The following is a 52,924-nucleotide window of genomic DNA, read 5'->3' as shown; positions in this document are numbered from 1 at the left end:
GTAGGTAATGCGCAAGCAGTTTTAGCCGGAATGGATGCAATGATTGCTGTAGTTGACAAAAAACGTGCGGAGTTGGGTGCAGTTCAAAACCGTTTCCAATCAACTATTCGAAACCAGTCAAACATCTCAGAGAACTTATCTGCCGCTAAATCACGTATTCAAGATACTGATTTTGCACAAGAAACAGCTAACTTAACTAAGATGCAGATCTTACAACAGGCTAGTCAAACAATTTTAAGCCAAGCAAATCAGCGTCCACAAGCAGCGCTATCGCTTTTAGGTTAATTGATTTGAACTATGAGCCACTTTAGACTAAGCAAATAGGTCAAATGTGGCTTGTAGTCTTATTATATGTTTCGAGGGTAGCCGAGATGATTGATTTAAACTCTACACAAAAAACGATAGATGGGCTTAGTGTTGTAAATACATCTATTACTAAAGATGCAGTAAAAGAAGAAAAACTTGAAAAGGGCACTGATTTAGCAGCAAGAAAAGCTATTGATTTAAAAAATGCTCAAAATCTTGAAGATCAAGAAAGCAAAAAAGATAAAGATCTGTTTGTCGAAGTAAAAGAAAATTTAGAAAGGCTAAATGAGTATATCCCGGTAACATCGACCAACTTAAGGTTTGAGTTTGATGATGGTGGAGATCTTCCTATTATTAAAGTACTTGATAAAAGTAACGATGAAATAATAAGAGAAATCCCTACCGAAGAGTTCAGGGAAATAGCTAAAGCTTTGGACGAATTTGCCGATAGACTAACTAATAAAGGTTTACTGTTTAATAAAACAGTTTAAGCCGTTTCAGCTATTTAGGATTATATTATGCCTCTTATTACATCTGCGGGTATTGGTTCAGGTCTTGATTTGGAAAGTATTATTTCGGCTTCAGTTGATGCTGAAAATGTACCTAAAATGAATGCATTTGCAGCGAAGGATGAGGCGCTTCAGGTTGAATTATCAGCAATTGGTGAAGTCAAATCGGCAATGTCTAAACTTCAAGATACAATTGAAAAATTAGCAGACCCTGATAATTTCAACAAACGGATTGCAAGTATAAGCCAACCAACAAGTGATGATGGAGATCTTATCTCTGTTACTCCTACATCAGACATTTCTCCAGGTGATTTTAAAATTGAAGTATTAGAGATTGCTCAGGGAAGCCGCGCATTATCTGAAGATGGATTATTTGCTACTAATGAAGACGTTGTAAGCGCTTCAGGCGGTACGTTATCCTTTTCAGCAGGCCCAGATAAAACTTTCGATTTAACCTTGGATGCAGGTGCTACTCTTTCTGATTTGCGTGATGCGATAAATAGCTCTGATAGTAATTTTGGTGTCACAGCGAATATTATTAATACGGGTTCAGAAGCCAAGCTAGTTTTGACTTCTACAGTAACAGGCACTGGAAACGATCTTGTTATTACTAATGATAACGCTGAACTTGATAGTGTATCCACTGTAGCAAATGGCGGTGGTGCTGGCGGTATTGGTATAGCGGCAGAAAATACCGCAAAAGATGCAATTATTAAAGTTGACGGCATTACCATAACGAACGATACAAATACGTTTAAAGATGCTGTTCAGGATATGACTATCACTGCTAAACGTCAAAGTATTGACGGGGAAACGGCCAAACTCTCAGTTAATGTTGATAGAGAAAGTGTAACAGAGCTAGTTGATGAGTTTATCGCCAATTATAACAACCTAATTGGACAGATAGGGTTGCAAACACGGATCGGCAAGCCCTTAAATAGTGATTCTACGATCAGATCATTCGATTCTCAGCTGGTTAATGGTTTATCAACACCATTATCAGACGCAGGACCATTTACTAGTATTTTTGATATTGGTTTAGGGATTGATAAAGACGGTTACATAGAAAAATCATCATTGGTTCGTAGCTTGAATGACGCTATAGATGAAAACTACGATAATATTGGCAAGGCTTTTGCTGGTGATAATGGTATAGCTAAAAAACTGGAAAGTTTGTTAGATAATTATGTTAATTCTGACGGAATCATGAAGCAACGCGAGAATAACTTAAACTCTCAGTTAGGTGATTTAGAAGACGATGTTGAAAATCATCAGTATCGAATGGAATCTTTGGAAGCGAGACTTCGTGAACAATATGCTGGCTTAGATGTATTACTTGCACAAATGCAATCTACTCAAAGTTATTTAAGTGCTCAGTTGGCAAGCCTTCCAGGGTTTACACGTTCAGACAGTTAAGTATAAAAATTGAATTAGCAATAATATAAGAAGGTGAGTTATGTACAACGCTAGAGTAAAAAATTATCAAAAAGAAGCCCTCAAAACTCGTGTTGCAGGGGCTGACCGTTATGAAATAATCCAAATGCTAATGTCTGGTGCCATAGAAAAAATGGTCCTTTCAAAAGTAGCTATCGATAAAAAACACTTTGAGGCAAAAAGTGAACATTTATCTAAAGCTTCAGCAATAATTTTGGCACTAAGAGATTGTTTGGATTTTGAAGCTGGTGGTGAAGTAACTGAAAACCTGTATGCTTTATATTCATACATGATTGACCGTTTAATTGATGCAAGTGTAAAAAATGATGTAAACATAGTAGATGAAGTTTCAAACTTATTAAAAGAAATAAAATCTGCATGGGATGCAATTCCTGTAAATGTTCGTCAGCAGGTATTAGCTTCAAATGGAAACCAGGCGACTGCCAATGCAGGCTAATGCGGGTAAATTAGCTGAGTTGGTTGATGCGATGGAGGTAGAGTTACAAAATTCTAATGAAATGGAGGCTCGTGGGTACCTTAATGAAATTGACCAAATGTTAAAAAAGTTAACTAATGAAGAGTTAGCTGCTGAAGAACACTCATTTAATTTATTAAATGAGAGATTGATCGAGATAAATATAGTTTATACAAAACACCGTGATGATATAAAAAAACAGTTATTCCAGTTTAAAACCAACTCCAAAAAACTTACAGCTTACTCAAAATAACTCATATCATTGGCATTTTAATTGCTTTGGGTTAGTTTAAGGATATATTCGCAATAGTGAAACTAACTTATGACAAACCAGCAAGAACAAGTCCAATCGTTACTCATAGAAACTGAAAAATCAATTCAAGACAATCATGAACAAAAGCTGCGTGAGCTTAAGTTTGCGGATGAAGCAAACTATCGTTTTAGTAAAAATATAGAAGCTTTCGATAAATATTATCCTGATATTGCTAAGTCTATAGCAGAATATCAAATTCGCGATGATTTCTGTATTCATGTTACTAAATCAGGTCACGGAAACTTTATCCCTAGAGGCGAGAATGTACCTTTATATAGCGATAATCCTCTAGTGCAGACAAATCAACAAATAGAAAAGTATACAAAAAAAGCAACTTTTGGGCGTACTGATTATACAGGGACGCAAGAGTGGGAAAGTGATGACTCTCGTTTGCACATGCAGTATATGCAGCGTTTAAGTACAGTTTTAAGTAAAGTTGGTACCAATAAATTCACTCCTATTTCTTCATTACCAAAACATTATCCAACAGCTTTAATTTTTGGTGTTGGCTTGGGATATCATATACCGGCGCTATTAAAAGAACATTCTTTTGATTACATGTTTATCTGCGAGCCTGATTTAGAATTATTTTTCGCTAGTTTATATTGTATTAATTGGTTTGAAATTATTGAGTTTTTTGATAGTCAAGGTGCCTGTCTATTCCTTAGTTTAGGTGTGAATTATGATGAGTTTTTTGATGAAATATATAGGATAGCTAATGAATTAGGCTCTTTTAGCGCAATAAATAGCTTTTGTTATCAGCATTATCCTTCGCAAAAAGTAAACGAACTAATTAAATCTTTTTTTGATAATTATTATCAATTACAACAGGGTTATGGCTTTTATAATGATGCAATAACAGGGTTGGCTCATGTTATTAAGAATATAGAAAAGAAGGCTGATTTTTTATTTTCTTCACCTGAAAAAATGAAAATGCTAGCAGATACTCCGGTATTTGTTGTTGGAAACGGGCCATCGTTAGACAACGCGATTGAATTAATCAAAGCATATAAAAATAAGGCAATTATTTTTGCTGCAGGTACCGCCTTACAAAGTTTACTTAAAGTTGGGATTGTTCCTGATTTTCATGTTTTAGTTGAACGCACAAAGGCAACTTACGATATTTTGAAGCTCGTTGAGCCCGAGCAGGGATATAACGATTTAAACCTTCTTACCGTCGACGTTATGTATCCGGATGTTTTAGATTTGTATAAATGGTCGGGCGTTGGATTGAAGGGTCCTGAAGCTGCCACTGCTTTTATGTCTCTTTACAGTTTTATTATGTGTGGCAAGCAAGTATCCGAGCTACCTGCTAGTGGTCCATTTGTTTCAAATACCGCTTTTTCTTACGCTTTGACGCTTGGCTTTAAGCAAATATATTTAATAGGTGTAGATAACGGATACACTTTAAATGGTAAAACTCATTCAAATTTATCAATATACAACGATACAGAGCTCAAGGCGCTTGAAGGCGCTAGCATTAGGTTCGATGGTAATTTTGATAATGATGTAATGGCCACTCCACTTATGGCAATGTCAAAAACTAGCTTTGATCGATTAATTTCGGCTTTTGCAAAAAACATAAGCGTATTTAATGTTGGTGAAGGTGCTAAATTAAGAGGTGCGGTACCCATTCGTGAAGGTGATTTGTTGCTTAGCGAGGTGATCGAAGATAAAGCAGAACTTATTGAGTCTATAAAATCGCATTTTTTCGCTCCAGTTGATGGTAGTCAAATAGAGGAGGTTCTTAATTTTGATGAATTTGATGAGCTTTGCGATTATATTTATAATATCGGTATGAGAGAGATAAATTCTCGAGATGCAGCTAACGCAAATTTAATAGCTCAACAACGCGTTGTTTTCGCTTACAAAAAATCAAAAACACCTCATCTATTCCAGCTCCTCAAAGGAACAATGCATTACTTCCATTGTGTTATTGTTTCTCTTTTATATCAATTTGAAGAAGAGCAAGAAATGCTAGTATATTTTAATGAAGCACATAAACTTTGGCTTGAGTTTGTGTTAGCAGCTAAAGCTGACTTCAGAGAAAATTGGAAGTCAAAATGTGATTGGACAAAACCTGAATATCAAAAGAAGGCTTAAGCTTTTAAGATATTGATTTATCATGGGTACTTATCTTTTTGCGTTTTTAAATTTAGAAGGAATGGACTGTGATGCTAAACTTGTTAAAGCGCTCATTATCTCTATTTAACAGTGATTTAATACAATTTGAGCATGAGCTGGCCTCTGAAATTTCAACCTCCCGTTTCCTGATTTTAGGTGGGGCAGGGACGATAGGGCAAGCTGTTACTAAAGAGGTTTTTAAAAGGTCCCCCTTAAAACTTCATATTGTTGATATAAGTGAGAATAACCTTGTTGAACTCGTACGTGATTTACGTTCATCGATAGGATATATAGAGGGAGATTTTCAAACATTCACACTTGATATTGGCAGTGAAGAATATGATGCATTTTTTAACGCAGATGGTGGTTATGATTATGTTCTTAATTTGTCCGCTCTCAAACATGTCAGAAATGAAAAGGATCCTTTCACGCTGATGCGCATGGTGCGCACAAACATATTAAATACTGAAAAAACCTTACAACAATGTATCGGAAAAGAAATAAAAAAGTATTTTTGTGTTTCTACCGATAAGGCTGCTAACCCTGCAAATATGATGGGGGCATCAAAAAAAATAATGGAAATGTTTGTCGCTAAGGCAAGTGAAGATATTAATGTTTCGATGGCACGATTTGCAAATGTAGCATTTAGCGACGGCTCTCTCCTTTATTCATTTAAACAACGTATTGAAAAGAGGCAACCTATTGTTGCTCCTAACGACGTGAAGCGTTATTTTGTGACTCCTGAAGAGTCAGGTCTGATATGTTTATTTTCTTGTTTACTTGGAAGTAATGGTGACATTTTTTTCCCTAAATTAAATGAAGATATTCATTTATCGACGTTTTCTTCGATAGCAGAACTTTACTTGAAAGAACGTGGATTTAAGGTAAAACAATGCTCAACTGAAGATGAAGCTAGAGCATTGATCTCTTCGCTTCCAAGTAAAGGGTACTGGCCTTGTTTATTTACTCATAGCAATACGACAGGAGAAAAAGATGTCGAAGAGTTCTTCACTGATGAAGAGCAGTTAGATATGACGCTTTTCGATAGTCTTGGTGTTATTAAAGATTCTTTGGAATATGATGTTAAAAAGTTGAGTGAATTTACAAGAAAAATAGATCTTCTGTTAAAAAGCCAGTGTTGGACGAAAGACCAGATACTAGCGCTTTTTTTTACGTTACTACCTGAGTTTGCACATCAAGAAACTGGAAAATATTTAGAAAGTAAAATGTGATATGGCTGGCATGATTATCAATCAATTAATAAACTTTATTCAAGAATATTATAGAACAAAAGACTTTATTCCTTTGCATGCTCCTGTGTTTGAAGGTAATGAACGCAAGTACGTTCTAGATACATTAGATTCAACCTTTGTTTCTAGTGTTGGTGCTTACGTTGATGAGTTTGAAAAAAAAATCACTGATTACACAAAGGCTGGTTATGCGATAGCTACTGTTAATGGTACTGCCGCATTACATACAGCGCTTTATCTTAGTGGAGTTAAAGCAGGTGATTTAGTTATAACGCAAGCGCTCACTTTTGTAGCTACATGTAATGCTATTTCTTATTTAGGTGCCGCACCTGTGTTTGTTGATGTAAATCGAGAGACGCTTGGTTTATGTCCTCAGGCATTATTAAATTACCTCGAAGAGTATTGTGAAGTTAGAGATCAAGTTTGCTATCACAAAAACGGTGCCCGTGTGAGAGCAGTTGTTGTAATGCATACATTTGGTCATCCCGCGAAAATTATTGAATTAAAAAAAGTATGTGAATGTTTTTATATTGAATTAGTTGAAGATGCCGCAGAAAGTTTAGGTTCCCTATATAAAGGTCAACATACGGGCACTTTTGCAACAATGTCAGCACTGAGTTTTAATGGAAATAAAGTGATTACTACCGGGGGAGGTGGGATGATTTTATGTAACGAGGAGGGGGCAGCTAATCGCGCAAAGCATATAACTACAACTGCAAAACAGCCTCATCCTTATGAATTTTATCATGATGAAATTGCCTTCAACTATCGTATGCCCAATATTAATGCAGCTTTAGGGTGTGCTCAACTAGAACAATTAAATGGTTATATTAAAAATAAAAGAGCATTGGCGTCACTTTATCAATCGGAATTAATTTCAAGTGAATTGGAGTTCGTCGTTGAGCCATTAGGCGCACACTCAAATTATTGGCTTAACGCCGTGATATGTCCTTCAAAACAATACCGTGATGAAATGATTGCGCACACTAATCAAGCAGGAATTATGACCAGACCGGTATGGCAACTGATGCACACACTACCGATGTTTAAAAACGCATTACGAGGCCCCTTAGTCAATTCAATTAATTTGGCTGATCGATTAGTGAATATTCCAAGTTCTGTGTTCGATGTGAGAGGCCTCAAATGAGAAGGATTGGTATTGTAACTGGCACAAGGGCTGATTTTGGGTTGTTATGTCGAACTATTTTATTACTTCAAGGTAAATCAGATATTGAAACAGTTGTTTTTGCCTGCGGAACGCATTTATCGCCCGAATATGGATTAACAATAACTGAGCTTGAAGAATCAGGTATCAAGAATATCATTCCAATCGAGATGTTATTGTCATCGAACTCAAGAGTTGGGGTAGCGAAATCCACAGGCTTAGCCACCATCTGCTTTGCGGATGCATTTGCCAGTCATAATTTAGATTGTTTGTTGGTACTTGGTGACCGTTTTGAAATATTTGCAGCAGCCCAAGCTGCTTTGTTTCTTGGTGTTCCTATCGTACATATTCATGGTGGGGAAGTGACCGAAGGGGCATTTGATGAAGCCCTTCGGCACAGTATTAGTAAGATGGCGAGTATTCATTTCCCTGCTACTGAGCCTTTCGCTAAACGTCTAATGCAATTAGGGGAGCAACCTAGTCAAATTTTTGTCATCGGCGCACCTGGTATCGACAACATTGTTCATGCTTCAAAAGCAAACGATATAGATTTACACGATGTTGTTACATTTAAAAATTTAGAGGCTCCTCTTTTTCTTGTTACTTATCATCCGGTAACTAGAGGTGATGCAAAAGAGAATGACATTAACCCCTTATTAAATATAATTAGAGAACGAGACGATATTAATTTTCTTGTCACTTACCCAAATGCAGATGCCGAAGGCGCATTGATGATAAAACTGTGGCTTGAGTTGGAGAACTTAAATAACGTAATCCTCTATCCTTCGCTCGGTTTTAAGCGCTACTTAGCTGTAATGAAACAAGCAGCTTGTGTGCTAGGAAACTCATCAAGTGGTTTAATTGAAGCTCCTAGTTTTAAGATCCCCACGATAAATATTGGCACTCGTCAAAAAGGTCGGCCTAAAAGTTGCAGTATTATTGATACGAGTATGAACGATATTGCATTAATGAATGCGATTGATAAAGCCCTAGATACTGACTTTATTTTCCAATGCACACAGGCTATTAATCCCTATGGGGAAGGCAATGCATCTGAAAAAATCGTTAAAATATTGAGTGAGGTTGATTTGAGCGACTGCCAAAGTAAGCCTTTTTATGACAGAGATAATACATGAGCCAAAAAACATTAATTATTGCTGAAGCTGGAGTTAATCATAATGGCAATGAACAGCTGGCTCTTGAGTTGGTTAGGGAAGCTCATCGTGCCGGTGCAGATGTGGTTAAGTTTCAGACCTTTAAAGCAAAGAATATTGTAACCTGTGAAGCGGCCCAGGCAAGTTATCAAAGCACTAATATTGGCCTGGTTGAATCACAATTAACTATGTTAGAGCGTTTGGAATTGAGCTATGAAAGCCATCATGCACTAGTCGCTGAATGTAAAAATTTAGGAATCGAATTTTTATCAACAGCATTTGATATGCAAAGCTTACGTTTTTTAATAGACGATTTAAAATTAACTAGGTTAAAAATTCCTTCAGGTGAGATCACTAATCTTCCGCTGGTGTTAAAGCATGCTCAATCTGGTTGTGATTTAATTGTATCTACAGGAATGGCTACTTTAGGTGAAATCGAAGCGGCTCTTGCTGTGATTGCTTATGGTTATATTTTTCCTGATAAGCATGCCCCAAGCGAAGGAGACTTTGAATTAGCTTACAGTAGCCCTCAAGGGCAAGCTTTATTGCAAAGTAAAATTACACTATTACACTGCACAACTGAATACCCTGCCCCACTTGATGAAATAAATTTGTCAGCGATGGCTAGCATGGAAAAAGCGTTCAGTTTACCAACGGGTTACTCCGATCATAGCGAAGGTTGGCTGGTATCTATAGCCGCTGTTGCTTGTGGCGCCAAGATTATCGAAAAACATTTCACCTTGGATCAAACCATGACGGGACCAGATCATAAGGCGTCACTTAACCCAGCACAGTTAAGCGAGATGATCAACTTGATCAGGCAGACTGAGCAAGCTATGGGCAGTAAAATTAAAGCACCCACAAAAAGCGAAGTTGCAAATAAAGTCGCAGCAAGAAAAAGCTTAGTCGCTGCTATAGATATCTCACCCGGTACGGTCTTCTCAGAGCAAAACATTGATATTAAAAGGCCTGGTAATGGTATGTCACCAAGTCTTTATTGGAAAGTTATAGGTTGTAATGCTTCTCGCCATTACAAAGCAGGTCAATTAATTAATGAATAACAGACCCATAGTACTTTTGGGAGGCGGTGGGCATGCGAGTGTACTGACTGATATTCTTAGAGAAAATAAGCAAGCGATAGCGGGGGTGATTAGTCCTGCACGCCCATCAGGTGCAATTTTTTCTGGTATAAAATTGTATAAACATGATGATGATTTAGCGATGTTTTCTGTAAAGCAACATGGTGTTGTTGTTGCTATAGGACCACAGCTTGATGATAGAAAACGTATTAATATAATTGATAAGGTGGTCGCTAAAGGCTATACATTTACCAATGTATTATCCCTGCGCGCTATTATTTCACATTATGCTTTGTTGGGTTTAGGCGTACAAATTTTACCAGGTGCTATAATTAATGCAGGGGTGATTGTTGGACAACATGTTGTGATTAACACTAGAGTGGTTATTGAACATGATTGCAAGATAGGTGATTTTTCTCATATAGCGCCGGGAGCTGTGCTTTGCGGTGGCGTTTCTGTCGCAAAACACGTCTTTATAGGCGCTGGTGCCGTTGTACTACCAGGCGTAAATATTGGCAATAACTCAATCATTGGGGCAAATGCATTAGTTGATAAGGATATCCCTGATAATACTACTCTCTATGGCTGCCGTGGCAAAATTAAATAGGGGATTACTGATGAAGTTTATATGGCAAGATATCTTAATGGCACCAACGCGAACCCTTCGTGACGCACTGGAAGTTATTAATGAACAGGCATCACAAGTAGTGCTTGTTGTTGATGAAGAAAATCATTTATTAGGTGTTGTTACAGATGGTGACATCCGACGTGCACTGTTGAAAAACCTCGGCCTTGAGGTCGTATTATCAGAAATAATGAACTTATCCCCAATTACTGCGCAAAGAGGCACCTCAAAAGATCAATTAATTGAGCTGATGGAGCGTAAGAGCATTCTATCCGTCCCATTGCTCGATAAAGGCAAAGTGGTTGGCTTAGAAATGCTCAAGCACTTTCTGAGTAAACCAAAATACGACAACCCGGTATTTTTAATGGCAGGTGGTTTTGGTACTCGTTTACGGCCATTGACCGATAATTGCCCAAAACCGATGCTGGAAATTGGTAACAAACCAATACTGGAAACTGTTCTGAATAGCTTTGTGAAAGCAGGCTTTAGAAATTTTTATATATCGACTCACTATATGCCAGAGTTAATTTTGAATCATTTTGGTGATGGCAGCAAGTGGGGAGTAACTATTGAATATATTCATGAGGACAAACCGCTAGGTACAGGTGGTGCATTGGGTTTATTACCTAATGACGTATCCCAAGAGCTGCCATTGATTTTGATGAATGGGGACGTACTTACTAAAGTTGATTTTACACGCTTGTTAGAATTTCATTGTGATAACAGTGCTGACGCAACAATATGTGTACGAGAATACGAATATCAAATACCGTATGGTGTGATCAGCGGTGAAGGAAACCGTATCACTGAGATGGTAGAAAAGCCAATTCAACGATTTTTTGTTAATGCGGGAATTTATGTGTTATCGCCAAGTGTTGTTAACGCAGTGCCGCGCGATTTAAATATTGATATGCCAACAATTTTAGAGCAGCAAATCGCACTACAAAAAGATGTGTTAATGTTTCCTATTCATGAGTACTGGCTTGATATTGGCCGCATGGATGATTTTAATCGTGCGCAAGTTGATATTTGTAGTTTGGGCATGAGTTAATGCTAAGCTTTGGCGTAATTGGGCTTGGCAGCATTTCTCAACGCCACCGTAAGAACCTTAAATTACTTTACCCTGAGTCAAATGTGATTGCGCTCTCTGCAAGAGGGAATGGACTGACCGAATTACCTGATAATGCCGATTTGATTGTGTCAGGGATAGCAGAGCTAATAAAATTAAAGCCTTACTTTGTGATTATTGCTTCGCCAGCGAGCTTACATCTACAGCATGCTAAGACGCTTATGCAGGCAGGAATACCTTGTCTGATTGAAAAGCCCTTATGTATCAACTTTCTCGAAGCTGAATCCTTGCTTAAATTAAGTCAGCAAACTTTAACACCCACCGCAGTCGGCTACTGCCTAAGGTACATGCCGGCTGCAAATAAAATGCAAGAACTAATTAATAAGAATGTTCTTGGGGAAATTTATAATATAAGCATTGAGGTCGGCCAATACTTGCCAGATTGGCGTCAAACTATCGATTACCGTGATTCTGTATCGGCACAACAACATCTTGGTGGCGGCGCATTATTAGAGTTAAGTCATGAATTTGACTATGCCCAGTGGTTATTCGGTCCACTCAGTGTGGAGCACGCGGCTTTACGAAGTTCTAAAGAATTGAACTTAGACGTTGAAGATTTGGTGGATGTTGTTTTTAGTACTAAAAGTGGTGCTCAGGTGTATGTGCATCTTGATTTTCTGCAGCACCAAGTACAGCGGTATTGCACAGTTAAAGGGGCCAATGGACGGATTCATTGGGATTTATTGAAAAGTAAAGTTGACGTTTATTTAAATCATCAACAACATCAATGCATAGAGTTTACAGACTGGCAAGCCAATGATATGTACCTAGACTTAATTAAAGATTTTGAAAATCTGTGTTTAGGTAAAGAACATAACACAATAGATTTAGCACAAGCGGCTGATACTTTAAAACTAATAGATATCATTAAAAAGAGTACATGATGAGTCATTATGCTTTTATTTTTGCAAGAGGTGGCTCAAAAGGGTTGCCAAGAAAAAATATTTTACCACTTGCTGGGAAACCGTTATTAAACTGGTCGATTGATACCGCGAAGGCGGTGCCAATCATCGACCGTATATTTGTTTCTACAGACGATAGCGAAATTGCCCATGTTGCAAAGTCTGCAGGCGCAGAAGTTATCTACAGGCCTGAAGAGTTAGCATCTGATACATCCGCAGAGTGGCTATCGTGGCAACATGCTGTTGAGTGGGTAGAGAAGAAATATGGCAAATTTGATTATTTTATTAGCTTGCCTGCAACGAGTCCTTTGAGAAGTGAGACTGATGTTGAGGCTGCCATTGATAAATTAAAATCAACATTTGCTGATATTTGTATCACAGTAACACCATCTGATCGAAGCCCATTTTTTAATATGATCAAACACACAGCAGATGACCTCGTTGAGTTGGTGAACAAAACTGATGAACAAGTATCAAGGCGCCAAGATGCCCCCAAAGTCTTTGATATTACAACGGTCGCTTATGTTACAACTCCTGCATTTATTCGCCAAGGTAACGGGGTAATGACGGGGAAAGTGACCAGCGTATGTGTACCTAAAGAAAGAGCTGTAGATATCGATACGCAAATAGACTTTGATTTCGCGCAGTTACTTGTGCAAAAAATGGAGCAACTATGAGAACCATAGCACAATTACAAAACCTCCAAGGTTATTGGGCCTTGATCACTGGTGGAAGTGGGCATGTAGGGCAAGCCGCGGCGGATACGTTGTTGGAATTGGGGGCGCATGTCATTTTATTAGATCGAAATGAAAAATGTTTGCATAAAATTCACCAAGAGACCTATAACAACAGCTCAAGAGTCCACACTTTGGTTTGCGATTTAGCTGATAAGCAAGCCATCGTTAAAGCGATGCAGAATGTTGCTAAAATTGCAGATGGTAAGCTTAATATCCTTATAAATAATGCTGCATTTGTTGGAACAGATGAGTTAACGGGTTGGTGTGTTCCTTTTGAAAAGCAATCAATAGATACGTTTAATGATTGTTTAAATGTTAATCTTTCTGCGCCATTTTTATTGAGCCAGCTTGCTTATGAGTTAATGAAAAAACAAGAATTCGGCAGTCGGAGTATCATTAATATTGCTTCTATTTATGGAGTTGTTGGCCCGCAAATGGATTTATATGAAGGTACAAATATGGGGAATCCTGCGGCATATGCTGCAAGTAAAGCGGGTTTAATGCAATTAACACGTTGGATGGCGCCTTCAGTTGCTCCTCATATAAGAGTTAATAATATAGTGCTAGGTGGTATTGAGCGTGGTCAGCCAGAGAGTTTTTTAAAAAAGTATAATGCTAAAGTCCCATTAGAAAGAATGGCAACTGAAGAAGATGTAAAAGGCGCGATTGCTTACCTTAGCTCAGAACTTTCAAATTATATGACAGGGCAAAGCTTATTTTTGGATGGGGGCTGGACTGTTGTATAAGTAGACTATACTTAACTCTGAAAAATCACTATTAGGAGTTATATATGAAAATTAATGACTCAAACTTACTTCTAAACCAACCTACTAACAAACTTGCAGAGCAGTTAGCAACAGGTAAAAAAGTAAATACCGCAGCAGATGATGCTGCCGCATTGCAAATTATTGATAGACTTACTTCACAACAAAATGGCTTTAGCCAAGCTGTTAATAATACGTATGACGGAATTTCATATTCTCAAGTGAGTGAAGCTAATTTGAGTGGTGTGAATGATGCGGTCTCGCGCATTCAAGAGTTATCAATTCAAGCGGGTAATGGTGCACTGACTGATAATTATCGTGGCGCGTTGCAAGAAGAGGTTGTGCAGCTACAAGGTCAGATTAACGAAACGTTTGAAAATGCTAACTTTGCAGGTAAGCCTTTGTTTGATGGTGAGGCCGTTTCATTTCAAATAGGGCCAGATGCTAATATCAATCAAACACTAAAGCAATTTGATGGCGGTATTGCTACTGCTCTATCTACCATTGATATCTCAACTCAAATGGGTGCGCAGGTTGCTATTGATATAAGTAAGCAAGCAAGTGATGAAATAAATACACAGCGTGCTGAGTTAGGTGCATTTCAAAATACGTTGGCAAGTACCATTAAAGGTTCAGGGACGCAGCAGGAAAATATTGCTGCAAGTAAAAGTCGAATTCAAGATACCGATTATGCGCAAGCAATTTCACAACAAGTCTCAAACGATATTTTGACGAATGCATCTATTGCTCTTCGTGGACAAGCTAATCAATCTGCTGAGTCTATTTTGAGTTTACTCTAACTTAATAATATTTAATGATTAATAATTAAGTATTATTAAGTTAACCAATCCGTCCGTTTTTTGGCGTTTATGTCAAAAAACTGCCGCTATCACTTGCATCCATACTGAACTGGCTTACAATTTAACTAATTATACAAATTAGTGAAAGTACGGCTCGCTAAAAATGATCTTGATTTTAGATAATAATAACAACCGCGCAATAGGATTAAATGCTTCACTTGGCTTTATTGGTGAAGCTGTACAACTATTAAGCGAAGACTGCTTTGAACAAGAATGCAAAAAATATCAGCAGCAAGAATGCATGATTATTTTAGGAGCGTTGCAATCACTTGACCACGAAAGCTTAATTAAACGCTATCCAACATTACCCTTTTTATTAATTGGCGAAACGCTAAAACCACTATTAAGTATAGCTAATGTGGTGGGGCTTATTTGCGAGCCATTTAATCACGAAGTGACAACGCAGTTACTTCACGATTGCCAGCAGTATCAGCGCATGTTGCCAAATGAGCATAAGCATTCTAAACCACATAAAACTTTTGACGGACTTGTTGGTGAAACAGAAGCCGTAAAAGATGTTCGCTTTTTAATTGAACAAGTGGCAAAAACCGACGCTAATGTTTTAATTTTAGGCGAATCAGGCACAGGTAAAGAAGTGGTTGCCCGTAATGTACACTTGCTTTCAAAGCGTATTAATGGACCGTTTGTACCTGTAAACTGTGGTGCTATTCCGGCTGAGCTGCTCGAAAGTGAACTCTTTGGCCACGAAAAAGGCGCGTTTACTGGTGCTATATCGGCTCGTAAAGGGCGCTTTGAACTAGCTCAAGGTGGGACGCTATTTTTAGATGAAATAGGCGATATGCCACTGCAAATGCAAGTTAAGTTGCTGCGAGTATTGCAAGAACGCAGCTATGAACGTGTTGGTGGTACAAAGGCAATCCAAGCTGATGTACGCGTTATTGCGGCCACGCATCGTAATCTTGAAACAATGATTGAAGAGGGTAGTTTTAGGGAAGATTTATATTACCGCTTAAATGTATTCCCTATCGAAAACCCATCGCTGAGTGAACGAGCTGATGATATTCCGCTGCTTTTAAAAGAGTTAATGCGCCGTGTTAACGACCAGACTGGTTCTACCGCTAAGTTTACCGAGCGCGCAGTTGAGAGCTTAAAAGAACATGCTTGGCCTGGTAATATTCGTGAGCTTGCTAATTTGGTGGAGCGTATGGTTATTATGTTCCCTGACAAAGTGGTCGATATTCCTGATTTACCTAACAAATATCGTTACATTGAAGTTGAAGCCTACGAGCCAGAATACCCTGAAGAGTTAATGGAAAAAGACGCCTTTAACGACATATTTAGTACAGGCTTTAGTGATTACGAAAGTGAGCCTGACGCTGAGTTTAGCCAAACGGGTAGTGGGCTATTACCTGATGATGGTATTGAACTTAAAGATTATTTAGCCGAACTTGAAATAAGCTTAATTACCCAAGCGTTAGAGCGCTATGATTACGTTGTAGCTCGCGCTGCAGAGATATTAGGGGTTCGCAGAACAACACTCGTTGAGAAAATGAAAAAGTATAATCTTTCACGAGATTAAGGTTTAAAAGCAGCTGTCAGTGCTTAGTTATAAATTGGCCAAACACAGTAGATAAATAACCCCTCGTTTTGTAGGTGCGGTTTTATACCGCACTTTACTTAAAAAATATGAGCAAGAGCGCGAAGTAAATTCGCACCTACACGGTTTTTACTTTTTTTGTTACGCCGAGCTTGCTCGCGTGAAAAACAAGACTTTTAATCATTTAAATAAAACGTTATTTCACAAAGAGAAAAACGAAGGTAAATGAGAAACTATAGTCAATTTACGCTTTACTTCTCTAAAGCGCAGCGTCTCTTAACCTCTTTGTGAACTAATCACTTTTATGGTTATAAATCACTTACTCACTAAAAGTCTTAATAATTTCTTCTTTCCTAAAACAATCATTACTGTGATCGTTAACCATACCGCAGGCCTGCATATGAGCGTAAACCGTTGTAGGGCCTAAAAACTTAAAACCCCGTTTTTTTAAATCTTTAGCAAATGCAGTTGATGCCTCTGTAATTGCTGGGTAGTCCTCAGCGTTATTTAAATTACTTATAATCGGTTTATTATCGACAAACTGCCATTGGTAGTTACTAAAACTTCCAAATTCTTTTTGTATTTCTATAAAGCACTTTGCGTTGTTAACAGTTGCCGCAATTTTTAAGCGATTGCGCACAATACCCTCATCAAGCATTAATCTCTCAATGTCATCTTGTGTGAGTTGTGCCACTTTATCTACATCAAAATTAGCAAATGCTTTTTTATAACCGCTGCGCTTTTTTAAAATTGTGTACCAGCTTAAGCCGGCTTGCGCTGATTCAAGAGTGATAAATTCAAACAGCTTTGTATCATCATAAAGAGGGACGCCCCATTCTTCATCATGGTAAATAACGTAGTCGGGTTTAGTGGTGTCGAGCCACGGGCAACGGCACTTTTTTTGCTCACTCATTATTATTCCTTTTTGTGTGCGTCATTTTTATGTCGCTCAAATTATTGATGTAACTTAATGATAAGTATGTAAATAAATTTTGGTATAAATCGTGCATTTAGACATGTATCTACATCAATTCGAGATTTGATTATGGCCCTTGCTAGCGTGCTAAAACCACAGTTTTTTTCTGCAAATCAGTATAACCCATGTTTACTTCAAGAGGAGTACATTGGTGAATTAAGCGATCTGCGCAAGCAAGCAAGTTGGCTTTCGCATTTGGTTGATACCATGCCAGCAGGCGTGGTTGTACTTGATGGCAAAGGGTTGATTGCAAAAGCGAATCAAATAGCGATTGATATGCTTGGCGAGCCACTTGAAGGCGAACGCTGGTTTAATGTTATTCAGCGCTCTTTTAGGCCACATCAAGATGATGGCCATGAAGTGTCTTTAAAAGACGGACGCCTAATAAAACTTGATATTACTGCTTTAGCACCAGAGCCTGGGCAACTTATTTTAATGACGGATTTAACCGAAACTCGCCGCTTACAAAAACGTGTTGCACATATGCAGCGATTAAGCGCGCTGGGCAAAATGGTTGCATCATTAGCGCATCAAGTCCGTACGCCGCTCTCAGCCGCTATGCTTTATGCTGCTAATTTAGGGTCAAAGCGCTTACCCGAAGCATCTCGCGATAATTTTCAAACAAAGTTAATGTCGCGTTTAAAAGATTTAGAAACTCAAGTAAACGACATGCTGTTATTTGCTAAAAGTGGCGATCAGCAAGTTGTTGAGCAAGTTTCAATGCAGCAGCTTTTAACCGAAGTTAAAGCAGGTGCTGATGCGATGGTCGCACTTAATGAAAGTGAGCTAGATGTAAGCTTACCAGAACCCGATATACAAATAGTTGGTAATAAAACGGCATTGGCCAGTGCTATTCAAAATCTAGTGCACAATAGTATTCAAGTTATTGGCGGTGGCGCAAAAGTAAAAATTAGCGCACAAAGAGATTTAAAAGATTTAGATATGGTTCGTATTAGTGTGAGCGACAATGGCCCAGGTGTTGATTTAAGCCAAAGCGATAAAATTTTTGAACCATTTTTTACTACAAAAAGTCAGGGCACAGGTTTAGGGCTTGCTGTAGTGAGTTCGGTGGCTAGTGCGCACCAAGGCCGTGTTGATGTGACTAATAATACGCATGGTGGTGCCTGCTTTAGCTTGTTACTGCCTATTAAGGCAACATCTAAATTAGAGGGGTCATTATGAGTAACACTATTTTAGTTGTCGAAGATGACGCAGGGCTTCGTGAAGCCTTAATAGATACCCTTGAAATGTCGGGTATTGAATGTGTTGCAGCGAGCAGTGCTGAGCAAGCAATGTTACTGCTTAAAAAAGATCAATTTTCGCTTGTTGTAAGCGACGTGCAAATGGGCGCAATGAGTGGACTTGATTTACTACGCAGTATTAAATTAAACCACCCTGATTTACCTGTATTGATGATGACGGCGTATGCCACAATTGACGATGCGGTAGAGGCCATGCGCCTAGGTGCAATTGACTACATGGCAAAACCATTTGCACCTGAAGTGCTGTTAAATATGGTGAGCCGTTATTTGCCTGAAAAAGCAAAAGAAACCGACGGCCCCGTTGTTGCTGATCCAACTAGTATTCAATTATTGGAGCTTGCAAGTAAAGTAGCACGCTCTGATGCAAGTGTAATGGTACTTGGCCCAAGTGGTTCGGGTAAGGAAGTACTTGCGCGTTATATTCATGATAAGTCGAGCCGATGTAATGAGCCATTTGTAGCGATTAACTGCGCGGCTATTCCTGAAAATATGCTCGAAGCCACGTTATTTGGTTACGAAAAAGGGGCTTTTACGGGGGCGATTCAAGCATGTCCGGGTAAGTTTGAGCAAGCACAAGGCGGTACTATTTTACTTGATGAAATTACTGAAATGGACTTAGGACTACAAGCTAAACTTTTACGCGTACTGCAAGAACGTGAAGTAGAGCGTTTAGGGGGGCGTAAAACAATTCAGCTCGATGTACGTATTTTGGCAACCAGTAATCGTGATTTAAAAGAAGCCGTGTCTGAAAATCAGTTTAGAGAAGATTTATATTACAGGCTTAATGTTTTTCCACTTATGTGGCGTCCATTGTGCCAACGCCCTGGCGATATTATTGTATTGGCTAAGCATTTAATTGAGCGTCATATAAGTAAAAGCAAGGAGCCTATGGCGTATTTAGATAAAGCTGCCGAGCAAAAGTTACTGGCTCACGCGTGGCCTGGTAATGTGCGCGAACTTGATAACGTTATACAGCGTGCACTTATACTGCGAAGTGGCGATACAATAAACGAGCATGCTATTTTTATCGAAAACTTAGTATCTAATAACTTTGTTATGGAGCCTTCATTGGCACCGGCGCAAACCGTATCGCCAACAGAATTAGCTCATGCAGATAAAGGTGTTGATAAAAGCACGTTAAGCTCTGCATATTATGATGAAAAATTGCATGCTGAGGATGAGCCTAATCAAGGTTTGCTAGCGGCAGATACCGGTAGCTATAAAGATGAGCTTAAAGACAAAGAGCATCGTATTATTTTAGAAACCCTTGCACGTTGCCAAGGTAAGCGTAAAGACGTTGCTGAAACGTTGGGTATAAGCCCACGAACTTTACGTTATAAACTAGCGCAAATGCGCGATTTAGGTATTTCACTTCCTGCATAACCTCCTATAAACCCTAAGTTTGCGCTGCGAGCTTAGGGTTGTCAAAACTCTGACTCACACAAATTAAAGTTAACCCATTGTATTTTAATGATTAATTATTTGGCATGCTTTGTGCTTTATTACTTATAAGAGTTCACTGCGTGTCAGAGATAAATTATGAAAATTCAAAACAGTGCTGTATTTCAAGAAATGCAATCAATGGCTTTAGAAGCCGGCCGTAATAATCAAACTAATAAACTGCCAACTCAGGTGCAGTCTACTTCTACAGCACAATTTGGCGACATGCTAAGTGATGCAATAAATTCAGTGCACGGATTACAACAAGATGCCGCGCAAAAAGTAACAGCGGTTGAGATGGGGGATCGAAGTGTATCCCTTGCTGAGGCGATGATTGCTTCTCAAAAATCGTCAGTTGCTTTTGAGGCTACAGTACAGGTTCGTAATAAACTTGTTGAAGCTTATAAAGAAATCATGAACATGCCTGTTTAATTAGGTAGTGGAGAATTATTGTGGCGCAATCTAACCAATCTACAGACCTAGCACTTGCTGGTGGCGGTATTGACCAAAGTGGTGGTGATGATCAACAAGAACAAAAGTCAGGCTACTTAAGTGCTTTAAATGGTGTTGATGTATTGCGCCAAGTAACATTGGTTATAGCATTGGCTATTTGTTTAGCTATCGCGATTTTTATTATTATTTGGGCTCGTCAGCCAGATATGCGCCCGTTAGGCAAAATGCAAACAGAAGAACTTATTCAAACATTAGACTTTTTAGATGCGCAAAAAATTGAATACCAACTAGATGGCAATGTTGTATCGGTTGATGAAAGCGAATACCAAAACATTAAATTGCTAATGACCCGCGAAGGGTTAGAGCAAGGCCCTGCATCTGGCTCTGACATAATTATGCAAGATATGGGCTTTGGTGTAAGCCAACGCTTGGAGCGTGAACGTTTAAAACATGGTCGTGAACAGCAATTAGCACGCACCATTGAAGAGCTAAATAACATTACTCGCGCCAAAGTATTGTTAGCCATCCCTAAAGAAAACGTATTTGCCCGCAGAGAGAAAAAACCATCCGCTACTGTTGTATTAACACTTAAACGTGGCCGCTCACTTGACCGTGAAGAAGTAGACTCTGTTGTTGATATGATTGCTTCAGCAGTACAAGGCTTAGAGCCTGCACGTGTTACGGTTACTGACCAAAATGGTCGATTATTAAATTCAGGTTCGCAAAGCTCATTAGCAGCACGCTCTCGTAAAGAATACGATTTAGAACGTAAGCGCGAACAAGAGTATCTTGAAAAAATAGACAGTATTTTAATACCGGTTGTTGGGCTTGCAAACTATACAGCTCAAGTTGATTTGAGCATGGACTTTAGCTCAGTTGAGGAAACTCAAAAGCGTTATAACCCAGACCTACCAGCGGTTAGAAGCGAAACCACATTTGAAGAAAATAACATTGGTGGTTTAGCTGTTGGTATTCCTGGTGCGCTTACAAATCAACCACCGCTAAACTCAAACATCCCTGAAGTTGCAGGACAAGGCGGCGCAGGCACAGCTACGTCACCAACACGTAGCCACAAAGAAGCAACACGTAATTATGAACTCGATACAACAATTTCTCACAAGCGCCAGCAAAGTGGTGTAATACGCAGAATAAGTGTGTCAGTTGCTGTTGACTACGTCCCTAAAGTGGGAGAAAACGGCGAAACAACTATGGCCCCGCGCTCGGTAGAGGCATTGTCAAATATTCGTCGCTTATTACAAGGTGGTGTAGGTTTTGATATGCAACGTGGTGATGCACTTGAAGTAGTAACAGTGCCGTTTGTACGTGAAGCAACAAATTTAGCAATAGAAGTGCCACTGTGGGAACAAGACTGGTTTATGAAAATAGCCCGCCTTGTACTAGGCGCCTTAGTTATCATTGTATTGATAATGGCAGTAGTAAAACCAATGCTTAAGCGCTTAATTTACCCAGACGATACACTAGAAGAATACGACGAAGATGCATTAAGTTCAGGCGTAGATATTGGCGACAATACACTTGATATGCTAAATAAAGACTTTGATTCTGCTTCGGTTGGTTTCTCAAGTGATGGTACACTGCAGTTACCGGATTTACATGGCGACGAAGATTTACTCAAAGCAATTCGTGCCCTTGTAGCTAACGAACCAGAACTATCATCACAAGTAGTGAAAGCGTGGTTAACAGAAGATGACTGATCAAGAACAAAAACAACTCCCGCCAGCCTTTGATGTTGATAAGCTAGATGGGGTTGATAAAGCCGCTATATTACTTTTGAGTTTATCAGAAGAAGATGCCGCGCAAATTCTTAAACACTTAGAACCTAAACAGGTGCAAAAAGTGGGTATGGCGATGGCTGGGCTACAGGATTTATCTCAAGCTAAAATTAGCGCTGTACACAACTTGTTTATAGAACAAATTCAAAGCTTTAGTACCATTGGTTTTCAGTCAGAAGACTTTATTAAAAAAGCGCTTACAGCAGCACTTGGTGAAGACAAAGCCGCTAGCCTTATTGACCAAATTGTTATGGGCTCAGGTGCTAAAGGCTTGGATTCATTAAAATGGATGGACTCTAAGCAGGTAGCAAACATTATTCGTAATGAGCATCCGCAAATTCAAACTATTGTATTATCGTATTTAGAGCCAGAACAGTCAGCTGAGATTATTGCTCAGTTCCCTGAAAAAGTGCGTTTAGATTTAACAATGCGTATTGCAAACCTTGAAGAAGTTCAGCCAGCAGCACTGCAAGAGCTAAACGAAATTATGGAAAAACAATTTGCCGGCCAAGCAGGTGCACAAGCCGCTAAAATGGGTGGCTTAAAAGCAGCTGCAGATATAATGAACTACCTAGATACCAATGTAGAAGGGCAGTTAATGGACTCTATTCGTGAGCATGACGAAGAGATGTCGCAGCAAATTCAAGACTTAATGTTTGTGTTTGAAAACTTAATGGATGTTGAAGACCGTGGTATTCAAGCAATCCTTCGAGAAGTACAACAAGACGTATTAATGAAAGCAATTAAAGGCACCGACGATGCCCTTAAAGATAAAATACTGGGCAATATGTCTAAGCGTGCAGCCGAAATGCTTGCTGATGATTTAGAAGCTATGGCACCTGTTCGTATAAGTGAAGTAGAAGCGGCGCAAAAAGAGATTTTATCAACAGCGCGTCGTTTATCTGACTCAGGTGAAATTCAGCTGGGCGGCGGCGGCGGCGAGGAGTTCTTGTAAACCATGAGCAAACTCAAAGGGCGCACACTTCGGGCTGATGAAGCAGATGAATTATTAAAAAACTGGGCTATTCCAGATGTAGCACCAGATGAGAGCAGCTTTGGCAATCGCTCTACGGCTTACGGCACACCGCTTAGTGATCTGTATAAAAAAGAATTAGCTGAAGAAATGCCAATTGATGAGCCACAAGAACCAGAATTGCCTGCGCTTACTATGGTTGAGCTTGAACGCATTAGGCAAGACGCCTACGAAGAAGGCCTCAAGCAAGGTCATGAGCAAGGCTACATAGACGGTTTTGAAAAAGGCGTTGGCGAAGGCAAAGAGGCAGGCTACAAAGAAGGCTTAGAGCAAGGTAAAACAAAAGGCCTTGATGACGTAAAACCATTAATTGAAGAGCAGTTAACAAGTTTAAAAACTATTTTAGAGGGACTTACTGCACCGCTAGATAAAGTAGATGAACAAGCTGAAAAGCAATTAGTACAACTTGCTAGTATGTTAGCGGAAGCTGTTATTTATCAAGAAGTAAAAACATCGCCTGATGTGATTTTACATACGTTAAAGCAAAGTATAGATTCTCTTAATGCCGAGCAAGAAAAAGTACGAATTCATTTAAACCCCGAAGATTTAGAGCTCATAAAAGAGAGTTACGGTGAACAAACCATTATTGATAATAACTGGCAATTAATGGCAGAGCCCACTCTTGAGCGCGGTGGCTGTGAAGTTAAAACAGCGCAATCATCACTCGATATGTGCCTTAAAACACGTGTCAAAGAAACGTTGGATAGTTTTTTGCATAATAGTGGTATCTAACTATTTTATTGGCGTGTTATGTCAACTCAACGTGCACCTTTAAGCGAACGCTTATCTCAATATCAACAACATATTAAAACCCCAGCGCCTGCTGTGGCAGGTATTTTAACGCGTGTTGTTGGCCTTACCCTTGAGGCTAGAGGTTTACGTGCTCCCGTTGGTAGCCAATGTAAAATAGAAACTATGAACGGCTTTGTAGACGCCGAAATAGTCGGTTTTAACGATCAAACTTTGTACTTAATGCCTAATGATCATATCTCTGGTGTACTTCCTGGTGCGCGTGTAATTCCTCAAGTTAATAACTTAGGTTTACCTGTAGGGATGAGTTTACTAGGGCGCGTGGTTGATGGCTTAGGGCGACCGCTAGATGGCCTTGGTAAAATTAATGCTGAGCATCATTTAAAGTTTGCACAAAATACTATAAACCCGCTTTCAAGAAGACCAATCACTAAGCCTATGGATGTAGGTGTGCGTGCTATTAACTCGGTTATTACAGTAGGGCAAGGCCAGCGCATGGGCTTGTTTGCAGGCTCTGGTGTGGGTAAATCAGTACTTCTCGGTATGATGACCCGAGGTAGCGAAGCCGATGTAATTGTTGTTGGCTTAGTGGGGGAGCGTGGTCGCGAAGTAAAAGAATTTATTGAAGAAATACTCGGTGTAGAGGGGCGCAAACGTTCAGTTGTTGTCGCAGCGCCCGCTGATTCATCACCGCTTATGCGTTTAAAAGGCTGTGAGAGCGCTGTAACTATTGCAGAGTATTTTAGAGATCAGGGTTTAAACGTATTATTGTTACTCGATTCGGTAACGCGTTATGCAATGGCGCAACGTGAAATTGCACTTGCTGTAGGCGAGCCGCCTGCGACAAAGGGTTATCCGCCTTCGGTGTTTGCTAAATTACCTGCGCTGGTGGAACGTGCTGGTAATGGCGGTGAAGGGCAAGGTTCAATTACCGCCTTTTTTACTGTGTTGAGTGAAGGCGATGATATGCAAGACCCTATTGCTGATGCAGCGCGAGCTATTTTAGATGGCCACATTGTATTATCGCGTGATTTAGCCGACAGCGGGCACTATCCCGCTATAGATATAGAAAAATCGATTTCGCGTGTTATGCCTCAAGTCGTTTCTGAACCACACATGCAACAAGCCCGTGTACTTAAGCAAGTTTATTCAATGTATCAACAAAACAAAGATATGATTACTTTAGGTGCTTATCAAAAAGGGACCGATCAAATGCTCGACCAAGCCATAAATATGATGCCAAGAGTAAATGCATTTTTACAACAAGGTATGCGAGATGTCATTAGTTACGATGATGGTCTGCAAGGTCTTGCTCAGTTACTAGGACAAGCATAATGGCTAAAAATAAACTCGATTTATTGCTCAAAATTGAAAATGATAAAGAAGAAAATTTGCGCATGAGTTACTTACAAGCCAATCAAAATTTGCAAGCAAATCAACAAAAGCTGCAAGGCTTAAATAACTTTAGACTTGAATATTCTCAACAGTTACACCTAAAAGGTAAGTCGGGTTTATCTAGTGCAGGGTTTGGTCAGTACCATGCTTTTATAGCTAAAATTGAAGAGGCAATTCGCCAACAAGCAAGTACAGTAAATACCGCTAAGCAAGTTGTTACTCAACGTAAAACGCTATGGCTTAAGCAGCAAATTAAAGCTAAAGCAGTTGCCAAATTAATCGAGAATCAAAAACTCAAAGCAAATGCATTAATGGCTAAAAACGAGCAAAAAATGTTAGATGAGTTTTCAGCTAATCAGTTTTTTCAACGTCGGAAAGCTTTGTAATTCAGGCACGTTAATTGCTTTGTTACTTAGTGGTATTTAACTTTTGGCGGTATGCGGTGGCATATTGCCGTAATGGTATTAGGTGATTTATGGCGATGAATAATATTTCGTTTTTAGTTTCTTCTGAAAAAGATTCACTGTTAGCTTTTAAAGACAATAGCTTAGCTAATGGCGAAGGAAATTTAGGCGAGGAATTTTTAAGCCAGCTAAACGAAGCGCATAACTCTATGGGGCCTTTGCTTAAGGGCAATAAAAATCCCGATGCCGAAAACTCGATTGCCATACCTAAGCATAAACAGCCAGAAGAAAATGAAAATCTGAGCGTAAAGCTAGATGAAATAACAACAGACGAAGTTACTTTTTTATCTGTTGAGATGCTTGATCAAATTAATTCAGCACAAGCAATGAGCACCTCGATTAATAAGCCGTTCGATGCAACTAAAAGTATAGAATCAGAAGATGCAGAGTTAGAAACCACCTCAGTAATTTTATCTGCTAATACAAGTGATGAAGTAACGACTGAAGAAGCGAATACAGCGAGTGTAGTGCAAAATCCAATTGCCACTAATGTAGACTCTAAAACGGTTAAATTAATTGATTCAAAAAGCGATAACTTAAGCTCACTACCTTTGAACTCTTTACCATTAAATGAAGGCAAGCATCGGAAAAGTGGTGTTGCTGAAGCTATTGAAGGGCCATTAAATTCTATAAATAAAAAGCCAGATGACAGCCCTGGCTCTACAGTAGAAAAACCTGAATTTGCATTAATGAGTTCTAAAGAGCAGCTAGGACAAAATAAGTCTGCTGATAAAAATAATACAGTTTTGCCAACACCCGCCGACAAAGCGAGCGTTACTCAGTCTCCTTTAGCCACAACTGAAGGTGATAATAATGCAGCAATAGATACGTTAATGACTAAAGATGCGAGCTTAATTAAAGCTAATAGCGTTATTGCTAGTTTAACGCCTGAGCAGCGCTCACAACTTAACGCGCAAGTTAAGGTATTAGAGAACGCTGATTCAACAAATAGCGCAACTAGTAACACTTCAAATCTTAAGCAAATGCTTGCACAATTTATTACTGATAACGAAAAAGCGCAAAGCACGGTAACAAAACACTCTTTTAGCGCAGAAATAAATTCACTTAATACAACTGAAAAACAAAGTTTATTAACGCAATTAAACGCATATATTAAAACAGAGCAGCCTAAAGGCGAGCAGTTGTCAGTGCTTAAGCAAACAGTTAATGAGTTAAAAGCTTCTATTGAAATTGGGCTTGCTGATACCGCTAAATCAGACTCAAAAACGTTTGTGGCCTCAGAGACTCCTAATACAGTATATGATCCACAAAAGTTAAGCTTAAAGGCATCTACAAACGAAGGCGCGGATATTAATAAAGCCGTAGCAACCTCAGCTAAGCGTGATGATTTATTAAAATCATTTGAAGAGTTACAAAAAGATGGGCTTAGAAAAATAACGGCAGAACAAACTCCTGGACGCGTAGCACAAGTATTTACGCAAATTACAGCCGCTTTAAATACTCAGCAAACGAGCACATTAAGCCAATACGACTCATTAAGTTACGAGCAGAGCTTACTTGATACCCAAATAATTCAAACTCAACAATTACAAAGTACATCACAAGTTAAGCAAGTAAGTATTGATCCAGGTGTAATGCAGGCAATTAATATTGTTAAAAGTGATGCAGCTAAATTACTGCAAGAGCGCGTTAGCTCAATGTTGAGCATTAATAATAAAGAAGCAGAAATTCGCCTCGATCCTCCAGAAATGGGCAGCATGCAAATACGTATTCGTAGCGATGCAGAACAAGCACATATAAACTTTGTTGTACAAAACCAGCAAGCCAAAGAAGCGCTTGAACAATCAATGCCGCGCTTACGTGAAATGTTAGCGCAACAAGGGCTAGAGCTTGGTGAAAGCACTATTTCTTATGGGCAATCAGGTGGTGAAACAGCTGAGCAAAGTGAGAGTGGAGCCCAAGGTAATTTGGCTAATAATAAGTCAGTTAATGATGAAAATGACGAGCAAGCAAATATCACTGCACAAAGTTCTCGACAACAAACTTCATCATCAATAGATTACTATGCCTAAGTACTGCTATTATAATAGTTAAAACAAGCAAGTACCTTTGCGATTAAAGGAATCATGATGGCTGAAGAAGCAAGTTTAGAAATCGAAGAAACCGGTAAAAGTAAAAAGAAACTAATAATAATCATAGTAGCTGTACTACTTATTGCAGGTGGTGCTGCGGGTTACTTTTTTATGTCAGGTTCGGATGCGCCAGTTGAAACCTTAGATGAAGAGACTGCGATGTCGACTGATGCTGCTCCTGCAGCTTCTGGTTCATCAGCAGAAGTTGGTAGTGCTTTATATGTTGCTATGCCACGCCCATTTGTATTTAACGTGCCTGGCTCAAGTCGCGATAGAATTGTACAAATTAAAGTACAATTATTAGTACGTGGCGAAGTAAATGAAGAAACAGCCAAAAAACATATTCCACTAATAGAAGGGACGCTATTAAGCGTGTTTTCTACTACAACAGCTGATGAATTAAGTACGAGCTCTGGTAAAGAAACACTTCGTTTTTCTGCACTTGAAAAGGTACAAAAAGCCTTAATGGATGTTGAAGGCAGTAAAGTAATTGAGCGGGTATTGTTTACCGGCTTTGTGATGCAATAAGGGGTTAGCGTGAGCGATTTATTATCCCAAGACGAAATTGATGCGCTATTACATGGCGTTGATGACGTTGAAGAGGAAGATATACACGAAGGTGAAGATGGCGGGGGAAGTACGCTTCAGTACGATTTTTCTTCGCAAGATCGGATCGTACGTGGTCGTATGCCGACGCTGGAAATTGTTAACGAACGCTTTGCTCGTCATATGCGAATTAGCCTATTTAATATGATGCGTCGCACCGCAGAGGTGTCTATTAACGGCGTGCAAATGATTAAGTTTGGCGAGTATATTCATACTTTATTTGTTCCAACCAGTTTAAATATGGTCCGTTTTAGGCCTTTAAAAGGCACTGGCCTGATTACCATGGAAGCACGACTTGTGTTTATTTTGGTAGATAACTTTTTTGGTGGTGACGGGCGTTATCATGCGAAAATAGAGGGCCGAGAATTTACCCCAACAGAGCGCCGGATTGTACAAATGCTCCTTAAAATAATCTTTGAAGATTATAAAGAAGCATGGGCACCTGTTATGGATGTATCGTTTGAATATCTCGATTCAGAAGTAAACCCAGCTATGGCGAATATTGTAAGTCCAACAGAGGTTGTGGTTATTAGCTCTTTTCATATTGAGCTTGATGGCGGTGGCGGCGATTTTCATATTGCACTTCCGTATTCGATGCTTGAGCCAATCCGAGAGCTTTTAGATGCGGGTGTTCAATCTGATACAGAGGATACCGACTTACGTTGGAGCAAAGCACTTCGCGATGAAATAATGGATGTTGAGGTTGATATGTCGACTCAGTTACTTGAAGTTGATTTGACCTTAAAGCAAATTATGGAATTAAAAGCAGGTGATATTATTCCGGTTGAAATGCCTGAGCATATAACCGTATTTGTTGAGGAACTCCCTACATTTAGAGCCAAGATGGGTCGCTCTCGCGATAATGTTGCGCTTCAAATTAGTGAAAAAATTAAACGACCTGATTCAGTTAAATCTGAGCTGCATGTATTTACCAAAGGCGGCAAGAAAATTGACTCAGATGCAGAATTAGCAGAACTAGAAGATGATTTACACCTCTCTGACGGTGTAGACTTAGACTGGTAATTGATTAAAAGGTTAAAAGTATGAGCGATGATCAAGACACAATGGATGAATGGGCAGCAGCATTAGCAGAAGCCGAAGGTCCAGATGATAGTGGCGAAGCACATGTTGCAGAGCTTGATGAGTTAAGTGATTCAAAACACGAAATGAGTGGTGATGAAAAACGAAAACTCGACACTATTTTAGATATTCCCGTTACTATCTCAATGGAAGTAGGGCGCTCTAAAATCAATATTCGTAACCTACTGCAACTTAATCAAGGCTCTGTTGTTGAGCTTGACCGTGTTGCGGGTGAGCCGCTAGACGTACTAGTTAATGGTACTTTAATCGCTCATGGTGAAGTAGTTGTAGTAAACGACAAATTTGGTATTCGCTTAACTGACGTGATAAGCCAAGTAGAGCGGATCAAAAAATTACGATGAGCTTATTAGTTGCTTTAACGACTACCGTTTTTTCAAAAGCAGATGTGGCAACACCCACTGGGGATATACTCTCTATGGTGCTGTCGCTTGTAATGGTGCTAGTACTGATTATTGTACTGGCATTTTTTGTTAAAAAGCTTAACCCTAATTTAGCAAATAGTGATGAGTTTAAAGTAGTTAGAAGTCTACCTTTAGGTTCTCGCGAGCGTTTAATGGTTGTTGAGATAGATAATGCTCAGCACTTACTTGGTGTAACTCCCCACAGTATTAATTATTTACACAAGTTAGAAACCCCATTAAGTGAAAAAGAACTGCCTGAACTCGCTAAACGATTTGGTAAACTTTTAAACCCGCAATCAAACCAAAATAAAAAGAATTAAACCTATGACAAAGTGGCTGCTTATTATTTTTGCCATGGTGTTTGTACCAAATGTAAGTGCAGAAGGAATTGATGCCCTTACTATTACAACAAACGCTGATGGCACACAAGATTACTCAGTAACGTTACAAGTTTTAGCAATTATGACGGCGCTGAGTTTTATACCGGCCGCCATAATTATGATGACCTCTTTTACACGAATTATTGTTGTACTCGCCATTTTGCGCCAAGCAATTGGCTTACAGCAAACACCGTCAAACCAAGTGTTATTAGGTATGTCACTTTTTTTAAGTATTTTTATAATGGCGCCTATTTATCAGCAGGTAAACGAGCGAGCTATAGAGCCATACTTAAATGAGCAGGTTACATCAGTAGAGGCTTTAGAGCTTGCTAAAGAGCCAATGAAAGCATTTATGCTTTCACAGGTGCGTTTAAAAGATTTAGAAACGTTTGCTAAAATTGCTGGTTACGATCAGCTAAATTCGCCACAAGATACGCCATTAATAGTGTTAATACCGGCCTTTGTAACCAGCGAACTGCAAACGGCATTTATAATTGGGTTTATGTTTTTTATCCCATTTTTAATTGTTGATTTAGTGGTCGCCTCGGTCTTAATGGCGATGGGTATGATGATGCTTTCTCCCATGATAGTGTCCTTACCGTTTAAAATTATGCTGTTTGTACTTGTTGATGGTTGGAGCTTAGTGATGGGGACTCTAGCTAAAAGCTTTGGTTTAGGGACTTAGTATGCAAAGCATTAACATGACCCAACAATAGGAGTACAACATGGAACCGGAAATTTTTGTTGATATTCTAAGTGACGCGCTGTTTTTAGTTATTAAATTGGTGTCTGCAATTGTAGTCCCAGGCTTAATTATTGGTTTAGTGGTTGCTGTATTTCAGGCGGCAACATCAATCAATGAGCAAACGTTGAGCTTTTTACCTCGTTTATTAATTACCATTAGTGCGCTTATTGTAGGTGGGCACTGGCTTACTCAAGAACTAATGGATTTTTTTACTCGCCTAGTATTACTTATTCCTGAAATTGCAGGTTAAACGTGGAATACCCCTTTGCTGTCGTTATTCAATGGTTGAGCGATTTTTTGCTGCCCCTGGTACGCATTAGCTCAATGATTATGATTATGGCTGGTTTAGGGGCTAAAAATGTCCCTACGCGTATAAAAATGGGGTTATCAGTTGTTGTAACTTTTCTTGTTGTTCCTGTTCTGCCGCCCGCTACATTCACTAATTTATTTTCGTTTGAGATGATTTTAGTCGTTATTCAACAAATGCTGATTGGTGTTGCTATTGGTTTTGCATCTATACTTTTATTAAATACTTTTGTGTTAGCAGGGCAAATACTTGCGATGCAAACCGGTTTAGGTTTTGCTTCGGTTATTGACCCCTCTAATGGCGCAAGCGTCCCAGCGGTTGGTCAGTTTTTCCTTATTTTGGCCACCTTGTTATTTTTTGCTTTTAACGGCCATTTAATGATGATTCAAATGGTGGTGCATAGCTTTCAAGTGCTACCCATTGATGGCACATGGTGGTCTGTAGATCATTACTGGGACATAGTGACTTGGGGCGGCTGGATGTTTACTACAGCACTGGTACTCTCACTTGCACCGCTTACCGCAATGCTCGTTATTAATATTTCTTTTGGTATTATGACGCGTGCGGCACCGCAATTAAATATCTTTGCAATTGGCTTTCCGTTCACACTTGTTGCAGGGCTTACGATTATTTGGGCAACGTTAGGTAACTTTACTCTTCAATTTGAGTTTCAGTGGTTAAAAATGGTTGAGCTAATGTGCACTTTAGTTGGTTGTTCACCGTAGGAGAGCCTAATGGCTGAAGATTCAGGACAAGAAAAAACAGAAGAACCCACGGGGAAAAAAGTAGACGAATCGAAAAAGAAAGGGCAGGTAGCGCGTTCTAAAGAGCTTGGCACTATGTTTGTACTTATTTTTTCCGCTATATCTTTGCTCTTATATGGTCCTGAGATTGGTAAAGGCCTATATAACATTATGGGGCGAATGCTGAGTCTTAACCGAAATGAAGCGTACGATACCACTAAAATGTTTGCTGTTTGGGCTAGCGTGTCTGATGTGCTTATTTTTCCTATGGCAATGTTTGTATTTATTATTTTATTTGCAGGTATTATAGGAAATACGCTATTGGGGGGATTTAATTTTAGTTGGCAAGCAGCAGCACCCAAAGCAAGTAAAATGTCACCGTTTAAAGGCTTTAAGCGTATGTTTGGCCCCCAAGCAGCGGTAGAGTTAACCAAAGCCATTTTAAAATTTTCTGTAGTTGCTGGCTTTGCTGTATTTCTAATTAACACTTTCTTTGATGAGATTTTACATTTAAGTATAGAGCCTGCACCAAATAACATTATTCATGCGTTAGAAATATTAGCATGGATGTTTCTAGCTCTCTCTTGTACGTTGGTTATTATTGCTGCAATAGATGCGCCTTATCAAAGTTATACTCACCATAAGCAACTTAAAATGACAATGCAAGAGGTTAAAGATGAGTATAAAAACTCTGAAGGTGATCCACAAATAAAAGCGCGTATTAGACAAACACAAAGGCAAATGTCACAAAGACGCATGATGCAAGATGTTCCTGACGCTGATGTTATTGTTACCAACCCAACTCACTACTCTGTAGCATTAAAATACGACACGGAGCGCGCAGGTGCGCCTATAGTGCTTGCTAAAGGCATTGATGAAATGGCGATGCAAATTCGAAAAGTAGCAATAGGGAATGAAGTACCTATATTAGAATCCCCCATGTTGACCCGAGCGCTTTATCATACGGCTGAAGTAGGAGAGCAAATACCCGATCAGCTATTTACCGCAGTAGCGCAAGTTTTAGCGTATGTATTTCAGCTTAAGCGCTTTAATAAAGGGCGCGGTAAACGTCCAACTAAGCTCAATAAAAAGCTGCCAATCCCCGATGCCTACAAGTATTAAACCGTTAACTGAGTAACTTGGAATAGTTATTGCAAATTCTACGTAGTGTCAATTTTTTGAAATTGTAGAATTATGAGTTTTAAAGCGGTATTACAACAACTTAACAGAGACAAAAAAGACTATGCCAAAGGGGTAGGTACACCTTTGCTTGTGCTTGCTGCCTTGGGAATGGTGATTTTACCACTACCGCCATTTTTACTCGATATCCTTTTCTCGTTTAATATTGCTCTCGCGTTAGTGGTTTTACTTGTAACTGTTTACACGATGAAGCCAGTTGAATTTGGTATTTTTCCCTCTGTATTACTAATCGCTACAATTATGCGCTTAGCACTTAACGTTGCCAGTACTCGAGTTGTGTTACTTGAAGGCCATAATGGTGGTGACTCTGCCGGTAAAGTAATTGAAGCGTTTGGCTCAGTTGTTATTGGTGGTAACTACGCTGTTGGTTTGGTTGTGTTTTTAATCCTGATCATTATTAACTTTGTAGTAATTACTAAAGGTGCTGGTCGTATTTCTGAGGTATCTGCGCGTTTCACCCTTGATGCAATGCCGGGTAAACAAATGGCAATTGACGCCGATTTGAACGCAGGCTTTATCAGCGCAGAACAAGCGCGTGACCGCCGCGAGGAAGTAACTCGCGAAGCTGATTTTTACGGCTCAATGGATGGTGCGAGTAAATTTGTAAAAGGTGATGCGATTGCAGGTATTGTTATACTAATCATCAATATTGTTGGTGGTTTATTTGTCGGTATGATCCAGCACAATTTGAGTTTTGGCAATGCAATGGAAGTATATACATTACTTACTATTGGCGATGGCTTAGTTGCTCAACTCCCTTCTTTACTGCTTTCAATTGGTACCGCGATTGTTGTAACACGCCAAAATGAGTCGCTCAATATGGGTGACCAATTTAAGAAGCAACTAGGCAACGAAAAGTCACTCTTTATTGCATCTGGTATTTTGATCATCATGGGCTTAGTGCCTGGTATGCCGCATATTGCTTTTTTAAGTTTAGGTGCGTTACTGGGTTACTTAGCTTACTACACACAGCAAAGTAAATTAAAAGCTGCTGCGGCAGAAGCTGAAGAGGCCGCTAATGGCGGAAGCGTTGCAACGGGTGTTGCTAATAAACAAGAACAAAAAGAACTAGGCTGGGATGACGTTCAGCAGGTTGATGTAATTGGCTTAGAAGTCGGTTATAGATTAATTCCGTTGGTAGATCAATCTCAAGGTGGTGAGCTACTTAATCGTATTAAAGGTGTACGTAAAAAGCTTTCTCAAGAGCTTGGCTTTTTAGTACCACCTGTGCACATTCGCGACAATTTAGAGCTTGACCCTAATGCTTACAGAATAACGCTAATGGGTGTTTCAACAGGTGAAAGCGAACTTAAACATGGCGACGAGCTGGCGATTAATCCAGGGCAAGTATTTGGCCCAATTAAAGGCGTTGAAACTAAAGACCCTGCGTTTGGCCTTGATGCAGTATGGATCAAACCAGATCAAAAAGATGAAGCTCAATCACTAGGTTACACCGTTGTAGATTCAGCCACGGTAGTTGCCACTCACATCAGCCAGTTATTAACTAACAGTGCGGCGTTACTACTAGGGCACGAAGAAGTTCAGAACCTGCTTGATATGCTTGCTAAAAGCCACCCTCGCTTAGTTGAAGGACTAGTACCTGATGTATTGCCATTAACTGCAATTGTAAAAGTACTGCAAAATTTATTGAATGAAGGCGTTGCTATTCGCGATATGCGCTCAATTGTTCAAACCCTAGTTGAGTATGGCCCGCGTAGCCAAGACCCTGATGTATTAACGGCTGCAGTGCGTATTTCTCTGCGTAGATTAATTGTTCAAGATGCGGTTGGTATGTCATCAGAAATCCCTGTCATAACCTTGGCACCTGAGTTGGAACAGATGTTGCATCAGTCATTACAAAATGCAGGCGATGAAGGTGCCGGTATTGAGCCAGGACTTGCAGAGCGACTTCAAGTGTCATTGACACAAGCTCATCAAAATCAAGAAATGGCCGGTGAACCTTCTATATTGCTAACGTCAGGAATGTTACGCACTGTGTTATCTCGTTTTGTTAAGTACACCATTCCAGGATTGAGAGTGATGTCTTATCAAGAGGTACCAGACGAAAGACAGATAAAAATTGTAAGCTCGGTAGGCCAACAATAAGATTTTAACAGGGGTTGAATCATGAAAATTAAACGTTTTTTTGCTAAAGATATGCGCACAGCACTTAAAGAAGTTAAAGATGAGTTAGGTGTTGATGCGGTTATTATGTCAAATAAAAAACTGGCTAACGGTGTAGAAATTGTAGCGGCAGTTGATTATGACAAAGCAGCCCCTAAAGTAGCAGCGCAACCACAACGCCCTGCAGAGCCGCGTACTCAGGCGCCACAACAAAGCATGCATAATTTTGTAAAACCAGAGCCACAGCGTGCCAAGCCTGAGCCTCAAGCAAAAGTTGCTGACAGCCTACAAGCATTATTAGAGCGTCAATCACCGCGTCCTCGTTCTCCTGAGCTTGCATCAATGTTTTCACAATCGGGTATTGATACTACTGATAACTATCAAGAACCAGATATGGGGCAGCGTACTAAAAATATGTTTGCTCCTGAAGCTGCTGCGCCAGTTCGTCCACAAACTCAAGCGGATAGCTTAGGTTTTGATGATTTAGACCGCGACTTTGATGATTTAGATAGCCCCGTAACCACTCGCCAACAAGCACCTAATAATGAAAGCGAAGAAATGACAACAATGCGTGAAGAAATGAACGCAATTCGTCAATTACTTGAGCACCAAGTATCAGGCTTGATGCAGCAAGATATGGCGCGTCGCGATCCAACACGCGCTTGTATGGTTGACCGTTTAGTCGGTATGGGTATCGATAAAGAAGTAGCACAGCAAATGGCATGTTTTGTACCTGATGATGTGTCTCGTAAGCAAGGTTGGAAAGCATTGTTAACTATGGTCGAAGATCAAATGCAAACAACCAATAATGAAATACTTCGCCAAGGTGGTGTATATGCGTTAGTGGGTCCAACAGGTGTGGGTAAAACAACGACTGTTGCTAAGCTTGCAGCTCTAGGCGCACAAAAATATGGTGCCGATAAAGTGGCGTTAATAACCACTGATACATACAGAATTGGTGCTTATGAACAACTTGCAACATATGGTCGTATTATTGGTTGTGGTGTTAAGCAAGTTAAAGATGCTAATGAATTAGCTGAAGTTTTATATCATTTACGAAATAAACGTCTAGTATTAATTGACACAGCAGGTATGAGCCAGCGAGATTTACGTTTAACTGAGCAATTAAACACGTTAATGCGTAACCAACGTGTAGATATTCGCAGCTACTTAGTACTTAGCGCGACAGCACAAATTAATGTATTGCAAGAAACTGTACGTCACTTTAAAAAAGTACAGTTAAGTGGCTGTATTTTCACTAAGTTAGACGAATCATTAAGTTTGGGTGAGATTATTAGTATTGCGATTCAAAATCGCCTTCCAATAGGGTATCTTACTAATGGTCAACGAGTACCAGAGGATATTCGTGTTGCAAATGCTGAGAAACTAGTTAAAAAGGCTGAGCAATTATATTTAAAAAGAACAAAAGAACAACATTCAAGGCACCAAGCAGTGGCGCCAAGCACAGTAGGGATGTATGATTAACACAGTATTAGATCAAGCAAGCGGCCTGCGCAAAATGAGTCAAAACAATAACAACGGCGTAAAAGTTATCGCTGTAACCGGTGGTAAAGGTGGAGTAGGGAAAACAAATGTTTCTCTAAATACAGCTATTGCACTTGGGCAGCAAGGTAATCGAGTATTAGTGCTAGATGCTGACTTGGGTTTAGCAAACTGTGATGTGATGCTTGGTTTACGTGTAGAGCGTAACTTGTCACATGTCTTGTCTGGTGAATGTGAGCTTGATGAAATTTTAGTTGAAGGCCCTGCAGGAATTAAAATTGTACCCGCTACATCGGGTTCGCAAAGTATGGTTGAATTATCACCATCTGAGCATGCTGGGCTAATTCGTGCGTTTAGCGAATTGAATACCGAATTTGATATTTTAATTGTAGATACAGCTGCTGGTATTTCAGACATGGTACTGAGCTTCTCGCGTGCAGCGCAAGATGTAATGGTTGTTGTATGCGATGAGCCGACATCAATCACCGACGCTTACGCACTTATTAAAGTATTAAGTCGTGAGCACGGCGTTTATAAATTTAAAATTGTTGCCAATATGGTGCGCAGTATGCGTGAAGGCACTGAATTGTTTGCAAAGCTATCTAAAGTTACCGACCGCTTTTTAGATGTATCAATGGAGCTAGTAGCAACGGTTCCTTATGATGAAAATATGCGCAAAGCAACACGTCGTCAAAAAGTAATAGTAGAGCTCTTTCCAAATTCGCCAGCCGCTCTTGCGTTTAAAACGCTGGCAACAAAAGCAGTTAAATGGCCAATACCCAACCAACCATCTGGGCATTTAGAGTTTTTCATTGAGAAACTAGTAAACGGTTAATTATGACAACACTGGTGAATAGAGCTATGGGATATCAATCAACACAAAATTTAAATGTGATTGTTGAGAAGCATGCATCACTTGTTAAAAAAGTGGCATGTCATCTAATTGCTCGATTACCACCTAGCGTTCAACTTGATGATTTAATACAATCAGGAATGATAGGCTTAATAGAAGCTTCGAAAAACTTTGATGCAACAAAAGGCGCAAGCTTTGAAACTTTTGCAGGTATTCGTATTCGCGGTGCTATGCTTGATGAAATGCGCCGTGGTGATTGGGCTCCTCGTTCAGTTCACCGTAAAAACAGGCAAGTTGCAGAAGCAATTACTGAGCTCGAAAGTAGTCTGAACCGCGAACCAACGGACATAGAAGTTGCTGAAAAACTTGAAATTTCGCTCAATGAGTACCATCATATTTTAAATGATGCGAATACGAGTAAAATATTAGGCATTGAAGACCTTGGTGTAGATGAGGATGTTATTACTCCTGTAGGCCAAGATTTAGCACAAGATAAACCTTTTAATAATGTTAAAAATGATAGGTTTAATGAGTCTTTGCTAAGTGCAATTAAGTCATTACCAGAGCGTGATGCAATGGTGCTTTCTTTGTACTACAACGATGAAATGAATTTAAAAGAAATAGGACATATACTCGATGTAAGTGAATCGCGTGTAAGTCAGATACATGGTCAGGCGATGATTAAGCTTAAAGCTAAAATCAATGACTGGATAAATTAGTAGTAAGTAAACAAAGGTTAATACCTCACTGGGGGATGTTTTGGATAAAAACATGAAAATTCTTGTAGTTGATGATTTTTCAACGATGAGACGCATTATAAAAAACCTGTTACGTGACTTAGGTTTCACTAACGTTCAAGAAGCTGATGATGGGTCTACAGCTTTGCCTATGTTGCAAAATCAAGTGTTTGATTTTGTAGTTACGGATTGGAATATGCCTGGAATGCAGGGTATTGATCTTTTAAGAGCAATACGTGCAGACGAGAAGTTAAAACATATCCCTGTATTAATGGTAACGGCAGAAGCTAAAAAAGAACAAATAATAGCTGCGGCGCAAGCTGGCGTAAATGGTTATATTGTTAAGCCATTTACGGCTGGAACATTAAAAACTAAATTAGAAAAAGTATTTGAACGCTTAGGCTAATGATGGGGGAGAGGCTTATGCCAGCACCAGCTGCGCCTCAAATAACGTTAGAACAAGCTCGTCAGCTCGTTGTTTTTTTAGAAAATGATGAGCAAGACAAAGCAAATCAGTTGATTTTAGAGGCTGCATCTAAAGAGCAGTCTGAATTATTTGCTGAAGTTGGAAAGTTGACTCGTCAACTGCACGAAGCCCTTAAAAGTTTTGAGCTTGATACTCGCTTAACTGATATAACGACAGATGCGATTCCAGATGCTAAAAAGCGGCTTAATTATGTTATAGAAATGACAGAAAATGCGGCTAATAAAACAATGGATGCAGTGGAGGCCAGTTTACCTATAGCTCAACAGTTAGCGGACGAAATATCTCATATCAAACCGACATGGGATCGTTTAATGAGCCGCGAGATTGAGCTTGGTGAGTTTAAGCAACTTTGCCATAGCATCGATAAGTTTATGAACAACTCTCATCATAAGACTGATGAGCTTCAAAACTTAATGACAAATGTATTAATGGCTCAAGACTATCAAGACTTAACAGGTCAAGTTATTCGCCGTGTTATTGAACTTGTTAGGGAAGTAGAAGAAAGTTTACTGCATCTTTTAACTGCGTTTGCTGAACAAGACGACAGTAACAGCACCGCGAATAAAGTAGAACAACAAAAAATAAAAGAACCAGTTGCCACACAAACTTTAGCAGGTCCTGAAGGCCCTATTATTGATAAAGAATCGCGTAATGATGTTGTATCTGATCAAGATGAAGTTGATGATCTTTTATCAAGTTTGGGCTTCTAAGAGGAGAGTAACTGCATGTTTGAAGTCGATGAAGATATTTTACAAGACTTTCTTGTAGAGGCTGGAGAAATCCTAGAGCTTTTATCTGAACAGTTAGTTGAGCTGGAAAATAATCCAGAAGATACCGAGTTACTAAACGCTATATTTAGAGGTTTTCACACTGTAAAAGGTGGTGCAGGCTTTTTAGCTATGACAGAGCTTGTTGATGCTTGTCACGGTGCTGAAAACGTATTTGATTTACTACGTCAAGGCGTGCGAACAGTCAACTCAGAGTTAATGGATGTTATTTTACAAGCACTAGACACCATTAATGAGATGTTTGCGACTATCCAAAACAGAGACAAGCCTGAACCTGCAGATCCTGAATTACTTCATACTCTTCATATCTTAGGTCTACCTCCAACAGAAGCCGAAGCCACTGAAGCCTCTTCACAAACAGAGGTTGAACAACCTCATAATGAAGTGGTGGATACACCGGTAGCTGATGATGAAGATCCGTTTGCATTTGATGAACTATTTAGCGGAGCGCCTTCGGTTAGCGATGCTGAAATAGATGAAATCACTGAAGACGAATTTGAAAGCTTACTTGATGAGCTGCACGGTAAAGGACAAGGTCCTGCAGTTGAAAAACCAGTAGCAAGTAGTAGTGATTTTAGTGGTGATATTACTGATGATGAATTTGACAGCTTATTAGACGAGTTACATGGTGTTGGCAGTTTTGGTGAAGTTACGAGCAAACCTGAACAAAATGATGCCAATAAAACACCTGTAGAATCTGCTATACCAGCTGTAAATACAGTTAATTCATCAGATGATGAAATTAGTGATGACGAATTTGAAGCGCTTCTTGATGAACTTCATGGTAAAGGCACTGCTCCTAAATCGATAGAAAGTGCGCCAGCTGCAAAACAACCTGAACCTGTTTCACCGCCAGCTAAACAAGTGAGTGAACCAGTAAAAAAAGCTGAGCCAGCTAAAGCTCCTACTCCAAAACCAGTTGAAAAAGCGCCAGAGAAGCCAGTAGCTAAAGTACCACCAGCAGCTCCAAAAAAATCAGCGCCACCAGCAGCAGAGACCACTGTTCGCGTAGATACAAAACGACTCGATCAAATTATGAATATGGTTGGTGAGTTAGTTCTTGTACGAAATCGTTTGGTTAGTTTAGCGACTAACTCAGACAGTGAAGCGATGGGTAAAGCAATCTCTAACTTAGATGTGGTGACTGCGGATATTCAAGGCGCGGTTATGCAAACGCGAATGCAACCAATTAAGAAAGTATTTGGTCGCTTCCCTCGCGTTGTACGCGACTTAGCACGTAGCTTAAATAAAGATATTGATTTAAAGCTTATTGGTGAAGAAACCGATCTAGATAAAAACTTAGTTGAAGCACTTGCCGACCCGCTTGTGCATTTAGTTAGAAACTCAGTTGACCATGGTATTGAAATGCCCGCTGTTCGTGAAGCAGCTGGTAAGCCTAGAACAGGTAATGTTACTTTATCAGCGTCTCAAGAGGGCGACCATATTTTGCTAACCATCAAAGATGATGGTGCAGGTATGGATGCTGAAAAACTGAAAAAAATTGCAATTAGTAAAGGCGTACTCGATCATGACCAAGCGAGTCGACTTTCTGACACCGAAGCATATAACCTGATTTTTGCACCTGGCTTTTCTACAAAAGAAGAAATATCTGATATTTCAGGCCGTGGTGTAGGAATGGACGTAGTTAAAACTAAGATCACGCAACTTAATGGCTCAGTAAGCATTCAGTCTGAACTTGGTGTTGGTACTATTTTAGAAATAAAAGTACCACTTACCTTGGCTATATTACCGACATTAATGGTCGTTGTTGGCGCACAAACATTTGCGTTACCACTGGCTGGTGTTAGTGAGATATTCAATTTAGATTTAACGAAGACGAATGTAGTTGATGGGCAATTAACAATTATTGTGCGTAAAAAGGCGATACCGTTATTTTACCTTGAGCATTGGTTAGTAAAAGGCTCAGATCGTTCTCAGCGAAAATCTAAAGGTCACGTCGTTATTGTACAAATTGGTACGCAACAAATTGGTTTTGTTGTTGATTCATTAATTGGCCAAGAAGAAGTAGTGATTAAGCCGCTTGATGCGTTACTTCAAGGAACGCCAGGTATGGCAGGGGCTACAATAACTTCGGATGGTGGCATTGCACTGATTTTAGACGTTCCAAACATGTTAAAACATTACGCAGGCTAATAATAAAGTAGGTATATATTTAATATATACCTACGCATAAATTTAATAAGAGAGCTAAATGGCCGTTAAAGTTTTAGTTGTTGATGATTCAAGCTTTTTTCGCCGTAGAGTAAGCGAAATCCTTGAGCAAGATAGCGATATACAAGTTATAGGCTTTGCTGTTAATGGCAGAGAGGCTGTTGAGAAAGCAGCTCAATTGCGTCCTGACATGATCACCATGGATGTCGAAATGCCTGTGCTTGATGGTATTAGCGCAGTTAAAGAGATAATGGCGAGTAACCCAACTCCTATCTTAATGTTTTCATCACTTACACGTGATGGTGCAACAGCAACGTTTGATGCGTTAGATGCTGGCGCAATGGATTTTTTACCGAAAAAATTTGAAGATATTGCACGCAATAATGAAGATGCAATTAAGCTTTTGCAAAGTAAAGTAAAAGATATAGGGCGAAGACGTTTACCGCGAACATTTAGAGCGGCAACACCAGTTAAACCATCCATTTCAACTAAACCAACAAGTTCACTTTCGCAAAGAGCAAGCACATCAACAACTCAAATCAAGCAGCCTGATAGAAGCTTTCAAAGAGCTGCGCCTGCTGCATCGACAAGTTCAAATGTTGCCTCAATGCGAGCAAGTGGAAAACAATATCAACTTTTAGCTATTGGTACTTCTACAGGTGGTCCTGTTGCTTTGCAAACTATATTGTCTCAATTGCCTGCTAATTTTCCTCACCCTATTTTACTTATTCAGCACATGCCAGCTGCATTTACACCCGCGTTTGCAGCGCGCTTAAATGGTTTGTGCCAAATAAAAGTGAAAGAAGCACAACAGGGCGATCGCTTACAACCAGGAACTGCTTATTTAGCGCCTGGCGGGCAGCAGATGATGGTAGAGGGGCGTGGAGCTAATAGAACGCTGCGCGTATTTGAAGATCATAGCGAGAGAATAAGTTATAAACCAAGCGTAGATGTAACGTTTGCTAGTGCAGCTAAAACGTATCAAGGCGATGTGCTTGCTATTGTTTTAACAGGTATGGGCGCTGATGGTCGTGATGGTGCAAGAATGTTAAAACAAACGGGGGCAACTATTTGGGCACAGGATGAGAAAAGCTGTGTCGTTTATGGAATGCCCCAAGCAATTGCTAATGCAGGGCTTTCAAGTGAAAGCTTAGCATTGAGCGATGTTGCAGCGCGTATAATGAGAGAGGTAGGTTGTGGATAAACTCTCAATATTTGGACTATTGGTAGCACTTAGTGCAATAGGTCTAGGTTATTCTTTAGAAGGCGGTGTTGTTTCAGCTTTATTTAATGGCCCTGCGCTTATTATTGTACTAGGTGGCACGCTTGGCGCTGTTATGTTGCAAACCTCTGCTAGCACATTCAAAAAGATGCTAAATATGAGCTCGTGGGTTTTTGTTGCACCACAATACGATATTGAAGACGCAATAGAGCAAGTTAAACGATGGTCTCATAAGGCACGTCAAGAAGGTTACTTAGCGCTTGAGAATGAAGCCTTAGCTCACCCAGATGCGTATGCAGCAAAAGGTTTAAGCTTACTTGTCGATGGCTGCTCAGAGCAAAAACTACGTGACACGCTTGAAATTGATTTACTGCTAGAGCGCGATCGTTTGCTTGAAGCCGCGCGTGTTTATGAAGCAATGGGGGGTTACAGCCCTACCATTGGTATTTTAGGTGCGGTGCTTGGCTTAATACAGGCAATGTCGTTTATTACCGATCCACAAATGCTTGGCGCCGGCGTTGCAACGGCATTTATTGCGACCATTTATGGTGTTGGTTTAGCTAATTTATTGTTTTTACCTATGGCAAATAAGTTAAAACAGCGTGTAGAGCAAAAAATGCTTTACCATGAAATGCTTGCTGAAGGCGTTATTGCAATAAGCATAGGTGAAAGCCCAGTAAATATAGAATTAAAGCTTGAAGCCTATCGTGTAGAGCGCCCTAATTTAGTGGACGAATAACATGTTACGCCGACGACTTCGTCACTCTGCTGCTAAAAGTCAACATACCGAACGTTGGCTTGTATCGTATGCCGATTACATGACTATTATGTTTGCTTTTTTTGTGGTTCTGTATGCGATAGCGATTAATAAAGAAGAACAATTCCAAATATTGTCAGATTCCCTTGAACACGTTTTTGATAAGTCAGCTCGCCAATACTCCCAGCAAGGTGAAGGTGTCAACGGTAATGGAATATTGACAGATAGAGTGACACCTGAACAAGAAGTCCTTTATGGCGAAAGTATATTAAAAGAAGAGCAAGGTCCTGAGCTACTCGACGGCCAAAGTGATACAAGCAACATCCAGCAAAAGTATTTAGGCAAACCTCTTGATAGTTTATTAATTAAATTACAGTCAGCGCTTATTGATGAAATCCGTGATGGAGAAGCCAGTTTAGAGCTTAACCAAGATTGGCTGATTATAGAGCTAAGCTCAGGTATGTTATTTTCAAGTGGTAGTTCAGTTGCACACTCTCGAGCAAAACAGGTCGTCAAGATTGTTAAAGATATTATTGCACCAGTAGATAACTATGTAAGAGTACGAGGTTATACTGATGATGAAAGTATTCGCAATGAAATATTTCGCTCAAATTGGGAACTGTCGGTATCTAGAGCCACGTCAATATTAGTAGAGCTGGAAGCATTAGGCATTAATTCAGCTAGAATGGCGATAGAAGGTTATGGCCAATATTCACCTTTTGCAAGTAACGATACAGAGCAAGGGCGCGCAGAAAATCGTAAAGTTGTTATCGCACTTTCTAAGTATGGATTACCGCCAAAACAAGAGGTTAAAAGTGACGGGCAAGCTGATGAGCCTGCAGTGATTGAACCTGAAATTGAACTTCCTTCAGATGACGATACAATAAAAATAATTCGTTTGCCTCATGGTGGTATTCGCATAACAACGCGCAATGAACAGTAATTAGGATGTAATGTGAAGATTTGGACTGTCGCTAATCAAAAAGGAGGGGTTGGTAAAACAACAACCGCAGTGAGCCTTGCCGGTATTTTGGCATTACAAGGTAAACGTGTGTTGCTTATAGATACAGACCCTCATGCGTCACTCACTTATTACTTTGGCATTGATTCAGAGGATTTAGAAGTCAGTGTGTACGATATTTTTGCCCGAGGTACAAGTATGCAAAGTGAAGAGATACTCCAAGCTTTGTGTCCATCAACACTTCAAAACCTGGATATTTTACCTGCGACTATGGCAATAGCTACGCTTGACCGAAGTATGGGTAATAAAACAGGGATGGGGTTAATACTAAAAAAAGCGCTTGCAAAAATTAGCGAACATTATGATTATGCCATTTTAGATTGCCCTCCAGTTTTAGGGGTGTTAATGGTCAATGCGCTTGCAGCAAGTGAGCGAATTTTAGTGCCAGTGCAAACGGAGTTTTTAGCACTCAAAGGGCTTGATAGAATGATGCGTACTATGGATTTGATGCAATCCTCTCAAGCAAAAGATTATCAATATACTATAATTCCTACCATGTACGACAAACGTACTAAAGCATCGTTAGAAGCATACAAAACATTGCAAAGTACATATGGTGATAAAGTTTGGCCAGGTGTGATACCGGTGGATACCAAATTTAGAGATGCAAGCTTTGCACAAAAAGTACCTGTAGAGTATTGTCCTCGCTCGCGCGGTGTATACGCATATAAAGCACTGCTAGAATATTTAATTGAACAAGGTTAATGAATGAGTAAGCAATTGTTTGCTAATGAAAAAGTAATGAAACAATACCTTGGGGCTTTGTTATGTGAAGATGAGCCTGTAGATAACCTTGAGCCAGTTGCAAAATTACTTGAGCAAATCCCAGATGATTCACAACAGCTTATTCATTCAAAACCTAAAGAACAATTAAAAGCAGCAGAGAGTACATTTGATAATGACTTGCTCAATGTTGAAATTGAGCCAATAGCTGAGCCAGCGTTTGGAACTGAAAAAGTTAATGAAGTGGTTGACGAGGAAGTAATAGCACCTGCAATTACTACTATAGAAAAGCCAGAGCTGGAGATTGTAACTACTAGCCAATCAGACTATTTTGATGGTGAATTTCAGGCACTGTTTTTTGAAGTTGCTGGCTTGACCTTGGCTGTGCCATTAAAAGCACTTGGTGGAATACATCAATTAGGTGAAGTAAATCATTTGTTTGGTAAGCCGAAATGGTTTAAAGGCGTTATGCTCAACAGAGAAGAAAAGCTCAATGTTGTTGATACTGCGCGTTGGGTTATGCCAGAAAAATATGATGATAAATTAGAGGCATCTTTAGATTATCAATATTTGATTACACTAGGTGATAGCCAGTGGGGTTTATTAGCTGAAAAGTTGATAAATAACATTACATTGAGTAAAGAAGATGTAAAATGGCGTACAAATAAAAGCAAGCGCCCATGGCTTGCTGGCGTTATAAAAGAAAAAATGTGTGCTTTGATAGACGTAGATAATTTAAATATATTATTAGAGAAAGGCTTAGATAGCCGTCAGTAGTAATGACCATTACGGGGTAATAGCATGAATCAAGATAAATTACTGTCAGCAAATAAAAACGCAGATAATAACGATGAAATTTTACAGTGGGTTACGTTTAAGCTAGAGGAAGAAACCTACGGCGTAAATGTAATGCAAGTACAAGAAATACTTCGTTATACAGAGATAGCTCCTGTACCAGGTGCACCTTCATATGTGATTGGTATTATTAACTTACGCGGCAACGTTGTTACCGTTATTGATACTCGCGCACGTTTTGGTTTGCTAGCTGCTGATGCAACTGACAACTCTCGCATCTTAATTATTGAAGCAGAAGAGCAAGTTATTGGTATTTTAGCCGACAGCGTATCGGAAGTGGTTTACTTGCGCAGCTCTGAAATCGACAGTGCGCCAAATGTTGGTACTGAAGAAAGCGCTAAGTTTATTCAAGGTGTTTGTAACCGCGATAATGAATTACTGATTTTGGTTGATTTAAATAAGTTACTCAGTGATGACGAATGGGATGAGTTAAGCGATATATAAGCTTTACCAAATAAATTATGGTGTTACTTAGTATAGCTATATCAGCGTTAGCGGTAGGACTTATATCGCTGGCGTTAATTATTGCATTAAAAAATAAACACGCGAATGAAATTAATGCTGTATCGCAGCAGCTTAAAGATAGCTCTGAGCAGACTCATATTTTGCGCAGTGAAATTTCGGAGATTAGAACCGGGCTCTTAAGTATTGGTAAGCGAGTGCTTGAAGTCGAACAACAAAACCAAGATTTAATGCAACAGCAAGCGGCGCAAAAATACGATGACCCTGATGCTAAAATTTACTCTCGTGCTGTAAAAATGGTTGAGTTAGGTGCAGACCTTGATGAAGTAATACGCGAGTGCGAACTACCACGAGCAGAAGCCGAATTACTATTTTCATTACATAAACAAAAAGGTGCTTAGCGCCTTTTTTTATGTGCGGATAAATTGGCTCAAGCCTTAATATTTAACTTACCTTGAAAATCCTGCCAACCTGGCGGAAATTGACCTCTTAATACATACGAAAACGCAATAAGCTCTGCAATAACATAATAAAGCTCTTTAGGAATTTCTTCTCCTAACTCTAAATGCGACAACGTTTTAGCAAGTGCTGCATCTTCGTGGATCATAATTCCTTTTAGTTTAGCCGCTGCTATTATTTCATCAGCTAATTCACCAAATCCCTTAACACTTACAGTCGGTGTGTTACCAGCTTCGTACAAAAGCCCAATGGCTGATTTATTAATCGGTGTTTCATTCATAGCTAAACCTTAATATTAATAATTGCGTGAGATTTATAGAATGCCTGACTGTTGGCATCGTCTCTCTTTAAGTTGAGCTCGCCAACTTGTAAGCCATGTTTAGCTAGTTTTGATCTTAAATTATCTAAGTGAGGGTGAGCAATTGCACTTACTTCTTGGCTCGAGGCTAATAGCTGGCAATCGAGTGCTTTATCCATTAACTCAGCAGTAATTTGTAGCTGCCCAAGTTGGGCATAATCAAAGTTTAATCTGACAAACCATACATTTTTATCTTCTAATTTACCGGCGCTTGGCTTTTTATACTGTCCAAGTGTTATTTCTGTTTGGGCTGCTTCTGGAGGTAATCTCATCGGTAATAAAAATTGTGCAAGCGGGTTTGTGTCTGGCTGTTGATTTGGTGTTGAGACACTTACTTGGGTAAGTGTGTTTTTAACGTGTACGATTTCGCTGGCCAAAGCTTGTACTTGAGCTTGTTGAAGCTGTTCAAGCATTTTTGCTCCCGTGTTACCCATTTTAAAAGTAGGTATAAGTACTTGTAAGAGAGCATCTAAGCCAGTTTGATTATTAAAACTGATAGGCGTTGCTGATTGGCTAATGAGAGGCGCAGCTAAAATACTCACAGCCACCTGTTCAAGCCCTTTAGTGAAACTACTTTGCAGCATATCACCCGCTAGTTGAGTGGGCTGTAAAGTAGCAAGTATCTCACGCTGTATGGTTGCAGGGTTTATGTTATTACTTGAAACCATACGGTTAAATGCTTGATTAATTAAGCGAGTTAAATCAGGGGTGTCTTTTGTTGCCTTATCTGTAATATCAGTAATTTGACTGCTTAAAAGTTGTTTATTGTAAGCCAGCCTATCTGTAGGGGTTGTGGCATCAGGAAGCTTTAATAATGTACTTAATAGTTTTGCTTCTATTGGTTGTAGCATTTGACTACGAGAGGGCGCATTAGATAACGGCTCAGTTAACAAGGTAATGCTTTTAGTGTTCACTGTGCTTGTGTTGTTTTGATTATTATCGTTTATTGCAAGCTGTGCTGAGGAGGTGGTAAGTCCCTTAGTGACTACTTCATTGGTAGGGTTAACCAAGGCGTTCGGTTTACTGTTTTCACTAGTAATAAGGGGTTTTAATTGGCTTGCTTTTAAATCACTTAGCTTAGCGCTCGCCACTTCACCTGAGGTAGTATTATTTGTTATTGGCGTGTAGGTTGTTGCTGTGTTTGCAGGTGTTTGCCAAACACTAACACTTCCTTTTACTAGTTGCGTTAATTGTACAATCGGCGGGAGCCTTGAAAAGTGCTCTGGCAAAATATTGCTCGTATTGTTATTTAACGCAGTACTCACACTTTGAGTAATGTTAACTCTATTTAGCGGTGATTCACTCAGTTGTATAGCTAAAGACGTTTTTTGTTGCGCGGGCGAAGTTGATAGCTGCGTTAACTCAGATTTACTTATTGTAGCAAAAGGTTTATTTTCAAAATATTTAACCGCATCATTAATTCGTGTTTTTAAATCACTAAAACTATTTTGTAGCCACGATTTTATTGGACTATTTAGGGTCAATAATGGATTTACTTTAATATTACTCGCAGAAACGGCTACTTCAGGTGCATTGCTTTTTTGCGCTAAAAGTAACTCGTTAAATGGTTTTGAGAATGAGTTGTTAAGCGTTACTTTTATATTGTTTGTATCGGTTTTAATAAATAATTTATCTGCCTGGTTGACTAAATTTACTTTAATAGGTGTATTCGGTAGTTCGGCAAGTTGTTGATTAGTGATAGTTGTTGTAAATGAACCTGACTTTTGAGGATGAGTTAAAATAGCCAGTTTTGGTGTTACTTGAAGCTGTGCACTGGGTAACAAGGCCGCGAGTAAATTAGTAAGTTTAGTTTGGCTAAGTGGTTGCGAGTGAACCGTATCAGCAAAGCGGTTAATAATATTAATCTGCGCGCCTTTATTAGTCGTACTAACAACTACTTTTAAGGGCTGTTCTGTTGTAAGTAACTGGGCTACGTCTTTATTTATGGCAATACTTGCGTTGAGTTTATCAATAACTAACTTGGGAGACGGGGATACAGCAACTTGTACATCCATTGGTTGGCTTTGTACCTCAGTGCCCGTGCTTACATAATTTAACAAGCGCTGCAATTGTACTGGCTGATTTAAAGTAAGGGTTGTACTGTTTGGCGAGATGTTGAGCTGCTTACCATCAGGGCTGATCTGTATGTTAGCACTGACTATTTTTTGCAGGTTTTGTGGTGCGCTTGTAGTGCCAAGCCTTAATGTTTGCCAATGCTTATCAATAAATACATCAAGCGTAATCGAGTCTTTCGAAAATTGGATGTTTTTAGCCGCAAGTACCTCACTAGGTAACTGTGGTAACTCATTGGTCTGGCTGTGAGCAGATTGATTGATAACCAATGAGTTAGATAATGTTATTTGCGTTGGTGTATTCATTATTTTAAATCAAGTTTTTGTTAATCGATTATAAAGCAATATTCGTATTACCCTATCATTATGGTAGACTAACGCCTAATTTTTGGCAGAGAGAATCGTCATCTTGTTACACATTAAGTCCGTCACCTGCATCAAGCAAGATCGTTGTTTGTTTGCGGATCTTAATTTTAGCCTTAATAGCGGTCAAATCATGCAATTAGCGGGTCCTAATGGGGCTGGTAAAACATCGCTACTGCGTATTATTGCTGGCTTTTCTGTGCCTGATGAAGGGTCTGTTCTGTTCCAAGATCAACCTATATCTAAGTACTATGAAGAGTATGCCAGAGATCTGCTTTTTATAGGGCATAAAACAGGTGTAAGTACTCAGCTTAGTGCAGTTGAAAATGTTCGCCACTGGTTACAAATTAATGGCTACATAAATGAGCCTGATTTATATCCTATTTTAGCGCAACTTGGCCTTGTTGGACTCGAAGATGTACCCGTTAGAATGCTATCTGCTGGACAACAACGACGTGTAGCGCTTGTTAGGCTTTGGTTAAGTGATGCTAAATTATGGGTACTTGATGAGCCATTTACCGCGCTTGATAAAAGCGGTGTCGCCTTTTTACAGCAGCGATTTACTGAACACTTACAAAGCGGTGGTGCCATTTTATTAACGACCCACCAAGACTTAACGACCCACTTTAGTAACTTACAAACGGTTACACTGGAGTATCGCCACTAATGACTCGTCAACACTCTTATTGGTTGCTATTTAGTGCGGTATTTACCAAAGATGTAAAACTTGCGTTTCGCCAGCGCGCCGAAATTGTAAATCCTATTTTATTCTTCTTAATTGTAATTTCATTATTTCCGTTAGCAATAGGGCCTGAGCCCGGTCTACTTGCGAGAATGGCGCCAGGTATTATTTGGGTTGCCGCATTACTCTCTACCATGTTGGGTTTAGATAAGTTGTTTAGGGATGATTTTAACGATGGCTCGTTGGAGCAGTTAATTGCATCCTCTTATCCATTATCGCTAACCGTACTTGCTAAAGTGGCTGCTCATTGGGTGGTGACAGGTTTACCGCTTGTATTAATGACCCCGCTATTTGCATTGTTGTTAAACCTAGAAAGTACGGCGTTAACAGCAACCGTTTTAACATTATTATTAGGCACACCATTATTGAGCTTTATTGGCGCAATAGGCGCAGGGCTTACTGTGGGGTTACAAAAAGGGGGTATTTTGATGAGTTTACTCGTACTGCCTTTGTATATTCCTGTTTTGATTTTTGCAACGTCGGCTATCGATACCAGTACAATGTCACTGGATTATAGTGGGCAGCTTGCCATCCTTGGTGCAATGTTACTTATTGCTATTATAAGCGCACCAATTGCCATATCGTCAGCTTTAAAAGTGAGTGTAAGTTAATGTGGAAGTGGTTACATCCCTATGCTAAAGCAGAGCGTGCATACCAGTTATGCAATACGTTACTGCCATATTTTGCCGTAGTTACCGTAGTTAGTATGATTGTTGGATGGGTATGGGGGCTTGGTTTTGCACCTGCCGATTACCAACAAAAAGACAGCTACCGTATCATCTTTATTCATGTGCCTTCTGCCATTTTATCTATGGGGGCTTACTCATCAATGGCGATTGCCGCTATCGTTGCACTTGTATGGCAGCTACGAAATGCCGAGCTTGCTGTTATTGCTATTGCGCCTGTTGGTGCATGTGTTACTGCTATAGCGCTTATTACTGGCGCTGCATGGGGTAAACCTATGTGGGGTGCTTGGTGGGTATGGGATGCGCGTTTAACGTCTGAACTTATTTTATTATTTTTATATCTTGGCGTGCTTTCGCTTTACCATGCATTTGAAGATAAGAAGTCAGCAGGGCGTGCGGCTTCTATTTTAGCAATTGTTGGCGTAATTAATTTACCTATTATTCATTACTCTGTTGAATGGTGGAATACGTTACACCAAGGTGCAAGCATTACAAAGCTAGATACAAAAGCAATAGATCCAAGTATGTTTTGGCCTCTTATGGTTAATATTTTAGCCTTTGCTGCTTTTGTTGGAACAGTGACTTTAATTCGTCTTAAAAATGAAATTTTGCAACGAGAAAAGCACCGACCGTGGGTTCGCTCGTTGTTAAATAAGGGGTAATTATGCAGTTTGACTCTTTTTCTGATTTTATTGCAATGGGAGGTTATGGATTTTATGTCTGGCTTTCTTTTGGTACATGCGCACTTATTTTACTCGGTATTTTAGTGAACTCTTTGAGAGACACCAAACGTATTATGGCTTCAGTGGAGCAACAAATAATACGTGAAGCGCGAATTAAAAAAGCTAAGCAGGAACAAATCTCATGAATCCAAGACGTAAAAAGCGACTATTGGTAATTATTGCCGTACTGTTTGGTATTGGTGGGTCAATTGGTTTAGTGCTTTATGCACTGCAAGAAAATATTAATCTTTTTTATACGCCAAGCGAATTAATTGATGGCAAAGGCCCTAAC

56 protein-coding genes (1 of these 56 running past the window's edge) are annotated in these 52,924 nt (G+C 39.6%); 53 read left to right on the top strand and 3 right to left on the bottom strand.

The window, feature by feature from the left end; translation table 11 throughout:
* The 17 genes from H5117_RS11550 to H5117_RS11470 form a co-directional block, all read left to right on the top strand.
* Positions 1-285, top strand: a 285-nt coding sequence (locus tag H5117_RS11550) for a flagellin (RefSeq protein WP_259404413.1), incomplete at its 5' end; no start/stop codon positions are given.
* An 86-nt stretch (positions 286-371) separates the two neighbouring features.
* Entirely contained in the window at positions 372-797 is a 426-nt protein-coding gene (locus H5117_RS11545) for a flagellar protein FlaG (RefSeq protein ID WP_182737925.1), read from the top strand.
* A gap of 27 nt (positions 798-824) precedes the next feature.
* Positions 825-2,231, top strand: coding sequence for a flagellar filament capping protein FliD (gene fliD / locus H5117_RS11540; protein WP_182737923.1), 1,407 nt, complete (start codon positions 825-827; stop codon positions 2,229-2,231).
* A gap of 40 nt (positions 2,232-2,271) precedes the next feature.
* Positions 2,272-2,706, top strand: coding sequence for a flagellar export chaperone FliS (fliS, locus tag H5117_RS11535; protein WP_182737915.1), 435 nt, complete (start codon positions 2,272-2,274; stop codon positions 2,704-2,706).
* On the top strand, positions 2,696-2,977 hold the full coding sequence (locus H5117_RS11530; RefSeq protein ID WP_182737912.1) for a hypothetical protein: 282 nt from the start codon (positions 2,696-2,698) through the stop codon (positions 2,975-2,977). The genes fliS and H5117_RS11530 overlap by 11 nt, the downstream gene beginning before the upstream one ends.
* A 69-nt stretch (positions 2,978-3,046) precedes the next feature.
* A complete protein-coding gene (locus H5117_RS11525; protein WP_182737907.1) occupies positions 3,047-5,140 on the top strand; it encodes a 6-hydroxymethylpterin diphosphokinase MptE-like protein in 2,094 nt (697 codons plus the stop codon).
* A 71-nt stretch (positions 5,141-5,211) separates the two neighbouring features.
* Complete coding sequence (locus tag H5117_RS11520) at positions 5,212-6,393, top strand: UDP-N-acetylglucosamine 4,6-dehydratase (RefSeq protein ID WP_182737903.1); 1,182 nt, start codon at positions 5,212-5,214, stop codon at positions 6,391-6,393.
* Positions 6,394-6,403: 10 nt separating this feature from the next.
* Entirely contained in the window at positions 6,404-7,558 is a 1,155-nt protein-coding gene (locus H5117_RS11515; RefSeq protein WP_182737937.1) for a LegC family aminotransferase, read from the top strand.
* Positions 7,555-8,712 carry a UDP-N-acetylglucosamine 2-epimerase gene (neuC, locus tag H5117_RS11510; protein ID WP_182737901.1) on the top strand — a complete coding sequence of 386 codons (1,158 nt, stop codon included), beginning with the start codon at positions 7,555-7,557 and terminating at the stop codon, positions 8,710-8,712. The genes H5117_RS11515 and neuC overlap by 4 nt, the downstream gene beginning before the upstream one ends.
* A complete protein-coding gene (gene neuB, locus H5117_RS11505; protein ID WP_182737899.1) occupies positions 8,709-9,791 on the top strand; it encodes an N-acetylneuraminate synthase in 1,083 nt (360 codons plus the stop codon). Before neuC ends, neuB begins: the two co-directional genes overlap by 4 nt.
* Complete coding sequence (locus H5117_RS11500) at positions 9,784-10,416, top strand: acetyltransferase (RefSeq protein WP_182737897.1); 633 nt, start codon at positions 9,784-9,786, stop codon at positions 10,414-10,416. Before neuB ends, H5117_RS11500 begins: the two co-directional genes overlap by 8 nt.
* Before the next feature lie 10 nt (positions 10,417-10,426).
* Complete coding sequence (locus tag H5117_RS11495; protein WP_182737895.1) at positions 10,427-11,485, top strand: nucleotidyltransferase family protein; 1,059 nt, start codon at positions 10,427-10,429, stop codon at positions 11,483-11,485.
* Positions 11,485-12,447, top strand: a complete 963-nt coding sequence (locus tag H5117_RS11490) for a Gfo/Idh/MocA family protein (protein ID WP_182737893.1) — start codon at positions 11,485-11,487, stop codon at positions 12,445-12,447. The genes H5117_RS11495 and H5117_RS11490 overlap by 1 nt, the downstream gene beginning before the upstream one ends.
* Positions 12,447-13,142, top strand: a complete 696-nt coding sequence (locus H5117_RS11485) for a cytidylyltransferase domain-containing protein (RefSeq protein ID WP_182737891.1) — start codon at positions 12,447-12,449, stop codon at positions 13,140-13,142. The genes H5117_RS11490 and H5117_RS11485 overlap by 1 nt, the downstream gene beginning before the upstream one ends.
* Positions 13,139-13,948, top strand: a complete 810-nt coding sequence (locus H5117_RS11480; RefSeq protein WP_182737889.1) for an SDR family oxidoreductase — start codon at positions 13,139-13,141, stop codon at positions 13,946-13,948. The genes H5117_RS11485 and H5117_RS11480 overlap by 4 nt, the downstream gene beginning before the upstream one ends.
* Before the next feature lie 44 nt (positions 13,949-13,992).
* Entirely contained in the window at positions 13,993-14,766 is a 774-nt protein-coding gene (locus tag H5117_RS11475; RefSeq protein ID WP_182737886.1) for a flagellin, read from the top strand.
* 163 nt (positions 14,767-14,929) lie between these two features.
* Positions 14,930-16,366: a sigma-54-dependent Fis family transcriptional regulator gene (locus H5117_RS11470; protein ID WP_182682706.1), complete on the top strand. Its 1,437-nt coding sequence runs from the start codon at positions 14,930-14,932 to the stop codon at positions 16,364-16,366.
* A gap of 337 nt (positions 16,367-16,703) precedes the next feature.
* Here the strand turns inward: H5117_RS11470 and H5117_RS11465 are convergent, their stop codons facing one another.
* The gene (locus tag H5117_RS11465) at positions 16,704-17,297 is read right to left on the bottom strand and encodes a DNA-3-methyladenine glycosylase I (protein WP_182695479.1); all 594 of its coding nucleotides are present in this window, start codon (positions 17,295-17,297) and stop codon (positions 16,704-16,706) included.
* Positions 17,298-17,429: 132 nt separating this feature from the next.
* Between H5117_RS11465 and H5117_RS11460 the strand changes: the two genes are divergently transcribed.
* From H5117_RS11460 to H5117_RS11310, 31 genes are all read left to right on the top strand, one after another.
* Positions 17,430-18,542 (top strand): PAS domain-containing sensor histidine kinase, encoded by a 1,113-nt coding sequence (locus tag H5117_RS11460; RefSeq protein ID WP_008168789.1) that lies wholly within the window; start codon positions 17,430-17,432, stop codon positions 18,540-18,542.
* Complete coding sequence (locus tag H5117_RS11455) at positions 18,539-20,005, top strand: sigma-54 dependent transcriptional regulator (protein ID WP_182695477.1); 1,467 nt, start codon at positions 18,539-18,541, stop codon at positions 20,003-20,005. The genes H5117_RS11460 and H5117_RS11455 overlap by 4 nt, the downstream gene beginning before the upstream one ends.
* A 156-nt stretch (positions 20,006-20,161) precedes the next feature.
* Positions 20,162-20,494: a flagellar hook-basal body complex protein FliE gene (gene fliE, locus H5117_RS11450; RefSeq protein ID WP_039484631.1), complete on the top strand. Its 333-nt coding sequence runs from the start codon at positions 20,162-20,164 to the stop codon at positions 20,492-20,494.
* 20 nt (positions 20,495-20,514) lie between these two features.
* Entirely contained in the window at positions 20,515-22,230 is a 1,716-nt protein-coding gene (gene fliF, locus H5117_RS11445) for a flagellar basal-body MS-ring/collar protein FliF (protein ID WP_039484629.1), read from the top strand.
* Positions 22,223-23,263 (top strand): flagellar motor switch protein FliG, encoded by a 1,041-nt coding sequence (gene fliG, locus H5117_RS11440; protein WP_007581881.1) that lies wholly within the window; start codon positions 22,223-22,225, stop codon positions 23,261-23,263. The genes fliF and fliG overlap by 8 nt, the downstream gene beginning before the upstream one ends.
* A gap of 3 nt (positions 23,264-23,266) precedes the next feature.
* On the top strand, positions 23,267-24,073 hold the full coding sequence (gene fliH, locus H5117_RS11435) for a flagellar assembly protein FliH (protein WP_182737884.1): 807 nt from the start codon (positions 23,267-23,269) through the stop codon (positions 24,071-24,073).
* A gap of 18 nt (positions 24,074-24,091) precedes the next feature.
* On the top strand, positions 24,092-25,426 hold the full coding sequence (fliI, locus tag H5117_RS11430; RefSeq protein ID WP_002959338.1) for a flagellar protein export ATPase FliI: 1,335 nt from the start codon (positions 24,092-24,094) through the stop codon (positions 25,424-25,426).
* A complete protein-coding gene (gene fliJ / locus H5117_RS11425; protein ID WP_002959337.1) occupies positions 25,426-25,872 on the top strand; it encodes a flagellar export protein FliJ in 447 nt (148 codons plus the stop codon). The genes fliI and fliJ overlap by 1 nt, the downstream gene beginning before the upstream one ends.
* 89 nt (positions 25,873-25,961) lie before the next feature.
* The gene (locus tag H5117_RS11420) at positions 25,962-27,983 is read left to right on the top strand and encodes a flagellar hook-length control protein FliK (RefSeq protein ID WP_182737882.1); all 2,022 of its coding nucleotides are present in this window, start codon (positions 25,962-25,964) and stop codon (positions 27,981-27,983) included.
* A 57-nt stretch (positions 27,984-28,040) separates the two neighbouring features.
* Positions 28,041-28,571 (top strand): flagellar basal body-associated protein FliL, encoded by a 531-nt coding sequence (gene fliL / locus H5117_RS11415; protein ID WP_002959335.1) that lies wholly within the window; start codon positions 28,041-28,043, stop codon positions 28,569-28,571.
* A gap of 9 nt (positions 28,572-28,580) precedes the next feature.
* The gene (gene fliM / locus H5117_RS11410; RefSeq protein ID WP_002959334.1) at positions 28,581-29,672 is read left to right on the top strand and encodes a flagellar motor switch protein FliM; all 1,092 of its coding nucleotides are present in this window, start codon (positions 28,581-28,583) and stop codon (positions 29,670-29,672) included.
* Positions 29,673-29,692: 20 nt separating this feature from the next.
* On the top strand, positions 29,693-30,091 hold the full coding sequence (gene fliN / locus H5117_RS11405; protein ID WP_002959332.1) for a flagellar motor switch protein FliN: 399 nt from the start codon (positions 29,693-29,695) through the stop codon (positions 30,089-30,091).
* A complete protein-coding gene (gene fliO, locus H5117_RS11400; protein ID WP_002959331.1) occupies positions 30,088-30,471 on the top strand; it encodes a flagellar biosynthetic protein FliO in 384 nt (127 codons plus the stop codon). The genes fliN and fliO overlap by 4 nt, the downstream gene beginning before the upstream one ends.
* A 4-nt stretch (positions 30,472-30,475) precedes the next feature.
* Positions 30,476-31,216: a flagellar type III secretion system pore protein FliP gene (gene fliP / locus H5117_RS11395; RefSeq protein ID WP_002959327.1), complete on the top strand. Its 741-nt coding sequence runs from the start codon at positions 30,476-30,478 to the stop codon at positions 31,214-31,216.
* A gap of 40 nt (positions 31,217-31,256) precedes the next feature.
* Positions 31,257-31,526: a flagellar biosynthesis protein FliQ gene (gene fliQ, locus H5117_RS11390; RefSeq protein ID WP_002959325.1), complete on the top strand. Its 270-nt coding sequence runs from the start codon at positions 31,257-31,259 to the stop codon at positions 31,524-31,526.
* Positions 31,527-31,528: 2 nt separating this feature from the next.
* Positions 31,529-32,308: a flagellar biosynthetic protein FliR gene (gene fliR / locus H5117_RS11385; RefSeq protein WP_002959323.1), complete on the top strand. Its 780-nt coding sequence runs from the start codon at positions 31,529-31,531 to the stop codon at positions 32,306-32,308.
* A 9-nt stretch (positions 32,309-32,317) separates the two neighbouring features.
* Complete coding sequence (gene flhB / locus H5117_RS11380; RefSeq protein ID WP_182737879.1) at positions 32,318-33,448, top strand: flagellar biosynthesis protein FlhB; 1,131 nt, start codon at positions 32,318-32,320, stop codon at positions 33,446-33,448.
* 72 nt (positions 33,449-33,520) lie between these two features.
* The gene (flhA, locus tag H5117_RS11375; protein ID WP_039484610.1) at positions 33,521-35,632 is read left to right on the top strand and encodes a flagellar biosynthesis protein FlhA; all 2,112 of its coding nucleotides are present in this window, start codon (positions 33,521-33,523) and stop codon (positions 35,630-35,632) included.
* Positions 35,633-35,653: 21 nt separating this feature from the next.
* Complete coding sequence (flhF, locus tag H5117_RS11370) at positions 35,654-37,135, top strand: flagellar biosynthesis protein FlhF (RefSeq protein ID WP_182692825.1); 1,482 nt, start codon at positions 35,654-35,656, stop codon at positions 37,133-37,135.
* Positions 37,128-37,988: a MinD/ParA family protein gene (locus H5117_RS11365; protein ID WP_002959312.1), complete on the top strand. Its 861-nt coding sequence runs from the start codon at positions 37,128-37,130 to the stop codon at positions 37,986-37,988. The genes flhF and H5117_RS11365 overlap by 8 nt, the downstream gene beginning before the upstream one ends.
* A gap of 26 nt (positions 37,989-38,014) precedes the next feature.
* Positions 38,015-38,725 (top strand): RNA polymerase sigma factor FliA, encoded by a 711-nt coding sequence (locus tag H5117_RS11360; RefSeq protein ID WP_002959310.1) that lies wholly within the window; start codon positions 38,015-38,017, stop codon positions 38,723-38,725.
* 40 nt (positions 38,726-38,765) lie between these two features.
* A complete protein-coding gene (cheY, locus tag H5117_RS11355) occupies positions 38,766-39,149 on the top strand; it encodes a chemotaxis response regulator CheY (RefSeq protein WP_004588308.1) in 384 nt (127 codons plus the stop codon).
* A 17-nt stretch (positions 39,150-39,166) separates the two neighbouring features.
* Complete coding sequence (locus H5117_RS11350; RefSeq protein ID WP_165742705.1) at positions 39,167-39,940, top strand: protein phosphatase CheZ; 774 nt, start codon at positions 39,167-39,169, stop codon at positions 39,938-39,940.
* A gap of 15 nt (positions 39,941-39,955) precedes the next feature.
* The gene (locus tag H5117_RS11345) at positions 39,956-42,172 is read left to right on the top strand and encodes a chemotaxis protein CheA (RefSeq protein WP_024595389.1); all 2,217 of its coding nucleotides are present in this window, start codon (positions 39,956-39,958) and stop codon (positions 42,170-42,172) included.
* Between the two features lie 58 nt (positions 42,173-42,230).
* The gene (locus tag H5117_RS11340; protein ID WP_182737877.1) at positions 42,231-43,394 is read left to right on the top strand and encodes a chemotaxis response regulator protein-glutamate methylesterase; all 1,164 of its coding nucleotides are present in this window, start codon (positions 42,231-42,233) and stop codon (positions 43,392-43,394) included.
* A complete protein-coding gene (locus tag H5117_RS11335; RefSeq protein WP_024606204.1) occupies positions 43,387-44,151 on the top strand; it encodes a flagellar motor protein in 765 nt (254 codons plus the stop codon). Before H5117_RS11340 ends, H5117_RS11335 begins: the two co-directional genes overlap by 8 nt.
* 1 nt (position 44,152) lies before the next feature.
* Positions 44,153-45,112, top strand: a complete 960-nt coding sequence (locus H5117_RS11330) for a flagellar motor protein MotB (RefSeq protein WP_182737875.1) — start codon at positions 44,153-44,155, stop codon at positions 45,110-45,112.
* A gap of 12 nt (positions 45,113-45,124) precedes the next feature.
* Positions 45,125-45,895, top strand: a complete 771-nt coding sequence (locus H5117_RS11325) for a ParA family protein (protein WP_002959298.1) — start codon at positions 45,125-45,127, stop codon at positions 45,893-45,895.
* A gap of 3 nt (positions 45,896-45,898) precedes the next feature.
* The gene (locus tag H5117_RS11320) at positions 45,899-46,690 is read left to right on the top strand and encodes a chemotaxis protein CheW (protein ID WP_182737872.1); all 792 of its coding nucleotides are present in this window, start codon (positions 45,899-45,901) and stop codon (positions 46,688-46,690) included.
* A 24-nt stretch (positions 46,691-46,714) separates the two neighbouring features.
* The gene (locus H5117_RS11315; protein WP_002959294.1) at positions 46,715-47,212 is read left to right on the top strand and encodes a chemotaxis protein CheW; all 498 of its coding nucleotides are present in this window, start codon (positions 46,715-46,717) and stop codon (positions 47,210-47,212) included.
* Between the two features lie 17 nt (positions 47,213-47,229).
* Positions 47,230-47,631, top strand: a complete 402-nt coding sequence (locus H5117_RS11310; RefSeq protein ID WP_024595394.1) for a DUF2802 domain-containing protein — start codon at positions 47,230-47,232, stop codon at positions 47,629-47,631.
* 29 nt (positions 47,632-47,660) lie between these two features.
* Here the strand turns inward: H5117_RS11310 and H5117_RS11305 are convergent, their stop codons facing one another.
* Together H5117_RS11305 and H5117_RS11300 are read right to left on the bottom strand one after the other, a co-directional pair.
* A complete protein-coding gene (locus tag H5117_RS11305; protein WP_182737869.1) occupies positions 47,661-47,969 on the bottom strand; it encodes an EscU/YscU/HrcU family type III secretion system export apparatus switch protein in 309 nt (102 codons plus the stop codon).
* A 2-nt stretch (positions 47,970-47,971) separates the two neighbouring features.
* On the bottom strand, positions 47,972-50,425 hold the full coding sequence (locus tag H5117_RS11300; RefSeq protein ID WP_182737867.1) for a flagellar hook-length control protein FliK: 2,454 nt from the start codon (positions 50,423-50,425) through the stop codon (positions 47,972-47,974).
* Positions 50,426-50,528: 103 nt separating this feature from the next.
* Here H5117_RS11300 and ccmA point away from each other — a divergent pair, with 103 nt between their 5' ends.
* The 5 genes in view from ccmA to ccmE are tightly spaced (at most 2 nt apart) and all read left to right on the top strand, a layout consistent with a single transcriptional unit that may run on beyond the window.
* Positions 50,529-51,149 carry a cytochrome c biogenesis heme-transporting ATPase CcmA gene (gene ccmA, locus H5117_RS11295; protein WP_076914916.1) on the top strand — a complete coding sequence of 207 codons (621 nt, stop codon included), beginning with the start codon at positions 50,529-50,531 and terminating at the stop codon, positions 51,147-51,149.
* Complete coding sequence (ccmB, locus tag H5117_RS11290; RefSeq protein ID WP_002959286.1) at positions 51,149-51,835, top strand: heme exporter protein CcmB; 687 nt, start codon at positions 51,149-51,151, stop codon at positions 51,833-51,835. The genes ccmA and ccmB overlap by 1 nt, the downstream gene beginning before the upstream one ends.
* Entirely contained in the window at positions 51,835-52,572 is a 738-nt protein-coding gene (locus tag H5117_RS11285; RefSeq protein ID WP_182737864.1) for a heme ABC transporter permease, read from the top strand. Before ccmB ends, H5117_RS11285 begins: the two co-directional genes overlap by 1 nt.
* 2 nt (positions 52,573-52,574) lie before the next feature.
* Entirely contained in the window at positions 52,575-52,778 is a 204-nt protein-coding gene (gene ccmD, locus H5117_RS11280) for a heme exporter protein CcmD (protein ID WP_002959284.1), read from the top strand.
* A protein-coding gene (ccmE, locus tag H5117_RS11275; RefSeq protein ID WP_002959283.1) for a cytochrome c maturation protein CcmE crosses the window boundary here: on the top strand, positions 52,775-52,924 show its beginning. 330 nt of this gene lie beyond the right edge of the window; 150 of the gene's 480 nt are visible here — the first part of the coding sequence; the start codon lies at positions 52,775-52,777; the stop codon falls past the right edge of the window. The genes ccmD and ccmE overlap by 4 nt, the downstream gene beginning before the upstream one ends.

Source organism: Pseudoalteromonas sp. SG45-1 (assembly GCF_014164135.1).
Taxonomy (GTDB): Bacteria; Pseudomonadota; Gammaproteobacteria; order Enterobacterales; family Alteromonadaceae; genus Pseudoalteromonas; species Pseudoalteromonas distincta.
This window is presented reverse-complemented; position numbering and strand designations above follow the sequence as displayed.

Bases quoted from the DNA above. Each gene is read 5' to 3' on its own strand.
- fliS (WP_182737915.1), top strand. From the start codon at position 2,272: ATGTACAACGCTAGAGTAAAAAATTATCAAAAAGAAGCCCTCAAAACT.
- H5117_RS11300 (WP_182737867.1), bottom strand. From the start codon at position 50,425: ATGAATACACCAACGCAAATAACATTATCTAACTCATTGGTTATCAAT.
- neuB (WP_182737899.1), top strand. From the start codon at position 8,709: ATGAGCCAAAAAACATTAATTATTGCTGAAGCTGGAGTTAATCATAAT.
- H5117_RS11360 (WP_002959310.1), top strand. From the start codon at position 38,015: ATGGGATATCAATCAACACAAAATTTAAATGTGATTGTTGAGAAGCAT.
- fliP (WP_002959327.1), top strand. From the start codon at position 30,476: ATGACAAAGTGGCTGCTTATTATTTTTGCCATGGTGTTTGTACCAAAT.
- H5117_RS11460 (WP_008168789.1), top strand. From the start codon at position 17,430: ATGGCCCTTGCTAGCGTGCTAAAACCACAGTTTTTTTCTGCAAATCAG.
- ccmD (WP_002959284.1), top strand. From the start codon at position 52,575: ATGCAGTTTGACTCTTTTTCTGATTTTATTGCAATGGGAGGTTATGGA.
- H5117_RS11475 (WP_182737886.1), top strand. From the start codon at position 13,993: ATGAAAATTAATGACTCAAACTTACTTCTAAACCAACCTACTAACAAA.
- H5117_RS11455 (WP_182695477.1), top strand. From the start codon at position 18,539: ATGAGTAACACTATTTTAGTTGTCGAAGATGACGCAGGGCTTCGTGAA.
- H5117_RS11520 (WP_182737903.1), top strand. From the start codon at position 5,212: ATGCTAAACTTGTTAAAGCGCTCATTATCTCTATTTAACAGTGATTTA.
- H5117_RS11310 (WP_024595394.1), top strand. From the start codon at position 47,230: ATGGTGTTACTTAGTATAGCTATATCAGCGTTAGCGGTAGGACTTATA.
- H5117_RS11330 (WP_182737875.1), top strand. From the start codon at position 44,153: ATGTTACGCCGACGACTTCGTCACTCTGCTGCTAAAAGTCAACATACC.
- flhA (WP_039484610.1), top strand. From the start codon at position 33,521: ATGAGTTTTAAAGCGGTATTACAACAACTTAACAGAGACAAAAAAGAC.
- fliL (WP_002959335.1), top strand. From the start codon at position 28,041: ATGGCTGAAGAAGCAAGTTTAGAAATCGAAGAAACCGGTAAAAGTAAA.
- neuC (WP_182737901.1), top strand. From the start codon at position 7,555: ATGAGAAGGATTGGTATTGTAACTGGCACAAGGGCTGATTTTGGGTTG.
- H5117_RS11525 (WP_182737907.1), top strand. From the start codon at position 3,047: ATGACAAACCAGCAAGAACAAGTCCAATCGTTACTCATAGAAACTGAA.
- H5117_RS11365 (WP_002959312.1), top strand. From the start codon at position 37,128: ATGATTAACACAGTATTAGATCAAGCAAGCGGCCTGCGCAAAATGAGT.
- H5117_RS11485 (WP_182737891.1), top strand. From the start codon at position 12,447: ATGAGTCATTATGCTTTTATTTTTGCAAGAGGTGGCTCAAAAGGGTTG.
- fliG (WP_007581881.1), top strand. From the start codon at position 22,223: ATGACTGATCAAGAACAAAAACAACTCCCGCCAGCCTTTGATGTTGAT.
- flhF (WP_182692825.1), top strand. From the start codon at position 35,654: ATGAAAATTAAACGTTTTTTTGCTAAAGATATGCGCACAGCACTTAAA.
- H5117_RS11315 (WP_002959294.1), top strand. From the start codon at position 46,715: ATGAATCAAGATAAATTACTGTCAGCAAATAAAAACGCAGATAATAAC.
- fliN (WP_002959332.1), top strand. From the start codon at position 29,693: ATGAGCGATGATCAAGACACAATGGATGAATGGGCAGCAGCATTAGCA.
- fliH (WP_182737884.1), top strand. From the start codon at position 23,267: ATGAGCAAACTCAAAGGGCGCACACTTCGGGCTGATGAAGCAGATGAA.
- H5117_RS11345 (WP_024595389.1), top strand. From the start codon at position 39,956: ATGTTTGAAGTCGATGAAGATATTTTACAAGACTTTCTTGTAGAGGCT.
- H5117_RS11340 (WP_182737877.1), top strand. From the start codon at position 42,231: ATGGCCGTTAAAGTTTTAGTTGTTGATGATTCAAGCTTTTTTCGCCGT.
- H5117_RS11490 (WP_182737893.1), top strand. From the start codon at position 11,485: ATGCTAAGCTTTGGCGTAATTGGGCTTGGCAGCATTTCTCAACGCCAC.
- H5117_RS11470 (WP_182682706.1), top strand. From the start codon at position 14,930: ATGATCTTGATTTTAGATAATAATAACAACCGCGCAATAGGATTAAAT.
- ccmB (WP_002959286.1), top strand. From the start codon at position 51,149: ATGACTCGTCAACACTCTTATTGGTTGCTATTTAGTGCGGTATTTACC.
- H5117_RS11420 (WP_182737882.1), top strand. From the start codon at position 25,962: ATGGCGATGAATAATATTTCGTTTTTAGTTTCTTCTGAAAAAGATTCA.
- H5117_RS11545 (WP_182737925.1), top strand. From the start codon at position 372: ATGATTGATTTAAACTCTACACAAAAAACGATAGATGGGCTTAGTGTT.
- H5117_RS11515 (WP_182737937.1), top strand. From the start codon at position 6,404: ATGATTATCAATCAATTAATAAACTTTATTCAAGAATATTATAGAACA.
- flhB (WP_182737879.1), top strand. From the start codon at position 32,318: ATGGCTGAAGATTCAGGACAAGAAAAAACAGAAGAACCCACGGGGAAA.
- H5117_RS11350 (WP_165742705.1), top strand. From the start codon at position 39,167: ATGCCAGCACCAGCTGCGCCTCAAATAACGTTAGAACAAGCTCGTCAG.
- H5117_RS11285 (WP_182737864.1), top strand. From the start codon at position 51,835: ATGTGGAAGTGGTTACATCCCTATGCTAAAGCAGAGCGTGCATACCAG.
- H5117_RS11495 (WP_182737895.1), top strand. From the start codon at position 10,427: ATGAAGTTTATATGGCAAGATATCTTAATGGCACCAACGCGAACCCTT.
- H5117_RS11305 (WP_182737869.1), bottom strand. From the start codon at position 47,969: ATGAATGAAACACCGATTAATAAATCAGCCATTGGGCTTTTGTACGAA.
- H5117_RS11530 (WP_182737912.1), top strand. From the start codon at position 2,696: ATGCAGGCTAATGCGGGTAAATTAGCTGAGTTGGTTGATGCGATGGAG.
- fliD (WP_182737923.1), top strand. From the start codon at position 825: ATGCCTCTTATTACATCTGCGGGTATTGGTTCAGGTCTTGATTTGGAA.
- fliE (WP_039484631.1), top strand. From the start codon at position 20,162: ATGAAAATTCAAAACAGTGCTGTATTTCAAGAAATGCAATCAATGGCT.
- H5117_RS11465 (WP_182695479.1), bottom strand. From the start codon at position 17,297: ATGAGTGAGCAAAAAAAGTGCCGTTGCCCGTGGCTCGACACCACTAAA.
- fliQ (WP_002959325.1), top strand. From the start codon at position 31,257: ATGGAACCGGAAATTTTTGTTGATATTCTAAGTGACGCGCTGTTTTTA.
- fliI (WP_002959338.1), top strand. From the start codon at position 24,092: ATGTCAACTCAACGTGCACCTTTAAGCGAACGCTTATCTCAATATCAA.
- fliO (WP_002959331.1), top strand. From the start codon at position 30,088: ATGAGCTTATTAGTTGCTTTAACGACTACCGTTTTTTCAAAAGCAGAT.
- H5117_RS11480 (WP_182737889.1), top strand. From the start codon at position 13,139: ATGAGAACCATAGCACAATTACAAAACCTCCAAGGTTATTGGGCCTTG.
- H5117_RS11500 (WP_182737897.1), top strand. From the start codon at position 9,784: ATGAATAACAGACCCATAGTACTTTTGGGAGGCGGTGGGCATGCGAGT.
- H5117_RS11320 (WP_182737872.1), top strand. From the start codon at position 45,899: ATGAGTAAGCAATTGTTTGCTAATGAAAAAGTAATGAAACAATACCTT.
- fliJ (WP_002959337.1), top strand. From the start codon at position 25,426: ATGGCTAAAAATAAACTCGATTTATTGCTCAAAATTGAAAATGATAAA.